A 55,678-nucleotide genomic window follows, 5' to 3' on the forward strand; every position below is an offset into this window, starting at 1 on the left:
CTGCAGGCCATCGCCGATGAAACCGGACTGAACCGCAAGCAGGTCGGCGCGGTGTTCGAGTCCTTGAGTGGTCTGGTCGAGCGCAACCTGCGTCCGCGCGGCTCCGGCGAACTGACGATTCCGTTCAACGGCATGAAGGTCCGCCGTGTGCGCCGCCCGGCGCAGAAGGCCCGCATGGGTCGCAATCCGGCCACCGGCGAAGCCGTGAAGATTGCCGCGAAACCGGCACGCACGGTTGTGAAGGTCACCGCGCTGAAGATGCTCAAGGACAAGGCCGGCTGAACCAATAGCTTGCTGAAGCCCAAATAAAAAAGGCGGTCTTTTGACCGCCTTTTTTGTTTCGCGGACCGTGATTCATCCGCACACCATCCGCGGCATGAATCAACGATAGCCGTAGGTCTGCTGTGACATGCGCATCTGCCGGCGCAGCATGCCGCGGTAATACACGAGCGCGCTCGTACCGCTGGCAACCACGTCAAAGATCTTCCAGCCCGAATCTCCGCGGTAGAAGCGGAAGTCGACACTCATCGGGATCGCGTTCGGCCGGATGATCCATGCACGAACAACGGATTCCTTGTCGCCACGCAGACGCGGTTCCGACAGGCGGACCTGCGCATCGCGGTAGCCGACCAGTGCCTGGGCGAGCGTCGAAAGCAGGTGTCCCTCAATCACCTGGACGACGGAGCTGACGGCCTCCGGCGGCATCTGCCGGCCCATCGGGCCCAGTGCCCAGTCGGCCATGTATTCAAAGTCGAACGACGGCGCGATCTCCTGATCGAGGAACCGCATCGCGGCCTCCCGGTTCTGGGCGCCGCCGCCGCGGACAAAACTGGTCAGCCGGTCGATGCCGTCCTGCAGGACGGCGGTCGGGTCGCCGCCGGTCGCACCGGCCGGGGCCGTAAAAGCGAGGCAGGCCAGCGAAAGGGCCAAATTACGCAAGGTTCTCATCATCGGGTAGTCTCCAGGCGGTCGGTTCAGGACGCTGCGCAGCTTGCCCGTTGCGCGCGGTCGCCGCAACAACACCGGGAAACAAACCGGGGGCTCGTCGGGTCCGGAACCGCTGATCGGCGCGGGTATAATGGCGCGTCAATCCTGCACTGGAAGCCCCCATGGCGAACGTAAAATTCGGCTGGTCCAACGCCTTCGTGCGCCTGATCCTGGCACTGCTGCTGGTGTTTGCGACCTACAACCCCGAGGGCCACTCGTTCTACCACTGGGCGATCGCGCCGCCCATGGAGATCACGGCCATCAAGGTGTTCGTGTTCGTCGCCCTGCTGATTGGCTGGGTGATCCTGCTGCGCGCGACCCTGCGTTCACTCGGCCCGGTCGGCATGGTCCTCGCGATTGCGTTTTTCGGCACCCTGGCCTGGCTGTTTCTCGACTGGATGAATCTCGATCCGGGCAACACACGGATCATGACGTACGTCATCGAGCTGTGCCTGGCGCTGGTGCTGGCCGCCGGTGTGTCCTGGTCGCATGTGCGCCGGCGCATCTCCGGGCAGCTCGATATCGACGATGTCGAAACCTGAACCAACCATGACTATGGAAGCCCTGATCAGTCCGTCCAGGATTGCCAGAGCGACGAAAGCGAAAAAGCGCGGCTGTTCGTTTTCTTTTACTTTGAACGGCTTGCAGCCGCCGAAAATGCCAGCACCTTCATGTGCCGCGGGAAACTCTGAACTCTTCAGAGTTTCCCTAGCGAACTTCACCGCGTAGTTCGCGCACGGTCGATTCGAGCGTCGCTACGGTAAGGCCGGCACCGGGCAGCGGTGGGCCGGCGATGAGCTCGACGCGGGCCCACAGCTTGCGTGGTCCGCCGCGGAACAGCCCGCCGTGGCTGCGCGAGAACAGACTCCCCCACAGCCCGCGCAGGGCCATCGGAACGACCGGGACGGCGCGTCGTGCGAGCGCGCGTTCGATACCCGGCCGAAACTCGCCGATCTCACCATCCGCCGTGAGACGGCCTTCGGGGAAGATGCAGACGATCTCGCCTGCGGCAAGCGCCGCGTCGATTCGATCGAACGCCGTGTTGTAGAGAATTTCGTCTTCGCGTCTGCCCGCGATGGGAATCGCGCCCGCCGCGCGAAACAGATAACTCAGCACCGGCGTGCTGAAAATCTTGTAGTACATCACGAAGCGCACGGGTCGCCGTACGCAGGCACCGATGATCAGCGCGTCCACGTAGCTGACGTGATTGCATGCGAGCATCGCCGGTCCGTCGCTCGGAATGTGGCGGCTCAGCCCGTTCGTGCGGACGCGGTACAGCGCGTGCACGAGCAGCCAGCTCACCGCGCGCAGCGTGAACTCCGGCACCAGCATAAAGATGAAAACCGCCACGACGGCATTCATGACCGCGAGCAGACCGAACAGCTGCGGGATCGTGACGCCTGCGCCGAGCAGGCCGGCCGCCATGATCGAGGCGACCACCATCGCGGCGGCGTTCAGGATGGTGTTGCCGGCGATGGTGCGCGCGCGCGCGTCTTCCGGTGCGCGCGACTGCACCAGCGCGAACAGCGGCACGATGTAGAAACCGCCGAACGTACCGATCGCAACCAGATCGAATGCGACCCGCCAGCTTCCGGGGCGCGACAGGAACTCCCCGGCCCCGACCAGCGGACCACCATGCTGGGCATTGGCGGCGAACACCAGATCGAGACCGAAAACCGTGAGCCCCAGCGCACCGATCGGCACCAGTCCGATCTCCACGCGCCCGGCGGACAGGCGTTCACACGACAGCGATCCGATGCCGATGCCGACTGAAAACAGCGTCAGCAGCAGCGTTACCACGCGTTCGTCACCACCGAGCGTGTACTGGGTGTAGTTCGGCAGCTGGGTCAGATACACGACGCCGAGAAACCAGAACCACGACACGCCCATGATCGAAAGGAACACGCTGCGACCACGGCGGATCAGCCGCAGGTTTTCCCAAACGGCGGTGAAGGGATTGAAGTTCACGCGCAGGCCCGGCGCCGCTGCCGGCGCGGCCGGGATCGGCCGACTGGCGAGATAGCCGAGAATCGCGATCACAACGATGGCGGTCGCGACATACAGCCGGCCGCCCTCGCGTTCGGCGATCAGCATACCGCCCAGCATCGTGCCAAGAAGAATCGCCAGAAACGTGCCGGCCTGCACGAGTGCGTTGCCGCCGACCAGTTCGTTCTCGCGCAGATGCTGCGGCAGGATGCCGTACTTGATCGGCGCGAAGAACGTCGACTGCGCGCCCATCGCAAACAGCAGCACGATGAGGCCGGTCAGCGACTGGAACCAGAACGCCAGCGCCGCGGCGGACATGATGCCGATCTCGGCGAGCTTGATGTAACGGATCAGGCGCGCCTTGTCATGGCGCTCGGCGAGCTGACCGGCGCCGGCCGCGAACAGGAAAAACGGCAGGATGAAAAGCCCCGCGGCAACGTTCGTCAGGATGTTCGTGTCGGTGCGATCGAGCCCGGCCTGCTGATAAGCGATCAGGATGATCAGCGCGTTCTTGAAGACGTTGTCATTGAACGCACCAAGGAACTGCGTGAGAAAGTACGGGGCGAAGCGCCGCTGGCCGAGCAGGCGGAACTGCTGCCCCGCGCTCATTCGTGCATCTCGACCCGGAACCGCACGGCCTCGCCGGGGAGCCGGATCAGATTGCCGGAATGCAGCCGGAATCCGCCGCCGGCGCGATCGGCGAGATACAGCTTCAGGCTCTCGGCGACCACCGGAAACGCCATTTCATCCCAGGGCAGTTCGTCCGCGCTGAACAGTCGCGTCTCCAGGCTTTCGTCGCTGACATCGAAACCGGGCTGTGCCAGACGCGCGCGAAACAGCGTATAGACTTGGTTGATGTGCGGCAGATTGAAAAGCGTGAACAGCCGCAGATCATCGACGAGCGCGCGGGCCTCCTCCCAGGTCTCGCGCGCCGCGGCGTTCTGCGTGGACTCGCCGTTCTCCATGAATCCCGCAGGGACCGTCCACTTGCCGTAGCGCGGTTCGATGCCGCGTCTACACAGCAGGATCCGGCCCTCGACATCGATGATGCAGCCGGCGACGATCTTCGGGTTCTGGTAGTGAATCATTCCGCAGCTCGCGCAGACGAAGCGCTCGCGGTGATCGCCGGCCGGGATGCGCCGCTCGACGCCCTCGCCGCAGTGGCTGCAGAATCGCATCGTTCTAGCGGCTCGCGCCGATCGCCTTTGCCCGCGCGGCGCTGGCCGATCGCTCGTCTTCAGTCGGTCCGCTCGCGGGCCATCCGCCGAAGTGTCTGTTCACCAGCGCGGCGAGTGCCTCGATGTGGTCGGTCCGCGCGTTCAGCGCCGGGATGTAGCGGAACTCGCGCCCGCCGGCGCCGAGGAAATAGTCGCGGTTCTCCACGCCGATCTCCTCGAGCGTTTCAAGGCAGTCCGCGGAAAATCCCGGACAGACCACAGCGACCGAGCCGACACCGCTAGAGCCCCAGCCCTTCAGCGTTTCGTCGGTGTAGGGCTTCAGCCATTCCTTGGGCCCGAAGCGCGACTGGAAACTGACCGACCAGAAATCGTCGGCGAGGCCAAGCTTCTCGGCAACGAGGCGCGCGGTCTTCTGGCAATGACAGAAATACGGGTCGCCGGCATCGAAGTACTGGCGCGGGATGCCGTGAAACGAGAACAGCAGGCGATCCGGCCGGCCGTGCGCGGCGAACGCCTCACCGATCGAGCCTGCCAGCGCTGCGATGAAGCCGGGGTCGTCGTGATAGTTCGCGACGGTGCGAAGCTCCGGGACACGCCGCCAGGTCTTGAACACATCGAACACCGCGTCGAACACGCTGGCCGTGGTCGTCGCCGAGTACTGCGGGTACATCGGCAGCACCAGCACGCGAGCGCAGCCTGCGGCACGCAGGGCTTCCAGTCCGGCGCGAACGGAGGGTTCGCCGTAGCGCATCGCCAGCGCGACACGCAGCCGCTCGCCGGCGGGATCGAGCGCCTGCTGCAGGGCGGCCGCCTGGTCGGCGGAAATGGCCGCGAGCGGCGAGCCGCGATCGCTCCAGACCGACTGATAGGCGTGCGCCGAGCGCTTCGGACGGGTGCGCAGCACGATCCCGTGCAGCACCGGCAGCCACACCGCGCGCGGCGCCTCGATGATGCGGGTGTCGCTCAGGAACTCGGCCAGATAGCGGCGCAGGGCCCCCGGCGTGGGGGCCTCCGGCGTGCCGAGATTGACCATCAGCACGCCTGAGCGAACGGGGTCGTCGTGCCGGTATTCGGGTTCGGGCGCGTAGCGTGGCATGGTGAACAGGGCCTTGGCGGCGAGGGCTGGCATCGTGCCGCAGCGGGGCAGGGAACGCAAAGCCCGCCGGTGCTAGTCTTGCGGATCATGGACGACCAGCTGACCGAGCCTGATCAGGCGCGTCGCGACGCCGCCGCGGCCGCGGTGCTGGTGTTTGCCTACGGCTCGAATCTTTCCAGCGCCCGTCTGCGCCGGCGTGCACCGTCCGCGCAAGCGCTCACCACGGCGCGCCTGGACGGCTACCGGCTGGCGTTCCACAAGCCGGGTCTGGACGGCTCGGCGAAGTGCGACGCGCTGTATACCGGCGCCCATTCCGACACCGTGCACGGCGTGGTCTACCGGATCGACCCCGCGGACAAGCCCGCACTCGACACCGCTGAGTCGCTCGGCGTGGGATATGCCGAACACTGCGTGGAGGTGATTTCCCCGCAGGGCGAGTGGATCCGGGCGGGCATCTATCTCGCACTTCAGATCCAGCCCGGGCTGCGCCCGTTCGACTGGTACCGCGAGCACCTGCTGCGCGGCGCGCGCGAACACGGCCTTTCCCCGGCAGTGGTCCGCGGGCTTTCGGCGGTGCCCTGCGTGGTGGACCCCGACACTGAGCGACGCTCCCGGGAACTGGCGATCTATCGCGGCCCGTAGCAGGCGCCGCTCTCCACGCTTCCTGTCGTCCGCCCGATGCTGCGGCAAGCAGCGGCAACCGGCCGACCGCAACGAAATTGGCAATGCCCGCGCCCGGGCGTAAGCTTGTCCGGCCAATGCGGCGGCGCTATTGCGCGAGCCTCCGGCAGACCGCCACCGGACCATCACAGGAGCTTCGTCCCCATGGTTTCGATCCACAAACGCCTCGTCGACGCGTCGATTGCGCTGATCGGCTTCGGATTCTCCGCAGCAGCGACCGCCGGAGCACCGGTCATGGTCTACGGGCCGGCGGTGCCGACGGCGGTGCCCCTCATGGGCGGTGCCGGGCTGGTCCTGCTGGCCGGACTGCTCGCGGTGCTTGGCATGCGCCTGCATCGGCGCGGTGGCGGAGGCGCCACGCTGGCCGCCGTTCTCACCAGCGCCCTGGCACTGGCATCTGCCGGCACCGGCGTAAAGCTGGTTGATCAGGCCACTGCGATACCGGTCGCGACCGACCAGCTCGACCTCGCCGGTGGCGGCAGCGTGCCGGTCATTGGAAGCTTCTTGAACATCTACCAGAACACCTCGGGCGTGGCGCAGGTGATCAAGGACATCGCGCTGCCGGTGGTCTGTCCGACTTACCCAACTGGCGACCCTCTCGAATGCACCTTGGGTAAGGTCATCGCGTCGGAGGGTTTCTGCGAGATCGACTGCAGGGATGTCGAGGAATGATCTGGCTTCCTGCGCGCTGAACAAGGCCGCCTGCGGGCGGCTTTTTCATTCTGGCCGCCGCCCCTGTCGCGGCGGCGATTGAGCGAATCGCACGAGGTGTGGCGCCGCGCCACGCGGGCCGTGTCCTGCTAGGATTTGCCGCATCGATCGCCAAGCAACGGCCGCCGGAGGCTCGGGCAGATGAACCTGCGACTGAAATTCAACCTGATCCTGCTCGCCACCGGCCTCGTCGGCCTGACCGTGGCCGGCGTGTTCACCCATCGCCTGCTGCAGCAGCACGCCGAACAGGAGGTGCTCGAACAGGCGAACATGATGATGGAAAGCGCGCTGGCCGTGCGCAAGTACACGGTCGACGAACTGCGCCCGTTATTGCGCAAGGTCCCCGGCGACGAGTTTCTGCCACAGACCGTTCCGGCCTACGCGGCATCGCGCTATGTGGCCGCGCTGCAGAAAAACCACCCGGATTACGGCTACAAGGAGGCGGCGTTGAATCCGTCGAACCCGTCGAATCGCGCAACCGACTGGGAGGCCGACATCATCGAATGGTTTCGCACCCACCCGCAGGCCGACCAGCTGACCGGTGCGCGCGAGACACCGATCGGACCGTCGTTCTATTACAGCCGCCCGATCCGCATCACCGACGGCGCCTGCCTGAGCTGCCACGACCGCGCCGACAACGCCCCCAAGGCCGTGGTGGCCCGTTACGGCGCTGTCAACGGCTTCGGCTGGAAGATGAACGAGACGGTCGGCGCGCAGGTCGTTTCGGTGCCGCAGTCGCTGCCGTTCGAACGCGCACGGCAGGCGTTCTATCTGTTCATGGCGATGCTGGCGGGCGTGTTCGTGCTGGTCGGCGTGGTCATGAACGTGCTGCTGTCGCGGCTGGTCATCCGGCCCATCGAGGGCATGGCCCGGCACGCCGAGGAGCTCAGCCAGGGCAAGCTCGCCGGAGCCGAACTCAAGGTCCGCGGCAGTGACGAACTGGCCCAGCTCGGTCGCTCCATCAACCTCATGCAGCGCAGCCTCGGCAGCGCGATGGACATGCTCAACGAGACGCTCGGTCCGCGCCGGTGAATCTGCCGCAGCGGATCGGCAAATACCATGTGAAGTCCCTGCTCGGGCAGGGCGCGATGGGGATTGTCTATCTCGCGCATGACCCGGACATCGACCGCTCCGTCGCGATCAAGGTCCTGCATCCGCAGTACGACGATCCCGCCGAAGGCCGCGCGATGCAGGATCGCTTTCGCCGCGAGGCGCAGGCCGCGGCGCGCTGCCTGCACTCGAACATCGTCGCCGTGTTCGATCTCGGCGTCGACGCCGGGCGCAACTACATCGTCATGGAATACGTGCGCGGCGAGGCGTTGCGCTACTTCCTGAAAAACGATTACCGGTTCTCGCTCGGTGAGTCGCTGCACATCATCGCCCAGGTGCTGGAGGGGCTCGCGGTCGCGCACCGCTTCGGCGTCGTGCACCGGGACATCAAGCCCGCGAACATCATCCTGCTCGACAGCGGCGCGGTGAAGGTCGCGGATTTCGGTGTCGCGCGGGTCGCCGGCTCGGACCTCACGCTCGACGGCAACATGATCGGCACGCCGAGCTACATGAGCCCGGAAGGGCTGCGCGGTCAGACCGTCGACCAGCGTGCCGATCTCTACAGCGCCGGCATGGTGCTGCTGGAACTGCTGACCGGTGCGCGCCCCGTACCGCAGGACCTGTACACCCAGCCGGTGAGCGTCTTCGTCGACAACGCGCTCGGCGGCGAGCGTGGCCGCGTGCTGCCGCAGGGCGTCGGCGCCATGCTGCACCGGGCCCTGGCCGACCATCGCGAACAGCGTTATCCGGACGCGGCGACTTTCCTAGCCGCGCTGCGCCATGAGCAGGCCGAACTGACCACCCCCGAATCGGCCGAGACGACGCTCGCGGACACCGTCGTCAGCCGGCGGCCACTCGTGGCCCCGCAGCCGGTCGGCGAGCCGATGTTCGAGCTGCCGCCCGAGGTACTCGACAAGCTCGAACAGAGCCTGGTGAGCCACATCGGGCCGATGGCGAAGATGCTCATGCGCAAGACCGGCACCGGCACGCTGGACCCGGAAGCCTTCATCCAGTCGCTGGCCCAGCACATCAGCAATCCGCACGAGCGCGCGGAGTTTCTCGACAAGGCGCGCCGTTGTTTGCGCGAAGGCTGCGGGGGCAGCGTGTCATCGCTGCGCACCACGGCGACGGTCGGGACCAGCACCATGGCCGAGCAGCTGAGCCCGCAGCAGGTCGACCGGCTCGCGAACATCCTGGCCGGGTTCGTTGGGCCGGTGGCCTTGCAGCTCGTGCGCAAGCGTGCGCGCGAGACTGGCAATGCGGGGGATCTGCATCGGCTGCTCGCCTCGGCGATACCAAACCCAGACGAAAAGCGCCGGTTCTTGGGACTGGTCGGCGACTGAAGGACCGGTCGGTCTGGCGTTGCGGGCCGCGCCTGGTCAGCGCGGCGCGAACTTCAGCCGGTGCACACGCGGTTGCGGCCGGCGTGCTTGGCTGCGTAAAGCGCCTTGTCGGCGGTTGCGATGCCGGCATCCAGACCTTCGAGCGTATTGCCGGCACGCGCGCACATGCCGACCGAGATCGTCACCGCGAGCGGCGTTCCGCTCCATGCAATCTCCATGCTCTCGACCGCCGTGCGCAGCCGTTCGCAGGCCGTTTCGGCCCCGGCGCCGTCGAGATCCGGCAGTACAGCCATGAATTCCTCGCCGCCGTATCGCCCGAAGATGTCGGATTCGCGCATCTGGTCGGCGAGCATCTGCGCGACCAGCTTGATCACGTGATCGCCTGCGGGATGCCCGTGCGTGTCATTGATGCGCTTGAAGTGATCGATGTCGAGCATCGCGATGGCCAGCGCGCGACCCTCGCGTCGGCACTGGCCGTATAACAGCCCGGCGCGCTCGATCAGCGCGTTGCGGTTGGCGATGCCGGTCAGCGGGTCGGTCGTCGCGGCCTCCACCAGCGCGCGCTCATAGGCGAGTTCTTCGCGGTTGCGGTATTCGAGCCGGAAGATGTAGTCGCCGATCTGCAGGCGGGATTCGGTCCCGAGTCGCGCGCGCTGTATGGTGACGCCGTCGATCATGGTGCCGTTGGTGGATTCCAGATCTTCGACGACGATGCCTTCGGCCGTCAGGGACACGCGACAGTGTTCGCGCGAGGCCAGCCGGTCGTCGATCACCACGCCCACGTTGCGCCCGCGACCGATCACCAGCGGGGCGGCGCCGATCTCGAAATGCTGCTGATTGGCGGTCGGATAGGCGATGGTCAGAAACGGCGTGCTGCGACCCATGCGCGCGAGCCGGTTCGGTGCGGCACCGACCGTGGTGCCGCCTTCGCTGCCGCTGCGGATGTCGGTGTCCGTATCGGTTTCAGTCGAGTCGCTCACGCGTTGGGCCTGCCCCGGGGCGGTTTCACCTGCGGGTCGACCCGCACGAACCCGTTGATCTTAGGAAGCTCTGATTAATCCGTCCCGGATTGCCAGAGCGACAAAAACGAAAAAGTGTCATTTTTCGTTTTCTTTCATTTTCAACGTCTTACATCCGTTGAAAATGGCGACACTTCCCTGTGCCGCGGGAAGCTCTGAATTGTTCAGAGTTTCCCTTACCAAGCAGGGCAGCGGGGCCGGCGCGAACGGTGTCGAGCTTGCGCACCGGTTCAGGCGGGCCTGCTCACCAGTCGCAGCCACAGGAAGCCGCTGATGCCGGCGATCAGCGAGGCGGCGAGGATGCCGGTCTTGGCGACCACCAGCCGCGCCGCGTCGCCCGCGAACGCGAGTTCGGCGATGAAGATCGACATCGTAAAGCCGATGCCGGCGATCAGTGCGACGCCCATGACCTGCGCGAAGCTGACCCCGGCGCTGAGCTGACCGAAGCCGAGACGCACGGCGAGCCACACGGCCCCGGTAATGCCGAGGAACTTACCGAGCACCAGCCCAAGCACGATGCCGAGCGCGATCGGGTCGTGCAGCAGCTGGCCAAGGCTCGCGGCCTCGATCGGAACGCCGGCATTCGCCAGCGCGAAGATCGGCACGATCAGAAAGGCCACCGGCAGATGCAGGGTGTGCTCGAGCCGTTGTAACGGCGCCTCGACGTGATGCACGCCGTTTTCGAGCGCCTGCACCAGCGCGTACTGCTGCTGGTTGGCGAGCAGCGAGGTCTGGTTGCTGCACCCCGTCTTCATGCGGTCGAGCAGCTCGTCGACCTTTTCGATGAACTGTCGCGGCTCGTATTTTGGACGTGCGGGGATCGTCCAGGCGGTGAGAATGCCGGCCAGCGTCGCATGCACGCCGGATGCCAGCATCGCCAGCCACATCATGGTACCGAACACGAAATAGACCCACGGTCTGCGCACACCGCCGCGATTCAGGATCATCAGTGCGGCAAAGAGGATGCCGACCCAGGCGAGCGCCGTGAGATTCAGGTCGTGGGTATAGAACAGCGCGATCACGAGCACGCCACCGAGGTCATCGACGATGGCGAGCGCGAGCAGCATGGTCAGCAGCGGACGTGGGATGCGTGGTCCCAGCAGCACGAGTACGCCGACGGCGAAGGCGATGTCCGTCGCCATCGGCACGCCCCAGCCGGCGATGCCCGGTCCGCCCGCGTTGATCAGCGCGTAGATCCCCGCGGGGACGACCATGCCGCCGATGGCAGCCGCGATCGGCAGCGCCGCGCGGCGACGGTCGGCGAGTTCGCCGACCAGAAACTCGCGCTTGATTTCCAGACCGACGACGAAGAAGAACAGCGTCATCAGGCCGTCGTTGATCCAGTGGTGCAGGCTGTGGCTCAGCGACCAGGCGCCGATCGACAGGGTGATCGGCGTATGCAGGATGTGTGCGTAACTCTCGGCCCAGGGCGAGTTGGCGAGCACCAGGGCCAGAACGGCGCAGGCCATCAGGACCAGGCCGCCGGCGGTCTGGTCGTGGATGAACTCCTCGATCGGCGTGGTGACGCGGTCGAAGATGCGTTCGAGTCCGAAGGTGTCGTTGTTCACGGTCATGACGCGATGATCTCTGGCTTGCGGATCAGGGCTTGTGTACCGGATGGCCCTCGCGCATCCATGCGGTGATGCCGTCGCGAACGTTGAAGACCTGTTTATAGCCCAGCTGATCCATCAGGTAACGGCCGAGGACGTCGGTGCGGTTGCCGGTGCGACAGATCAGCGCGACCGGCCGATCGCGGGGTACTTCGCGCTGGAAACGGTCGAAGAACTCGGGACGAACTCGGCCGCTGGCGTCCGCGAAGGTCAGCAGTTCGCTGCCGGCGACCACGCCGGTCTGGCGCCATTCCTCGGGCCGACGGATGTCGTAGAGCACCACACCTTGCGCGACGAGTTGCTCGAGACCGGTGCTGTCGACGTTCACATACGGCGGCGGGTCGGCGCAGGCACCGAGTAACCCGGCGGCAAGCACCAGGATCGTCAGCCGAAAGTTGCGGAAAAGCATGGAACGACCGCGCAGCTTCGCTCTGGAAAGTGCCGCATTATGCCTGAGCCCGCGTCGGTGTTCGGGCCCTGGCATTGACAGCTCCGGCGCTGCGCCGCAGTGTGCGATTTTTGCGGCCGACCGGGGGCAATCCGGCGTTGGAACTCTGGCAGCTTGGCGTGCTTACGATCATGGGCGTGGTCTCGGGCTGGCTCAACGTGATGGCCGGCGGGGGGTCGCTGCTGACCGTGCCCGTGATGATTTTCATGGGGGTGCCGGCACCGGTCGCGAATGGCACCAACCGCATCGGCATCCTCACGCAGAACATCGCAGCGCTGACGAACTTTCGCCGCAAGGGACTGCGCGAGTGGCGGCTGGCGCTGAGCCTTTCCGCTGTCGCCTCGGTCGGCGCCGGCGCCGGGGCGCAGCTCGGTGTGCGATTCGACGGGCCATGGTTCAACGCGCTGCTGGCCTTGGTCATGCTCGCCGTGCTGGTGCTGATGATCACCGGCACGGGCACGAGGTCCACACCCGACGAGGCCGCGATACCACGCAGCAGGCTCGTCGCCGGTCACATCCTGATGCTCGGCGCCGGGTTCTGGGGCGGGCTCATCCAGATCGGCGTGGGCTTCATCCTGATCCCGATCCTCAACCGCGTGCTCGGCATGGGTCTGGTAAGGGTCAACTTCTACAAGGTGTTCATCATCCTGGTCTATACCGTCGTTGCGATGGTGGTGTACGCCACGCAGGTGCAGATCCTGTGGATCGCTGGCGCCTGTCTCGCCGCCGGTTCAGCGCTCGGCGGCTGGGTCGGCGCACACTCCACCGTGCGCCATGGAGAGCGCTGGATTCGCCCTGTGCTCTACACGACGCTGGTCGCGTTCATCATCAAGCTGGTCTGGCCGGAGTGATGCCAGAAGAGTGCTGATCAACCCGTTACGGATCGTCAGAGCGGCGGTACTTCACTGTGCCACGTGAGATCCTGGGTTGTTCAGGGTTTCTCCCGGGGCGGTGTCAGGGCGCCGGTCGATGCAGCGCTCTGCGGTCGCGCTGCGAAACCCACAGCCCGGCGCCGACAATCAACGCGGTGCCGGCCAGGAACGGTAGATCCAGCACGTCGTTGAAGAACACGGCGCTGTAGATCGCGGCCGCGACGAGCTGTGCATTCAGAAACGGCGCCAGCGTGCTGGCCGGCGCCAGATGAAACGCACGCACCAGCAGCAGGTGTCCGCCTGCGCCGAGCGCGCCGATGCCCACCAGCACGGCCCATTCCGCCGCAGTCGGGGCTTGCCAGCTCAATCCTGCGAGGATGCTGAGCAGCACGCTGCCGCCCAGTGTCGTGTGGAACAGCGTCGTGCGTTCGCTGTCGAGCCCGCGCAGCCTGCGCGTCAGCACGAAATACAGCGCCAGCGACACTGCTGCGACACAGGCGAGCCACAGCGCCGAATCGTGCTCACGAAAACCCGGCCTCACGATCACAAGCACGCCCGCGAAACCAAGGAAGACGGCGAGCCAGTGCCAGTGTCGTACGCGCTCACCGAGCATGGGCCCCGAAAGCACGGTGACCAGCACCGGTGCGAAGAACACGATTGCGGTCGCCTCGGCCAGCGAGCCGTTGCGGATCGCCGAATACAGGCTCAGCGTCACGCCGACCAGCGTCGCCCCACGCACGGTCTGGAGCACCGGATGGCGCGTGCGCACGAACGACCAGTTGCCGCGCCTTGCGAAGATCGCGCCGACCAGCAGCAGGTGGAAGAAGAATCGTGCCCAGACGACCTGCTCGGTCGGCAGAGACCGCATCAGGAACTTCGCGATCGTGTCCATGCCGGCAAGCACGAACGCGGCTAGCACCGTCGCGGCGATGCCGATGTAGAGGTCGCGATGGGCATGCGCGGCGGACATGGTGAACGCTTACGGTAGCACTGCGCGCGCGATCGTTGCTGGTGAGTGCCGGACGTGGCGGCGGGTCGTCTCCCGCCGCGTCGGTCCGGGTTATCCAAAGCCCGGTTGCACGAATTCCCGCGCGACCTCGGGCCGCTGCTGGCCGCTATTGCGAGGCTTTTGCGGCGGTTGGGCCTGCTTCGGCGCGCCCGGCGATTGCGGCTCGAATCGCCTGTTCCATCTCGCACACGATCGCGTCCCAGCCGAGCGGGACCACGCGAGCGCGGGCGCGCTCACCCATCGAACGGCGCAGGTCGGCATCGTCCGCGGCGTGCAGCGCCGCCTCGATGAAGGCCTCGAAATTGCCCGGCGGCGCGAGCAGACCCGTCTCGCCGTGGCGGATCAGTACGCCGGCCGCGGCATCGTCGAAGGCAACCACCGGCAGGCCGCTGGCCATCGCCTCGACGGTGACATTACCGTAGGTTTCCGTGAGGCTCGCGAACAGGAACAGATCGGCCGAGGCGTAGTGTGCGGCAAGGTCGTTGCCGACCCGGCTGCCCGCGAAGTGGTGGTCGGGATGACTGCGCCGGAGCCGTTCGCGCTGGGGCCCGTCGCCAACCCAGATCATGCGTGCCGGCTGGCCGCGCGCGGCGATCATCTCGAAAGCGGTTTCGACTAGCGCGAGGTTCTTTTCCGCGGCGAGCCGGCCGACGTAGAGCACGGCCAGGGTGTCGGGCGCGCAGCTCCAGGCCTCGCGCAGCGCCGCATCTCGACGTGACGGATCGAACAGTGTGGTGTCGATGCCGCGCGCCACGACGCGAACGCCGGGGATACCCCGCCTGCCCAGATCGTTGGCAAGCGTAGCGGTCGGCACCAGGGTTGCATCGGTGCGTCGGTGAAATCGCGAGAGCCAGCCGCGCACTGCGGGGCCCATGAATCCGGCCCGATAGTGCCGGCTGTAGCGGTCGAAGTTGGTGTGATAGCCGCTGGTGACCGGGATGCCGAGGCTGCGCGCGGCGCGCAGTGCAGACCAGCCCAGCGGACCCTCGGTCACGATGTGCACGGCGTCCGGTCGGCGGGCGGTCCACTGGCGCCGCAGACGCCCGGTTGCCGGCATGTCGAAACGCAATTCGGGATAGCCGGGAAGGGGCAGGCCACCGACGAGGGTTTCGTTCGGGCCGGGGCGGTCACGCCCGTTGCGTCGTGGCCGCACGACCGACACCGTGTGCGAACGCGCGCGCAGACCCTCGACCAGCCGTCCGACCGTCATCGCTACGCCGTTGATTTCGGGCGGATGCGTCTCGGTTACGACCGTCAGCAGCAGCGGCGCGTCGGTCAGTTTTCCAGCAGCACACACACCCACACGACGACGACGTTTACGAGCGCCACGAAAACCGCGGCACTACCGATGTCCTTGGCACGCTTGGACAGCTGATGCTTGTCCAGCGAGATACGATCCACCGCGGCCTCGATGGCCGAGTTCAGCAACTCGACGATCAGCACCAGCAACACCGAGCCGATCATGACCGCCTTGCCGAGCATGCCCACGGGCAGCCATAGCGCAAGCGGAATCAGCACGATCGCCAGAAACACTTCCTGACGGAACGCATCCTCGTTTGCATAGGCGGTGCGCAGGCCGGCCATGGAGTAATGCAGGGCGTTCCATACGCGCTTCAGGCCTGTCTGGCCTTTGAAAGGGCTTTCCAAGAGTTGAATCCTCGCCGGGGTTGTGAGGCGAGGCTATGGTACAGCTGGGCCAGGCGCCCGGTGAGCGCCACGTCCGACCACTTCTCGGCGAGCGCGGTGGCTTCCTCGCCGAGCAATCGGCGTGCGTCGACATCAAGTGCCAGATCAGCCAGCGCGCGCGCGAACGCGCTCGTGTCGTCGTTGGTCACCATGGCGCCACGGTTTGCGGAAAGCAGGTCGCGCGTGCCCATTTCCGCGAGTGCAACCACGGGCAACCCGGCTGCCATCGCCTCGATCAACGCCAGCCCCTGCGTTTCCGTGCGTGACGCAAACGCGAACAGGTCGGCTGCCGCGTAGCAGTCGGGTAGGTCGCGGTCACGATCGAGATAACCCAGAAAGCGCACGACTTCCGACTGACCGGTCTTGCGGGCGAGCTCTCGCAGGCTGGTGAGTGCCGGACCCTCGCCGGCGATCAGAAGCATCAGCGAAGGCGCGCGCTTGCGGGCGATCACCAGCGACTCGATCAGAAAGCCGATGTTTTTCTCATGCGCTGCGCGGCCAACGAACAGGGCCACGGGGGTGTCGGGGTCAATTCCCAGCCGTTGACGGAACTGTTCGCGCCGCGTCGCCCGATCCGCGATTCGAAACTGTGCAGTCGGCACGCCGGTGGGCAGCACACTGACCCCATCGCGCACGCCGTAGGCCGCGAGTCGTTCGGCCATTGCGCAGGACGGTACGATGGTGGCAGTGAGCGCGCGGCACTGTCGGCGTGCCAGCGTGCGCGCGAACCCGCGCAGCCATGCGGACGGGACCATCGGCGCGTAGAGTTCAAGGTATTCCTCGAACAGCGTGTGATAACTCGACACCACGGGCAGGCCGTAACATCGCGCCGCAGCAACGCCTGCATAGTGAGCCGCGAACGGTGTGTGTATGTGCACGAGATCGGTGTATCTGGCGAGGCGAATCGCGGTCCGCCGCAAGCGTCGCCAGTGCATCAGGCGATCCTCGGGGTCGAACGGCACGCGCCGCGCGCGAACGCGCGTGATCCCGTTCTGGTGCGCATTGTCGCCATAGTCGGGTGCGAGGAGTTCGACCTGCACGCCCAGTGCGGCGAGGTTGCGCCGATAGGTCTCGATGGCAGTCGATACCCCGTTCACGCGCGGAAAGTAGACATCGGAGACCATCAGAACGCGCAGCGGACTTGCGTTCATGCGTTGGAGGCTTTCCTCGGAAACATGGTCACGTTGTCGAGTTCACGCATGCGCTTGCTCCACTCGATCATCTCGAGTCGACCGTCCTCGTGCTCGACGATCGCGGTGCACGAGTCGACCCAGTCACCGCAATTGATGTAGGTCAGCCCGTCCTGTTCCCGAATCTCGGCCCAGTGGATGTGTCCGCAGATCACGCCATCGAGGCCGCGCGCCCGCGCGGAATGCAGGGCGGCGTCCTGAAAATGAAAGATGAATTCGAGCGCACGCTTGACCTTGCGTTTGGCGTATCCGGCGAGCGACCAGTAGCCGGCGATGCCGAGCTTGCGTCGAAACCACGACAGCATTGAATTCAGACGCACGAGCTGGTTGTAGGAGACGTCGCCGAGTATCGCGACCCACTTGTGGTAGCGGGTGACCTGGTCGAATTCGTCACCATGCACCAGCAGAAAGCGCCGGCCGTCGGCGGTCTCGTGCACCCACTCGTTCTCGACGCGGATGTCGCCGAAGACGACGCCGTCGTAATCGCGCAGCGCCTCGTCGTGGTTGCCCGGAATGAATACGACTTCTTCGCCATGCCGCGCGCGGCGAAGGATCTTCTGCACGACTGTGTTCTGGGTGCGATTCCAATGGATCGAACGGCTCATCGACCAGAAGTCGATGATGTCGCCGATCAGGAACAGGCGTTCGGCGGGGTGTTCGCGGAGGAACTCCAGCAGATGCGCGGCCTGGCACGCGCGTGTGCCCAGGTGGATATCCGACAGAAAGACGCTGCGCACCTGCGGCATGAGCAGGAATTTTCGCCGCCGTGCATTGCAGGCAGGTGACGGTTTGGCGTCGTTCTGGTTGCGACAGGCCAGCGCGCCCGGCCGGGCTCAGGCCCCCTGCGCGGGGCTCAGCAGCAGCTCCACGATGCGTTCGCGCGCCGCGTCGACCCCGAGCCGGCTGGTGGCGCTGAACAACTGCACGGTGGTCGCGCGACCGAGCGCGGCTTGGGCCGATTTCAGGGCCTGGCTCTGCTGGCCGCGGCCGAGCTTGTCGGATTTGGTCAACAGCACATGGACCGCGATGGCGCCGGCCGCGCACCAGTCGAGGAGTTGGCGGTCGAGCGTGGTCAGGCCGCGACGGATATCTGCGACGAGCACCAGCCCGCGCAGCTCCTGGCGAGCGCCGAGGTAACGCTCGATCTCGCGCCCCCAGCGCCGGCGCTCGGCTTCGGGCACCTTTGCGTAGCCGTATCCCGGCAGGTCGACCAGCCGGTAACCCGGCGCGAGTTCGAAGAAATTCAGGGCCTGGGTGCGTCCGGGTGTCTTGCTGGTCCGCGCGAGCGCGCGCTGTCCGCACAGCGTGTTCAGCGCCGAGGATTTTCCGGCGTTGGACCGCCCCGCGAAGGCGACTTCGGCGATGCCGTCGCGCGGCGCGTGCCGGATGTCGGGCGCGGTGCGGTCGAAACGCACACGGCCGAAGGCCGCCAAGAGGCTTGCCGGTTGACCGTCCGGAGTCGCGCTTGGTAAATTAGGAAGTTCTGATTTTCCGCCAGATTCCGGAGTCGAAGCAGTCATGAAACTTGCAATTGCCCTTGGTTTCGCCGTTGTGTCCCTGGCCAGTGGTTCCGCTTTCGCGGGTGATGCCGCCGCCGGAAAGGCCAAGGCCGCCGCCTGCGCTGGCTGCCATGGTGCGACTGGCATCAGCGCCGTGCCGACCTATCCGAACCTCGCCGGCCAGAAGGAAGCCTATCTCGTCAAGGCCATCAACGACTACAAGTCGGGTGCGCGCAGCGACGCCACCATGAAGGCGATGGTCGGTGCGCTCAGCGATGCCGATGTCGCGAACCTGGCCGCGTACTACGCCGGCCTGAAGTAAGTCCCGGGCCTGCCTGCCGTCGCTTTGGAAATGCCGATGATCTCGACGTTTCGCACCGTAGCCGCCTTGTTGTGTGTCTTCGCGCTTGCGCCCGCAAGCGCCGGTGATGCGACGGCAGGCCAGGCCAAATCCGCCGCCTGCGCGGGCTGTCATGGGGTCGATGGCAACAGCGCCAGCCCGATGTGGCCCAAGATCGCCGGGCAGAACGCCCGCTACATCATCAAGCAGCTTTCCGAATTCAAGAAGGGTGAGCGCAAGAACGCGACGATGAACGCCATTGCGGCGGCGCTCAGTGACGCCGACATGGCAGACCTTGCGGCGTTCTACACCGCGCAGAAGGCCCGGCCCGAGATCGCCAATGGCGACTGGGTGGATGTCGGCGCGAAGATTTACCGCGGTGGCATCGTTGAGAAGGGTGTGACGGCCTGCATCGCCTGTCATGGTCCGCGCGGCAACGGCAACAAGCCGGCACGCTTCCCGGTCATCCACGGCCAGCATGCGGACTACACCGAGAAGGCGCTCAGGGATTTCCGTTCCGGTGAACGCGCCGCGGACCCCAAGAAAATGATGCAGATGATCGCCGCGAACATGACCGATCAGGACATCAAGGCCGTCGCGCAGTACATCCAGGGCCTGCACTGAACTGGCCCGTGCCGCTGAACTCAGCGGGGTTGTCGTGGTCCGAACCGGTCGATTCCACTTGCCGACCCGGGGCCTACCCATGATCCAGCGTGTGTACCGTGCGTTTTTCGCCGCTTTCCTGATTGCGGCCACTTCGCCCGCACAGGCCGCACCGTCTTCCGCAGAGCCTGTGGAAGGACGCGAGTTCGTCGAGATCTTTGGCGGCAAGCCGGCCAGTGATGCGCCGGGCGTCGAGGTCGCCGAACTGTTCTGGTACGGCTGCCCGCACTGCTATCGCGCCGAGCCCGACGTGCACGAGTGGCTCAAACGCAAACCGGACCACGCCCGTTTCGAACGCATCCCGATGCTGCTGAACGCGCCGGCCATCGAGCACGCGAAGGCCTTTTACACGGCCGCCGGGCTTGGGATCGAGGAGAAGATGCACCTGCCCCTGTTTCGCGCCCTGCAGGTGCAACGCAAGCGCATGACCGACCCCGCCGAGATCCAGGGGCTGTTCCAGTCCGTGGCCGGCGTGACGCCGGAGCAGTTCCATGCAGTGTTTGACTCGTTCGAGGTGGACGGCAAGGTGCGGCGCACCCAGGTCCTGGCCTCGGAGTGGGGCGTGAACAGCGTGCCGACCGTCATCGTCGGTGGGCGTTATCGCACCAGCGGCAGCATGGCCGGGACCTACAAGCGCATGATGGAGGTCGTCGACCACCTGGTCGAACGCGTGCATGCCGAAGACGCCGCCGAGGCGGCCCAGACGAAGAACTGACCCCCCGTTCGCCGACCCGCGTTCGCGCGCTCGCAGCCAAGCGTAGGCCCTGCGGGGCTGCACCCCTCTTAACAGGTTGTTGAAAAAGGCCCGTCCATGGTCTTTTCAACATCGCAACCGAAAAGCACGGTTTTCGGTTGATCAATAAAATCCAACACTTGCGTGTTCGATTTTCGGGCGAAACGGCCCCGTCTCGCGATATCAGGCTGTTGAAGAGTGAACTTCAACAGTCTGTCAATCCTGAACCGGATCGTCGGGCCGGGTTCGCCGGCGTCGCGCGCGCGGGTGGCTGCGATCGTAGACCTTCGCCAGGTGTTGCAGGTCGAGGTGGGTGTAAACCTGCGTCGTGGCGATGTCGGCATGGCCGAGAAATTCCTGCACCGCGCGCAGATCGCCCGACGACTCCAGCAGATGCGTCGCCACCGAGTGACGCAGCATGTGCGGATGCACATGACCCTGGGCGAGCGAGCGGCGCGCGAGCCGCGCCTGAACGGTGCGTGCCGCAATCCGCCGTCCGCCATTGCCGATAAACAGCGCGCGTTCGCCTGGATTGCCCAGCCAGTCCGAACGCGCGGCGAGCCACACCCGCAGCGCATCGCAGGCCCGCCGGCCGACCGGCACGATCCGTGTCTTCGCGCCCTTGCCGATGACGCGCGCCTCGCCACCGCTCAGATCGATCTGGTCGACATCCAGTGCGACGAGTTCCGCGAGCCGCAGCCCCGAGGAATACATCAGCTCGAACATCGCCTGATCGCGGGCGTCGCGCACCGGGTCGGTGTCCGAACCCGTTTCGAGCAGTGCGGTGACCTGGTCGACGTCGAGCGCATGCGGCAGCTTCTTCGCCGCCTTCGGCGCGCGCACGCCACGGGCGGGATTGCCGGTGATCAGGCCCTGGCGCGCCGCCCAGTCGAACCAGCCGCGCAGGGTCGACAGCGCGCGGGCGATCGAGCGGGGCGAGCGCCTGGCACGAAACTGTCGGGCCGCGAAGTCGCGAACCGCGTGGCTGTCGATCTGGCGCCAGTCGCGCGTGGTGGTCGCCAGCCAATCGTCCAGATCACGCCGGTAGGCGGCGACGGTGTTTGGCGAATATCGGCGCGCGCCGGCAAGTTCCTCGAGCCAGCGCGCCGCGCTCTCGCGGGGGGCTTCGCTCACGCGGGTGCCGGGGTTCGCGCCCAATGCAGCGAGGTCGCCGTCGCGACCAGTCTTCCGAGCTCGGCCAGGAAGTCGGTGGCGGCCTCGGCGCCATAGCGACCGGGCTCCGCCGAACCGATCGCGAGCACGCCGCGCGGCACGTCGCCGCCGATGCCGATCAGGGCCGCAGATTGTGGCTCCGGCGTCTGGGAGCGGAACAGCAGGGCGGCACGCGCCACGTCGATCGGTCCGCACAGGATCTGCTCGTCGCGCGCAATGGCCTCAAGTGCGGGATCGCGCGCCAGCCAGTGCAGCGACGTTGCCGCCGGCGCTGAATCGGGTGCGTCCGCGAACAGGCACAACGCGATTGCGTCGGCGCCGAGGGCTTCGGTGCCGATCGATGCCACGGACTCGGCAACCTCGGCGAGGTCGCGCGCAGTGATCAGCGCGCGGGCGAGATCAAACAGATGAGTAGCCAGACGCTCATTGTCGCGTGCGATGCCGATCCATTCGTCGAAGTTCGAGCGTAGCAGGGTGTTTTCCTGACGCAGCATTCCCACCTGGCGCTCGATCAGCGAGTGCGCGGTTCCAACGCCATGCGGAACGTCGAGGTCCGCGAGCAGCTTGGGGTTGCGAACGAAAAAGTCGCGGTGTTCGCGCAGCCACTCAACGATCCGGCGCTCGTCCAGCTCACCCGGCGCCGCGGCTGTACTGGCTGTCTTCAAATCTCCACCTCGCCGTCGAATACATAGCTCGCGGGCCCGGTCATCCAGACCGGCTCACCGGGACCGGCCCAGCTCACCGAAAGCGTTCCGCCCGGCAAGTGTATCCGCACCCGCTCATCGAGCCGGCCCTGGCGCCGGCCCACGGCGACCGCCGCGCAGGCGCCGGAGCCGCAGGCCTGGGTTTCGCCCACGCCACGTTCCCAGACCCGCAACTGGATCTCGCTCGGCGAGGTGAATTGTGCGAAGCCGACGTTCACGCGCTTCGGGAAATCGGCGTGCGTCTCGATCTGCGGCCCGAGGGTCGTGACGGGTGCATTGTCGATGTTGTCGACTGCGATCACGGCGTGCGGGTTGCCCATGGAAACCGCGCCGAACCGGATGCTCTGGCCGTTGATCTCGAGGCTGTACTCGGCGGCCTGCGCCGGTGCCCGCAACGGAATGCGTGCGGGGTCGAACTCCGGCTGACCCATGTCGACCGTGATCTGGCCGTTGTCCTCGATGAACAGCCGCAGCCGACCGGCCAGCGTGCCCACCGTGAGCGCCTTGCGATCGGTCAGGCCGCGCAGCTGCACGAAGTGCGCGAAACAGCGCGCGCCATTGCCGCACTGCTCGACCTCGCCGCCGTCGGCGTTGAAAATGCGGTAGTCGAAATCCAGGTCAGGGGAAGAGGCTGGCTGGACCACCAGCAGCTGGTCGAACCCGATCCCGCGATGACGGTCGGCGAGCGCGCGGATCTGAGCGCCGCTGAGCGCGATCGGTTCATGGGTCGCATCGAGCACGATGAAATCGTTGCCCAGACCATGCATTTTGGCAAAGCGCAGTCGCATCGCCTACAGCTTAGCGGCCGACCCCTCGCTCGCCAACTACCGGCTGGGTCGAAGCGCGCGGGTTCGTGCCGAAGGAGTCAGCTATCGGCGGGCAGCCGGTGCTCCGCCGCGTAGAGGGATTCGACGGTTTCGCGTGCACGCGCCAGGTGCACCACGTCGCCGTCGACGAGCACTTCCGCGGCGCGCGGACGGCTGTTGTAGTTCGAGGCCATCGCAAATCCATACGCGCCCGCCGAGCGGATCGCGAGCAGATCATCCGCGCTGATTGCGAGTTCGCGATCGTGGCCGAGAAAGTCGCCCGTTTCGCAAACCGGGCCGACGATCTCGTAGTGCGCCGTCGCGCGCGCCGCCCGCGAATCCACCACCTCGATCGTGTGCACGGCGTCGTAGAGCGCCGGGCGGATCAGGTCGTTCATGGCCGCATCGACGATCGCAAAGCGCCGCGCCGGCGTCTGCTTGATTGCGATCACGCGTGTGAGCAGCACGCCCGCATTCGCGACGATGGCCCGGCCCGGTTCGATGATGAGCCGCTGCGGGCGGTCGCCGAGTGCGGCACGCAGCGTCCGGACATAGTCGGTCGGTGTCGGCGGGCTCTCGTCGGTGTACCGCACGCCAAGTCCGCCGCCGAGGTCGATCTGTTCAAGCCGGATGCCTTCGTCCTCCAGGGTTGCCACCATCGCGAGCACGCGCTCGATGGCGGCGCGAAACGGTGCGAGGTCCGTCAGCTGCGAGCCAATGTGACAGGCGATGCCCACCGGTGTCACGTTCGGCAGGCCCGCGGCGTGGCGGTACAGCGCCAGCGCCGTATCGTGGTCGACGCCGAACTTGTTCTCCTTCAGCCCGGTGCTGATGTAGGGATGCGTGCGTGCGTCGACATCGGGATTCACGCGTATCGCGATGCGGGCGCTGCGTCCGAGCGTACTGGCGACCCCGGCGATGGTGTCGAGCTCGGCGGCGGACTCCACGTTGAAGCAGTCGATCCCGGCGGCGATGGCGGACTCGATCTCCTCGCGTCGCTTGCCGACCCCGGAAAACACCACGCGGGTGGGATCGCCGCCAGCCGCGAGCACGCGGGCGAGTTCGCCGGCCGACACGATGTCAAAGCCTGCGCCCAGGCGTGCGAGCACATCGAGCACGGCCAGGTTCGAGTTGGCCTTCACGGCGAAACAGACCCGGTGATCCATACCCGCCAGCGCGTCGTCGAAGGCGCGGAACCGCGTGCTCAGCGCCGCACGCGAGTAAACATACAGCGGCGTGCCGAAGCGTTCGGCGAGTGCCGGCAAGGCAACGCCCTCGGCGTGCAGCACGCCGTCGTGCGAGATGAATGGGTCCATCAGCGCGTTTCGGTTTCGACCGCGCGCTTCGAGCCGTCTTCAGGCAGGTACAGGTCGCCCTTCTGGCCGCAGCCACCGAGCATGGCCCCGGTGCCTGCGATCGCAAGGACGAGCCACAGCAAACGTTCGGCCCAACAGCGCGGCATCGGTGGATCTCCGTGTGAACGCCAAGGATTGCGCGGAATTCGCGCGGACGACGGGTTACAGTATATCGGACATCCCTTCACTCGCCCGCAGGCCCAAATGACCCCGCCCACGCTCGACGCCATCGAGGTCGAACCGAAGTCGCCCGCCCGCGGCGCGGTGATCTGGCTGCATGGCCTGGGCGCGGACGGGCGGGATTTCCTGCCGATCGTTGACGAGCTGGCCCTGCCGGATGAGTTTGCGCTGCGCTGGGTGTTTCCGAACGCACCACAGATGGCCGTGACCATCAACAACGGCATGGTCATGCGCGCCTGGTACGACATCGTTTCGGCCGATTTTCGCAGGCATGCCGATCACGACGGCGTCATGGCCTCGGTGGTCGCGGTCGAACGGCTGATTGCCCGCGAAATCGCCCGCGGCATTCCGGCGCGCCATCTCCTGCTGGGCGGGTTCTCGCAGGGGGGCGTGGTCGCCCTGCACGCCGGCCTGCGCGCGGGCACGCTCGCGGGTATCGCGGCGCTTTCCACCTACCTTCCGCTTGCCGAAGAGCTGCCACCGCCATCCGTCGCCCCGCCGGTGTTCTACGCGCACGGAGTGGCCGATTCGGTCGTGCCGCTCGCGCTCGCCGAGGCCGCGCGCGACGTGCTGGAGGCCCGCAACGTGGCGGTCGAGTTCCATCGCTACCCGAATCTGGGCCACGGGGTATCGCTCGACGAGATCGACGACCTGCGCACCTGGATGCTCGCGCGTTTCGAGTCCAGCGAATGAATCTGCCGGTGCCATCCGCCGGTCGTGCGCTGGGCCCGGCGAGCTGGCAGCCGGGCGAACCACTGTGGAAGCGCGCGCCCGCGCGCGATGCCGACGGCCGCCCGGTCGCCGATTTCATGATGCTGATCCCGGGCATCGGTCGCTGGTCGCCGGCGCGCAGGAATCTGAGTGTTTCGATCATCCAGCGCGTGTTGCAGCGCTACGCCGCACACGTCGTGTTCGCTGACCTGAACCTGAAACTGAACCTGCTCTGGATCAGCGCGCGCCCGCGTCTGGGCCTGACCGCCGAGATCGCGGCACTGATCCATACGCTGATCCCGGAGGCGAAGCTCGTCGCCGATCGTGCGGCGCTGATCCGGGCCAAGCGGGCGTGAGGCGCAGCATCGAGGCGCTCGCGCGTCTGCGCGAGGGCAATGCGCGGTTTGTCGCCGAAACCTCCGCGGGTGCGGCGCACGTGCCGCAGACCGGCGGGCAGTCGCCGTTTGCGATCGTACTCGGCTGTTCGGACTCGCGCGTGCCGGTCGAAACCGTGTTCGACCAGGGCTTTGGCGACCTGTTTGTCGTGCGCGTGGCCGGCAACATCGTCGCGCCCTCGCAGGTGGGCAGCATCGAATTTGCCGCCGAACGCTACGGCACGCGGCTGGTCGTGGTGCTCGGCCACAGCCAGTGCGGCGCGGTTGCGGCGACGCTTGAGCAACTCGGGCAACCCATGGCGAACCGCTCACCGAATCTGCGTTCGATCGTCGGCCGGATTCAGCCGGCGGTCGAGACCCTGGTCGAAACGCGACCCGACCTTTCTGCCGAGGAGATGCTGCATCATGCGGTGCGCGCCAATGTGCGTGCCTCGGTCAGCCATCTGCGTCATGGTTCGGCCAGCCTTGAACGGCTGATCGAAAACGACTGGCTGCGTGTCGTCGGGGCCGAGTACTCGATCGAGACCGGCGCGGTCGAGTTCTTCGAGGGGGTTTGACGGCCCTCAGTGCGCGCATCAGTCCGCGTCGGGTTCCCCGTATTCGGACGCACGGCGGGCGTCGCCGCGCACCCTCGCGGCGGGATAGCGCTCCGCGTTGATGGTGATCTTGCGATTGGCGGCCGCGACCAGATCGATGTCGAGCCGTTCGGACAGGCGCACGAGATAGATCAACACGTCGGCCATCTCCAGTGCGACGGCCTCGCGGCGTTCCGGCGCGAGTGACTGGCTCTGCGCCTCGGTCAGCCACTGGAAGTGTTCGACGAGTTCCCCGACCTCGCCCGCAATGGCCATCGCCAGATTCTTTGGCGAGTGGAACTGCTCCCAGTCGCGCTCGCGCGCGAACGCCAAGAGGCGCGCGTTGAGCGCGCTCAGACTATCGGCAGGCATCACCTCGCGCGATGGGGCGTCGCCCCCGCTCACGCCGGTTCTCCGGCCGCGAGCCGTTTACGCGCGGCAGCAATCGCGTCGCGTACCCGCGCGGGCGCCGTGCCGCCGATGTGATTGCGCGCGGCGACCGAGCCTTCCAGCGTGAGCACGTCGAACACATCGGCCTGGATTTCGGTGCTGAAGCCGCGCAGGGTTTCGAGCGGCAGTTCCTCCAGATCGCAGTCTGCGTCGATGGCATGGCGCACGGCGCGCCCGACGATGCTGTGGGCGTCACGAAACGCCACGCCCTTGCGCACCAGATAGTCGGCCAGGTCCGTTGCCGTGGAAAACCCGCGCGCCGCGGCCTTGCGCATCGCGCTTGTGTTGACGCGCAGCGTCGGCAGCATTTCGGCATAGACCTTCAGCGAACCGCGCACCGTGTCGACCGCGTCGAACAGCGGCTCCTTGTCCTCCTGGTTGTCCTTGTTGTAGGCGAGCGGCTGACCCTTCATCAGCGTCAGCAGCGCGATCAGGTGTCCATACACCCGGCCGGTCTTGCCACGCACGAGTTCCGGCACGTCCGGGTTTTTCTTCTGCGGCATGATCGATGAACCGGTGCAGAACGCATCGCCGAGGTCGATGAAGCCGAACGGCGCGGACATCCACAGGATCAGTTCCTCGGACATGCGCGAGAGATGCATCATCAGCGTCGCCGCGAACGCGAGGAAATCGATGACAAAGTCCCGGTCGCTGACCGCATCCAGCGAGTTGCGACAGGGTGCGTCGAAGCCCAGCGCCCGCGCGGTGAACTCGCGGTCGATCGGATAGCTGGTGCCGGCCAGCGCCGCGGCACCGAGCGGCATGCGGTTCATGCGCCGACGGCAGTCGGCCAGCCGCTCGGCATCGCGCCCGAGCATCTCGTACCAGGCCATCAGGTGATGGCCGAAGGTCACCGGCTGGGCGACCTGCAGATGCGTGAAGCCCGGCAGGATGGTCTCGGCATGGGCCTCGGCCTGCTCGAGGATCGCGAGTTGGAAGCGCTGGATCGCCTGAGCGATTGCGTCGATCTCGCCACGCAGCCATAGCCGCACGTCGGTCGCGACCTGGTCGTTGCGCGACCGACCGGTATGCAGCCGCTTGCCCGCGGCACCGATCGCGTCGGTCAGGCGCGATTCGACGTTCATGTGCACGTCTTCCAGCGCGACCGACCATTCGAGCGCACCAGCGGTGACCTGTGTGCGGATCGCTTCGAGCCCCGCGACGATGGCCTCGACATCGGCGGCGCCCAGCACGCCGGCCGCGCCCAGCATGCGTGCATGCGCAATGGAACCTTCGATGTCGGCGTCAGCCAGTCGCTTGTCGAAGCCGACCGAAGCCGTGAAGGCTTCCACGAATGCATCGGTCGGTTCGGTGAACCGACCGGCCCAGGGTTTGTCCTCGTTCATCGGGAAAATTCGCTGTTTCGGGGGTTCGGGGTCGGGCGCGCGCGGGCGCGACCCGCTATTGTACCGGTAGCGCCCGAACCGCTCGCAGCCCGATGCCAGCCGTCGACGAACGTCCGCAACTACTGCCGAATTTCTGCGATGTACGCGTGGTGTTCACCACGGTCATCGTTGGCGAACTGCTGGCGCTGGTGCTGACCCTGGTGTCGATCCCGTCGTTCGCCGAGTTCGGGCTGCGGCTCAGCCAGGTCTCGATGTTCGTGCAGTGGATCGGGCTGGTCAGTGCCGGGGTGTTCTGTCTGACGTATCGCTACGTGCCGACGGCGCACCGCGGGCGTGTGGTCGTCGCGAGCTTCATGATGGCGACGGTCGCCGTGGTGACCCTGGCCACCAGTGTCGCGGCCTGGCTGCTGACAGGCCGGACCACGCCACTGGAGCCCTTCGCGCTGCGCAATCTCGCCGTCGCGCTGGTGGTCGCGGGTTTCGCGGTGCGTTATCTGTTCCTGCTCTACGGCTGGCGCGAGCGCGTCTATGCCGCGGGCCAGGCGCGTTTCGAGGCCCTGCAGGCGCGCATACGCCCGCATTTTCTGTTCAACAGCATGAACACGCTTGCGCATCTTGCGCGCACCGATCCGCAGGCCGCGGAACGCGCCGTCGAGGACCTCGCCGACCTGTTCCGGGTCGCGCTTGGCCGCGGTCAGCGCGCGACCCTCGGCAGTGAGCTCGAACTTGGCCGTCGCTATCTGGGACTGGAGTCACATCGACTGGGGGAACGGCTGCGGGTGGACTGGCAGATCGACCAGCTTCCGGGCGACGCGGTGCTGCCCCAGCTGTGTCTACAGCCGCTGCTGGAAAATGCCGTCTATCATGGCATTGAGCGCGCGCGCGCCGGCGGCACCGTGCGGGTATCCGGTGGGCACAAGGATGGAACGGTGACTTTGAGGATCACCAACACCCTTGCCGACGCGGACACCCGGCCACGCCCCGGCAACCGCATGGCGCAGGACAATGTGCGCGCGCGGCTGGAGGCATTTTTCGCAGGAGACTCTCGCATGACGGTGTCGAGCAGCGACGGTCAGTACCAGGTGCTGCTGCAGTTTCCGTATCGCAGGCAGACGCCATGAAGGTGCTCGTCGTCGATGACGAGATCCCGGCGCGCCAGCGCTTGCGTTCGGCGCTCGCCGAGATTGACGGGATCGATGCGGTGGCCGAGGCCGCCGACGGCGAACAGGCGCTCGCCGAGGCGCAGCGTTTTCAGCCCGACGTCGTGCTCCTCGATATCCGCATGCCGGGGCTCGACGGAATCGAGGTCGCCCATCGACTCGGTTCGCAGCCGGGCCCGCCGGCGGTGATCTTCGTCACGGCCTACGACGAGCATGCGCTGGCGGCGTTTGACGCCCACGCGGTCGCCTACCTGCTCAAACCCATCCGCCGCGAGAAGCTCGAAGCGGCCCTGCGTCACGCAAGCGTGCTGACGCGCCCGCAACTCGCCGCGCTGCAGGCGACCGATGCCGAACCGACACCGGGTGCGCCGCGCACGCATCTCAGCGTTTCGCTGCGCGGTAATCTGAACCTGATCCCGGTCGACGAGGTGTTCGCCTTCATTGCCGAGCACAAGTACGTGGTCGTCTATCACCAGGGTGGCGAGGCGCTGCTGGAAACCTCACTGCGCGTGCTGGAGGAAGAGTTCGCGGAACAGTTTCTGCGCATCCATCGAAACGGCCTCGTCGCCAAGCGCCACCTGACCGGCATTGAACGTGGTTCAGACGGTTCTGCGCGCGCCCGGCTCGCAGGCACGGACCGACGTTTCGAGGTCAGCCGGCGTCACCTCAAGGGCTTGCGTGAGTGGCTGCGCGCGCGCGGCCAGCACCGCTGAGGCGCGGAGTCCAATCAGGTCGTCGAAAACGGCTGGTCATGGCCTTGCCTGTGTCGCAAGCGAAAACCGTGGTTCTCGGATGCTTGCGAACTCGACCTGTCTGCGTAGTCGATTTTCGGGCGTGCGCCCCCTGTCTCGAAACAACAGGCGGTTGAAGTGAGGGTTTGGGCCGCCCGCTAAAACAGGTTCTCGACCGGCTTCGGCGTGGCCGACGTGCCCGGGGAGGGGGGCGGTGCAATGGTATTCGCGCCATCGGCGGAGCGTCGGGGAAGCTGATCGCTGCGAAAGATCTCGACAATCGTGCCGGTCTGCCCGGCGGTTGCCGCGAGCCCTGTATCCGGATCGATACGCACATTGACGATGCCCGGCGGCTCCGGAAAATCCCGCTCCGGGCGACCGTTCAGCGCGACCCGCATGTAGTCGATCCACACCGGCAGCGCGGCGCGACCGCCCGCCTCGCCGCGACCGAGTTCGGCGTTGTCGTCAAACCCGATCCACACGGTCGTGATCAGCCCCGGAACGTAGCCGTTGAACCATGCGTCCCGGTAGTCATTCGATGTACCGGTCTTGCCGGCCAGGTCGCGCCGTCCGAGTGAGCGCGCGCGCCGCGCCGTGCCCGACTGCACGACCTCGCGCAGCATCGAGCTGATCAGGTAGTGCGTGCGCGCATCCAGCACGCGCGCGGCACGGGGCTGATCCGGCGTGCATCCGGCCCGGCAGGCGACCCGTGGGGTGGCCCGGTATACGCCCACACCCGCGCGGTTGATCTGTTCCACCAGGTACGGCTCGACGCGAAAGCCGCCGTTCGCGAACACCGCATAGGCTCCGTTCAGGTCCAGTGGCGTGACCTCACCGCTGCCCAGCGCCAGCGACAGGTTGTGTGGCAGTCGCGCGGTATCCAGGCCGAAGCGGTCCGCCTGCTCGATGACCGGTGCTACGCCAACCGCCTGCAACAGGCGGATCGATACCAGGTTGCGCGATTGTGCAAGCGCCTCGCGCAAACGCGTGGGACCCTTGAACTTGTGGCCGTAGTTTTCGGGGCGCCAGACGCCCTCGAGCGCGGCGTCGCGGATGGTGATCGGCGCATCGTTGATGATCGACGCCGGTGTGTATCCATGGTCGAGCGCGGCCGAGTACAGGATTGGTTTGAAACCCGAACCGGCCTGACGCAGGGCCTGGTCGGCGCGGTTGAACTTGCTGCGAAAGAAGTCGTAGCCACCGACGATGGCCTGGATCGCGCCGGTATCGGCATCGCTCGACACCAGTGCGCCTTCGACTTTCGGCACCTGGGCGAGGACCCAGCCGGTCTCGTCGTCACTGCGCGCCACCCGAACCAGGTCACCGGCGGCAACGACCTCGCCCGGTGATTTGGGTTGCGTGCCGATGTGATCGGCGTCGACATACGGACGGGCCCACTGGAACGCCGCGACGCCAAGCTCGACCTGCTGGCCGTCGAGGGTCTTCAGCGTGGCGCCCGTTGGGTCCACGCTGGTGACGAGCGCGGGCAACAGGTCGCCGACCCGCGGCGCATTCGCGAGCAGCGCGTCGAGCGCCGCAGTGTCTGGAGCACCGGTCGCCGAACGGTGTTCCGGGCCCCTCCAGCCGTGACGCCGGTCGTAATCGACAAGCCCCGCGCGCAGGGCCGCCAGGGCGGCGTTCTGCAGCCGGCCGTCCAGCGTGGTGATGACCTCGAAGCCGTCGCTGTAGGCCGCCTCGCCGTAGCGCTCGAACAGTTCGGCGCGAACCATCTCCGCTGCATACGGTGCGGCGACCTCGATGGCCGCGCTGTGCAGACGCGCGGTGACCGGCGCGGCCTGCGCCGCCAGCATGGAGGGTTCGTCGATCTGGCCGAGATCGTGCATGCGCCGCAGGACATAGTTGCGACGCACCTTGGCGCGCTCGGGGTCGGCGATCGGGTTGTAGCGCGATGGCGCCTTCGGGAGCCCGGCAATCATGGCCCATTGCGGCAATTCGAGTTCGCCGATGGCCTTGCCGTAATAGACCTTGGCCGCCGCGCCGACCCCGTAGGCGCGGTTGCCAAGGTAAATCTTGTTGAGATAAAGCGTCAGGATCTCGTCTTTGTCCAGATCGCGTTCCATTTGCAACGCAAGGAATACCTCCTTGAGTTTGCGGACATAGGTCCGCTCCGGCGTCAGAAAGATGTTTCGCGCGAGCTGCATGGTGATCGTGCTGCCGCCTTGGCGGCGCTCGCCTGTAAGGATCAACTGGCCGACGGCCCGCACGATGCCCTGGTAGTCGACGCCCGGATGCTCATAAAAGCGGTCGTCCTCGGCGGCGAGGAACGCCTGGCGCAGCGTGGTGGGGATCTGATCGAAGGTCAGCGGTTCGCGGCGCTTCTCGCCGTACTCGGCGATCAGGGCCCCGTTGCGGTCGCGCACGCGCAGCGGAACCTCCAGCGTGACCTCGCGCAGGCTCGCGGTGCCCGGCAACGAGGGCGCGACGTAGGCATACCCGGCCATGACCGCGAGCGTGGCCAGCACAAAACCGCCAAACAGCGCTACGAAGAACCAGCGCGTCAGTTTCGTGATCCAGTTCATGGCTGGGGCATGCCCGGTGGGTTCGAATCGTGGGCCGCCCGCGCGGCGAGGGCCGCGATGTTAGCAGACCGAGGACCAGAACTGCTTCACAGATTTGGTGAAAATTTCTTCCCAATCCATTGATTTGTTGATATATACTCAGTCCAAAACCAGCCGCCACCGGCGGCATAGACCGATGTTCCACCACCCAAACCGGAGTCCGGGGACGTGTTCGGGGCCCTGAAAAAGAGCAAGCCACTGCTGGGGCTGGATATCAGTTCGACGGCCGTCAAGCTGCTCGAGCTGAGCCAGAACGGCCCGCGTTTTCATGTCGAGAGCTACGCGGTAGAGCCCCTGCCGGAAAACGCCGTGGTCGAGAAAAAGATCGCGGACGTGGATGCGGTCGGCGACGCCGTGGGCAAGGTCGTGCGCCGCTCCGGCACCCGCACCCGGCGTGCGGCGGTCGCCGTGGCGGGCTCGGCGGTCATCACCAAAGTCATTTCCATGCCGGCGTCGTTGCGGCCCAACGATCTGGACACGCAGATTCGCCTCGAGGCCGACCAGTACATCCCGTACCCGCTCGACGAGGTCAATCTCGACTACGAGGTCCTCGGACCCACGCCGAAGAACCCGGAAATGGTCGACGTGCTGCTCGCGGCATCGCGCAGCGAAAACGTCGAAGACCGTGTCGGCGCGCTGAAGATCGCCGGCGTGGATGCGGTGATCGTCGACATTGAAGCGTACGCGATGGAGAACGCATTCTCGCTGCTGACCCATCACATCGCCGGTGGCACGGACGGCAAGGTCGTCGCCATCGCGGACATCGGCGCGACGACGACCACGCTGACAGTGCTGGATCGCAAGCAGATCGCCTACACCCGCGAGCAGAGCTTCGGCGGCCGGCAGTTGACCGAGGAGATCCAGCGTCGCTACGGACTGTCGTACGAAGAGGCATCCATGGCCAAGCGCCAGGGCGGGCTGCCGGACAACTACGTTCCGGAGGTGCTGGAGCCGTTCAAGGAAGCCATGGCCATGCAGATCAGTCGCTCGTTGCAGTTCTTCTTTTCATCGAGCGCGCACAACGCCGTGGATCACATCCTGCTGGCCGGTGGCAGCGCCTCGATCCCGGGCGTCGATGAACTGCTTGCAGAAAAGATGGGCACGGCCTGTTCGGTCGCCAATCCGTTTGCCAGCATGTCCCTGTCACCGCGCGTCAAGCCGCAGGCGCTGAGCAACGATGCGCCGGCGCTGCTGATCGCCTGCGGACTCGCACGCCGAGCCTTCGACGACCATGGCGCATATTAATCTTCTGCCCTGGCGGGAAAACCGCCGCCGCAAGCGCAAGCGCGACTTCGGGGTTGGCCTGGTCGCCGCGATCGTTCTTACCAGCGGCGTGCTCGCGGGCCTGCACTGGTTTGTGGAAGGCCGGATCGACTATCAGAAGCGTCGCAACAAATGGCTGACGCAGAAGATCGAGGTCGTCGACAAGCAGATCGCGCAGATCAAGAAGCTCGAGCAGCTGAAATCCCAGCTCATCGCGCGCACCGAGATCATCTACAACCTGCAGCTCAGCCGTCCGCAGGCGGTGCACCTGTTCGACGAGATCGTTGCGACCTTGCCAGAAGGCGTGCTGATCTCGAACATCGGGCAGGCGGGCAGCGGGCTTTCGATCAGCGGCAGCGCGCAGTCGAACTCGCGCGTTTCGGCGTACATGCGCAACATCGAGGGTGCGAAGTGGATCGGCTCGCCCGGCCTGATCGTGATCGAATCGAAGGACAAGACCGGTACGGGCCTCAGCCAGTTCCAGCTGCGCGCCGCGCAGCGTCGGCCCAAGTCCGATGATGCGGGGGGGGAATCTTGAACGCCCAGGATCTCAAGGAACTTGATCTTGCCGAGATCGGCGATTGGCCGTTCCTGGTCAAGTTCATTTTTGTTCTGATCATCTGCGCGCTCATCGTCGTGGGTTGGTATTACTACGACACCCAGGGGCAGCTTTCCCGCCTCAAGAAAGAAGAGGCGCGCGAGGTCGACCTGAAACAGGACTACGAGATCAAGGTCAAGAAGGCTGCGAACCTGCACATCTACGAGAAGCAGTACGAGGAGCTCAAGGAGCGTTTCGCGGATGCGCTGCGTCAGCTGCCGAGCCGCACCGAGGTCGCCGAACTGCTCGTCGACGTGTCGCAGAAGGGCCTAGCCAGTGGTCTGGAGTTCAAGCTGTTCAAGCCCACCGGCGAGGTTCCAAAGGATTTCTACGCGGAGCTGCCCATCCAGATTCGAGTGCTGGGGTCTTACCACGAGTTCGGCCGATTCGTCAGCGGTCTCGCTGAACTGCCGCGGATCGTGACCGTGCACAACATCAACATCAGCAAGGCGGGTGGCAACGCCACAACCGTGGACGGCCAGACCCTGCTGCAGATGGATATGACCGCGAAGACCTACCGGTTCCTCGAAGGCGACGGGGCCAGATGATGCGCGCGCGCCGGTTACCGCTTGCGTGGATCGTATGCGTCGCGCTGGTCACGACGGTGTCCGGTTGCGGGCGCACGGATCTCAGGGATTTGCAGGCGTTCGTCGACGAGGTGGAACAGCTGCCACCGGGACCGGTCCCGCCGTTGCCCGAACTCAAGACCGCCGAGACCTTCATCTACGAACCCGGTGGCCGCCGCGATCCGTTCGCGCCTGGCCTCGTCGAACCGGAAGAAGAAGTCATTGCCGCAGGCGACGGTCCGCGTCCGGATCCGAATCGGCCGCGCGAGGAACTTGAACAGTATCCGCTCGATTCCGTGCGCATGGTCGGCATGCTCGAACAGCAGGGCGAACGCTGGGCATTGGTGCGCGATCCCCAGAACACGATCCATCGGGTTCAGCGCGGCAATTACCTGGGGCAGAATCACGGGCGCATTTCGCGCATCAGTGAAGACCGCATTGACCTCATTGAACTGATACAGCTTGCACCGAGTCGCTACACCGAGCGCGAGGCCGCACTGGCGCTGAACAATTGATCTGCGCTGCGGCATGGAGATGAGACGATGAATACAAAATGCAAATTCGCCTGGTTGGTAACGCTGGCGGGCACACTGCTGTTTTCGGTCGGCGCGAATGCGAACAGCCTGCAGAAAATCAGCTACTCGTCGCTGTCGGCGGATCGCACACAGGTGCGGCTGCACATGAGCGACCCGATCACCGGAGAGCCGCTGAGTTTTACGGTCGATACGCCCGCCCGACTCGCCGTGGATTTCAGGGACACCCGCGTAGAGGTGCCGGCCCGTTACGTCGACGTGGGCGTGGGCGTTGTCGCGAGCGTGACGGTTGCCGAATCCGGCGGTCGCGCACGCGTGGTGCTGAACCTTGCGCAGGTCACGCCCTACGAAACCGTCATTGATGGCAATGATTTCGTGATCACGGTGGGTGCGCCGTCGACCGGTTCGTTCCTGGCCGACCAACGGCGCGCGAACGATTTTCAGCCCACCGCGGTCGTCAGCTCCGGCGTGGCGGCCGGCGCCGCCCGTTCGATCCGAAACATCGATTTTCGCAGAACCCCCGACGGGGCCGGGCGCGTGATCGTATCGCTCAGCGATCCGGCGACCCCGGTCGCCGTGCGTGAGGAAGGCGGCAACATCGTGGTGGACATCACGGGCGCGAAACTCCCCGATGAGCTGCTGCAACGGCTGGATGTCGTCGACTTTGCGACACCGGTCCAGTTTGTCGATCCTTCGGTCGTGGGCGACAACACCCAGATCCGCATCACGGCCCAGGGTGCCTACGATCATCTTGCCTATCAGGCCGATGACGAATTCGCCGTCGAGTTCCGCGAGCTGACGCCGGAGGAAAAGGAGCGGATCGATCGCGAGAAATTCGTCTACACGGGCGAGCGACTGTCGCTGAATTTCCAGGACATCGAGGTCCGTTCGGTCCTGCAACTGTTGGCGGATTTCACCGATATCAACATGGTGACCAGCGACACCGTCGGTGGAAACATCACGCTGCGGCTGAAGAACGTCCCCTGGGACCAGGCACTGGACATCATCCTGCGGACCAAGGGGCTGGACAAGCGCGTGCAGGAGAATGTGATCCTGGTCGCGCCGCAGGAGGAACTCGCCGCACGCGAGCAGGCGCAGCTCGAGGCCGACCGCAAGGTCGAGACCCTGGCGCCGCTGCGCTCGGAGTTCATCCAGATCAACTATGCCAAGGCAGAAGACATTGCCGACCTTCTCAAGGGCGGAGGAGATACCGGAGGCACGAACCGGCTCCTCTCGCCGCGCGGATCCGTATCGATCGACGAGCGCACGAATACATTGCTTCTGAAGGATACGGCCGATACGCTGGAATCTGTGCGTCGAATCGTCAAGCGACTGGATATCCCGGTTCGCCAGGTGCAGATCGAATCGCGCATCGTGATCGCAAGCGATGATTTTTCGCGCGACCTGGGTGTTCGCCTAAGCGTCGCCGGCGGCAAGTTCGACAGCAGCGGCAGCCGCTACGCCGTCGGCGGCGGTGCCCTGACGGGCGATCTGGTGATCGGCCCGCAGCAGCCGCCGTTCGTTACAACCGACGGTGGCCCTGATGGCGCCGAGGCGCTGGCGGTCAACCTTCCGGCCGCGGGCGCGACCTCGGGCGTAAACTTCGTCGTCGGTTCGTTTCTCGACTGGTTGTTGCGTCTTGAGCTGACTGCAATGCAGTCCGAAGGCCGCGGCGAGATCATCTCGAGTCCGCGTGTCGTGACATCCGATCAGGGCAAGGCGTTGATCAAGCAGGGTTTCGAGATTCCGTATCAGGAGGCCACCTCCAGCGGCGCCACTTCGGTGTCGTTCAAGGAAGCGGTACTGAAGCTGGAAGTCACACCGCAGATCACACCGGACGACCGCATCATCATGGAGCTGAACGTCAGCCAGGACACGCCAGATTTCTCCAGAGTTGTGCTCGGCGTTCCGCCCATAAACACGCGCGAGGTCGAGACCAACGTGCTGGTTGACGACGGTGACACCGTGGTACTGGGCGGCATCTTTGAGCGCGTCCGGGCAAACAACGTCGACAAGGTGCCGTTTTTCGGCGATCTGCCGACCGTGGGGCGACTGTTCCGCAAGGAGTTCAAGCAGGACGACAACACCGAACTGCTGATCTTTGTGACCCCGCGCATCATGCGCGAGTCGCTTTCGGTTGGGCTCTGAGCCGGACGCGCCGTCGCCGGATGCGACGGCGCCAGGGCGTATCTTCCTCGTCGGCCCCATGGGGGCCGGCAAATCTACCGTTGGCCGGCGCCTCGCCGAAGATCTCAGCTGGCCATTTTACGACGCCGATCGCGAGATCGAACAGCGCACCGGCGTCGACATCCCGACGATCTTCGAGTACGAAGGAGAGGTGGGGTTTCGTGAACGCGAAGCCCGTGCCATCGACGAGCTGACGCTGCATGCACCCTGTGTGCTTGCGACCGGCGGTGGCGCCGTGCTGCGCGAGGACAACCGCCGTCTGCTCGCCGAGCGCGGATGTGTCGTGTATCTTTACTGCCCGGTCGCGGAACAGCTGCGGCGCACCGCGCACGATCGCAATCGTCCGCTGCTTCAGACCGATGACCCTGCCGCGCGCCTGCAGGCCCTGTTCGAGACCCGCGACCCGCTGTACCGCGCGATCGCCGACGTGGTGATCGAGTCCGGTCGCCGATCGGTTGCGGCGGTCGCCCGCGAGATTCGTGGCCGGCTTTCTGAATGTAGCTGACCGACCTGCGCGCCAACCGCGCACCCGAATGTTTCCGATGCGCACACTCACCGTAGAACTCGGTCCCAGAAGTTATCCCATCCAGATCGGCCCGGGCCTGATCGGCCGCGCGGATCTCTACGCCCCGTACATCGGCGGGCGGCAGGTGCTCGTGGTCACCAACACGACGGTCGGCCCGCTCTATCTGGAGCAGGTCTGCTCCGCATTGGCCGGCCACGACCTGCACACGCTGGTACTGCCCGACGGCGAGCAGTACAAGACCCTCGATACCCTGAACCTGATCTTCGACGCTCTGCTCGAGGCCCGATTCGAGCGCGGATGCACGCTGGTCGCCCTGGGCGGTGGTGTGATCGGCGACCTGGTGGGTTTCGCCGCCGCCAGCTATCAGCGCGGGGTCGCGTTCATCCAGGTGCCGACCACGCTGCTCGCGCAGGTCGATTCGTCCGTCGGCGGCAAGACCGGCGTGAACCACCGGCTGGGCAAAAACATGATCGGTGCGTTCCATCAGCCGCGTCTGGTGCTGGCCGACACCGATACCCTGACGACGCTTCCGCCGCGGGAACTTTCCGCCGGGATCGCCGAGGTCATCAAGTACGGCATCATCCGCGATCGTGGGTTCTTCGACTGGCTGGAGGCCGGGATCGACTCCCTGCGCGCGCTGGATGCCGACGCACTCGCGAGCGCCGTTGAGCGCTCCTGCCGGAACAAGGCCGAGGTCGTGGCCGCCGATGAACTCGAGTCCGGCCAGCGCGCCCTGCTGAACCTCGGTCACACCTTCGGTCACGCGATCGAGGCGGCCATGGGCTACGGAACCTGGCTGCATGGCGAGGCCGTAGGGGCCGGCATGGTCATGGCCTCAGACCTGTCGCATCGGCTCGGCTGGCTCGACGAAACCGACCAATCCCGCATCCGCAAACTGGTCGCCCGTGGCGGCCTGCCGGTCGAGCCGCCGAAGATCGGCGCCGAAGCCTTCCGCCGCTACATGGCCGTGGACAAGAAGGTCCAGGCCGGGCGCCTGCGTCTGGTACTGATCCGCGCACTCGGCGAGGCCATCGTGACCGACCGGTTTGATCCGGCGGCCCTGGAGGCGACACTGGCCACGGCCTCCGCCTGAGGGGGGCATCCCTGCCGCGTCGCCCGAACGCGGTCCCGCAGCGCACCTGCGCGCCAGCCCACCCACCGCCCGTCGCCGGGTCGCGTCCGCCGAGGCTGGCAGGCGCACTTCAGGGTTTGCTAATCTTGCCGGTCCGCCTGCGTCCCGCGGGCGGCGGATCACTACGCCTGGGCGCTACCTGCGGTCAGCCGCACCGCGGGGCCAGAACCATGCCTGCAACCTGACGAGAGTTCGCGCGATGAGCCTGCGAAATCTGCCTGCGAAACAGGGTCTATACGACCCCGCCCTCGAGCACGACAGCTGTGGGGTGGGCTTTGTCGCCCATATCAAGGGAAAGGCAAGCCACTCGATCGTTTCGATGGGGCTGGAACTGCTGGTAAACCTGACCCACCGTGGTGCGGTCGGCGCCGATCCGCTGGCAGGCGACGGCGCGGGCGTGCTGCTCCAGGTGCCGGACCGGTTTCTGCGGGCGAAATGTGCCGAGTTCGGCCTTGAGCTGCCGCCGGCCGGCGGCTACGGCGTTGGCATGGTGTTCCTGCCCGATGATGACGCCAAGGCCGCGCTGTGCGTGAAGACGCTCGAGGCCGTGATCGTCGAGGAAGGCCAGCAGGTGCTCGGCTGGCGCGATGTGCCGACCGACAATTCCGGGGTCGGCCCCACGGTCACGGCCTGCGAGCCGCGGGTGCGCCAGATCTTCGTCGCGCCCGGGGCCGCGGGGCTCGAAGGTGACGCCTTCGAACGCAAGCTGTTCGTGATCCGCAAGGTCGCCGAACACCGCCTGCGTGCCGAGTGCGGTACCGAGTTCTACGTGACCTCGCTGTCGGCGCGTACCGTTTGCTACAAGGGCATGCTGCTCGCCGACCAGGTCGGCGTGTACTTTCCGGACCTCGGCGACGAACGTGTGGAAAGCGCGCTGGCCCTTGTGCACCAGCGCTTTTCGACGAACACGTTCCCGACCTGGGACCTCGCCCAGCCGTTCCGGATGATCGCGCACAATGGCGAGATCAACACCCTGCGCGGCAACGTCAACTGGATGGCGGCGCGGCGGCATTCCATGCGCTCATCGCAGCTCGGTGACGATCTCGACAAGCTCTGGCCGTTGATCGCCGAAGGTCAGTCCGATACCGCGTGCTTCGACAACGCTCTGGAGTTGCTGCATTACGGCGGTTACCCGCTCGCTCACGCGATGATGCTGCTGATTCCGGAGGCCTGGGCCGGCAATCCGCTGATGGATGACGACCGCCGCGCGTTCTACGAATATCACGCGGCGCTCATGGAGCCGTGGGACGGCCCGGCGGCCGTGGCGTTCACCGACGGCCGCCACATCGGCGCGACGCTCGATCGCAATGGCCTGCGCCCCGCGCGTTATCTCATCACCGATGACGATCTCGTCGTCATGGCCTCGGAAATGGGCGTGCTGCCGATCGCCGAGGAACGCATCGTCAAGAAGTGGCGCCTGCAGCCGGGCAGGATGTTCCTGGCCGACCTCGAGCAGGGTCGCATCATCGACGATGCCGAACTGAAGGCCGAGCTGGCGGCGGCTCGCCCGTACCGCCAGTGGCTGCGCGACACCCAGATTCGCCTGCATGAGCTGCCGGCCGTGCCGGTGGAACTGCCGGCACACAAGGTGGAACTGCTCGATCGCCAGCAGGCGTTCGGTTACACCCAGGAAGACATCAAGTTTCTGATGACACCGATGGCGGTTACCGGTCAGGAAGCCGTCGGTTCCATGGGCGCGGACAACCCCCCGGCCGTGCTGTCGAACCAGCCGAAGTCGCTGTTCAATTATTTCCGGCAGAACTTCGCCCAGGTCACGAACCCACCGATCGATCCGATCCGCGAGGAACTCGTGATGTCGCTGGTCTCGCTGATCGGTCCACGGCCGAATCTGCTCGGGCACGACGAGGCCGGTCTGCACACGCGCCTGGAGGTCAATCAGCCGATCCTCACGAACGCCGATCTCGAGCGCATCCGTCGCATCGAAGAGCACACCAGCGCGTTTCGCACCCATACACTGGATATCTGCTATCCGGCCGATCTCGGCGCCGCCGGCATGGCGTCCGCGCTCGATGCCCTGTGCAAGGCCGCCGAGCGCGCGGTGCACGACCACCACAACATTCTGATTCTGTCCGATCGGGGGCTGGATCGTGATCACATCGCGATTCCGGCCGCGCTTGCCACTTCGGCCGTGCATCATCACCTGATCCGCCACGGTCTGCGCACCGAGACCGGGCTGGTGGTTGAAACCGGCGCCGCGCGCGAAGTGCATCACTTCTGCGTGCTGGCCGGCTATGGCGCCGAGGCGATCAATCCGTACCTCGCCTTCGAAACGCTTGATGCGATGCGGCCCGAGCTGCCCGAGGACCTCAGCACCAAAGAGGTCGAGAAGCGCTACATCAAGGCCGTCGGCAAGGGCATTCTGAAGGTCATGTCCAAGATGGGCATCTCGACCTACCAGTCGTACTGCGGTGCACAGATCTTCGACGCGATCGGGCTGTCGAGCGCGTTCGTCGACCGCTACTTCACCGGCACCCCGGGGCGGATCGAAGGCATCGGGCTGGACGAGGTCGCGGCCGACGCCGTGCGTCTGCATCGCGATGCCTTTGGCGATGCGCCCGTATTGCGCGGCGCGCTCGAGGTCGGCGGCGACTACGCCTACCGCCTGCGCGGCGAGGATCATGTCTGGACGCCCGAGACCATCTCGCGGCTGCAACACGCGGTGCGCGCCAACAACGCCAAGACGTTCGCCGAGTTCGCGCGTCTGATCGACGAGCAGAACGAACACCTGCTCACGCTGCGCGGACTGTTCGACTTCCGCTTCGCCGGCACGCCCGTGCCGCTCGACGAAGTCGAGCCGGCCAAAGAGATCGTGAAGCGATTCGCAACCGGTGCGATGTCGTTCGGTTCGATTTCGCATGAGGCTCATTCCACGCTTGCGATCGCGATGAACCGCATCGGCGGCAAGTCGAACACGGGCGAGGGCGGCGAGGAGCCGGAACGATTCAGGCCGCTGGCGAACGGCGACTCCATGCGTTCGGCCATCAAGCAGGTCGCCTCGGGTCGTTTCGGAGTCACGACTGAATATCTGGTCAACTCCGACATGATCCAGATCAAGATGGCCCAGGGCGCGAAGCCCGGCGAAGGCGGCCAGCTGCCCGGACACAAGGTTGACGAGCGCATTGCGCGCGTGCGCCATTCGACGCCGGGTGTCGGGCTGATCTCGCCGCCGCCGCATCACGACATCTATTCGATCGAAGACCTTGCGCAGCTGATCCACGATCTGAAGAACGTCAATCCGCAGGCGGCGATCTCGGTCAAACTGGTTTCCGAAATAGGCGTCGGCACGGTCGCCGCGGGCGTTTCCAAGGCGCATGCGGACCACGTGACGATCGCCGGCGCGGATGGTGGCACTGGCGCGAGCCCGTTGACCTCGATCAAGCACGCCGGCAGTCCGTGGGAGATCGGTCTTGCGGAAACGCATCAGACCCTGGTGCTGAACGCCTTGCGTGGCCGCATCGCCGTGCAGGTCGACGGTGGTCTGCGTACCGGCCGCGATGTCGTCGTCGGCGCGCTGCTCGGCGCGGACGAGTTCGGGTTCTCGACCGCACCGCTGATTGCAGAAGGCTGCATCATGATGCGCAAGTGTCACCTGAACACCTGCCCGGTTGGCATCGCGACGCAGGATCCGGAACTGCGCAAGCGTTTCACGGGCAAACCCGAACACGTCGTGAATTACTTCTTCTTCGTCGCCGAACAGGTGCGCGCACTCATGGCGCGCCTGGGCTTCCGGCGGTTCGATGAAATGGTCGGGCGCATGGACCGGCTCGACATGAGCCAGGCGATCCGTCACTACAAGGCCAAGGGCCTCGACTACTCGCGCATTCTCACGATGCCGAAGCCGGCGCCGGGCGTGGCGGTGCGTCACACCGAGGCGCAGGACCACGGGCTCGAACGCGCACTCGATCTCAAGCTCATCGAACTTGCGGGCCCGGCACTGAAATCGGGCAAGACCGTGCAGATCGAACAGCCGATCCGGAACCTGAACCGCACGGTCGGTGCGATGCTCTCCGGTGAAGTTGCCAAGCGCTATGGTTATGCCGGGCTTGCCGACGACACGATTCACGTACGACTGAAGGGCACGGCCGGTCAGAGCTTCGGCGCATGGCTAGCGCGCGGCGTCACGCTGGAACTCTCCGGCGAGGCGAACGACTACGTCGGCAAGGGCATGAGCGGCGGACGTATCGTGGTCTATCCGCCGCCTGAGTCCAGCCTCGTGCCCGAAGACAACATCATCGTCGGCAACACGGTGCTGTATGGCGCGATCAGCGGCGAGTGCTACTTCCGCGGCGTGGCAGGCGAGCGGTTTGCCGTGCGCAACTCCGGTGTGACCGCCGTGGTTGAGGGCACTGGCGACCACTGCTGCGAATACATGACCGGCGGTGTCGTCGTCGTCCTGGGTCCGACCGGCCGCAACTTCGCCGCGGGCATGTCCGGCGGCATCGCCTACGTGCTCGACGAGCATGGCGATTTCGAGTCGCGCTGCAATCTGGCGATGGTCGAGCTTCAGCCGGTCTGCGCCGAAGACGACGCGCTGGATCGACTCGAATGTCTGGGCGGCGATCTCGAAACGCATGGCGAGGTCGATGTCAGCCACGACATGACGCGTTATGACGGCATCCGCCTGCGTCAGCTGATCGAGAAGCACCTGCACTACACCGGCAGCGGGCGCGCACGACACATCCTCGATCACTGGGATTCGATGATCGGCCGGTTCGTCAAGATCATGCCCGTCGATTACCGGCGCGCACTCGAAAACATGCAACAACGCCAGGCGAGCAACGGCGCGAACATGCGCTCCGGTTCGCCGGGCGCCGGGGGTTAAACGCTCATGGGCAAGCCGACAGGCTTCAAGGAATTCGCGCGCAAGGACCGCAACTACCGGCCGGTCGACGAGCGAATCCGGCACTACCATGAATTCGTCGTACCGCTCAGCGAACCCGAGGTCAGCGAGCAGGCCGCACGGTGCATGGATTGCGGCATCCCGTTCTGCCATCAGGGCTGTCCGGTCAACAACATCATTCCGGACTGGAACGACCTCGTCTATCGGCAGGACTGGCGCGGCGCGCTCGACGTGCTGCATTCGACGAACAACTTTCCGGAGTTCACCGGCCGCATCTGTCCGGCACCCTGCGAGGCGTCGTGCACGCTGAACATCGACGACCAGCCGGTCACGATCAAGACGATCGAATGTTCGATCATCGACAAGGCGTTTGACGAGGGCTGGGTCACACCGCGCATCGCCGAACACAAGACCGGCAAACGCGTTGCCGTCGTGGGTTCGGGGCCGGCGGGGCTGGCGTGTTCGCAACAGCTCGCGCGCGCCGGTCACGAAGTCGTGCTGTTCGAAAAGAACGACCGCATCGGCGGCCTGCTGCGTTACGGCATCCCTGACTTCAAGATGGAAAAACATCTGATCGACCGGCGCATGGAGCAGATGAGTGCCGAGGGTGTCGAGTTCCGGCCGAACACGAATGTGGGTGCGGACGTCAGTGCCGAAGATCTGCTGCGCGAGTTCGATGCGGTCGCACTGACCGGCGGCGCCGAGAAACCGCGCGACCTGCCCGTGCAGGGGCGCGAATTCGACGGCGTGCATTTTGCGATGGACTTCCTGCGCCAGCAGAACCGGCGCGTCGCCGGCGACGACGTCGATTCGGCAACCGCCATCCTGGCAGGCGGTCGTGACGTGCTCGTGATCGGTGGCGGCGACACCGGCTCCGACTGTATCGGCACCTCGATTCGCCAAGGCTGCGCAAGCGTCACCCAGCTCGAGATCATGCCGCGTCCCCCCGAGCGCGAGGACAAGGCCGTGACCTGGCCGGACTGGCCGCTGAAGATGCGCACCTCGAGTTCGCAGGAAGAAGGCGCTGAGCGCGACTGGAGCGTGCGCACCGTGCAACTGCTCGGCGACGATCAGGATCGCGTGCGGGCCCTGCAGGGCGTGCGGGTCGAATGGGTCAAGGGCGATGACGGTCGCTTCGAGATGCGCGACGTCGCCGGTTCGCAATTCGAACTCAAGGCCGATCTCGTGCTGCTCGCGATGGGCTTCGTGCATCCCGAACACGCCGGGCTTATCGAGAAGATCGGCGTGGACCTCGATCCGCGCGGCAACGTCAGCGCCGACACCGAGGGCGAAAAGGCCTACTACACCTCGGTCGAGGGCGTGTTCTCGGCCGGTGACATGCGCCGTGGCCAGTCGCTGGTGGTTTGGGCCATTCGCGAGGGACGCCAGTGCGCACGGGCCGTCGACGAATACCTGATGGGTTATTCCGAGCTTCCGCGCTGAGCGGAAAGCAGCGTAGAGTTGCCCGCTGCCAACTGCGCGCGGCGGGCGCATTCCTCGCACTGGTCATTGCCTCGGGATCGGCCGCCGCAGAGTGTGGCGCCGGTTATGAGTGCGCGCGCTTTGAGATTTCCGCCGACGGCGAGTGGTTCGGCGTCGAACTGCGCGCGAACCTCGCCAATACCCGGCCGTCTGCGACGCTGGTCTGGATCAGCGGACACTCCGGTCGCGACCGGTTCTCTGCCTACCAGGCTGAACTGCCGGCGCTGCTCGAACGCCTCGCCGCGCGCGGCGTGCGATCGATCGAACTCACCTTCACGAATGCGCCTGCGGCCGACGGCTGGGGCGGCTACTGGCCGCACAACCGTCGCGGCCATCGCGCGCTAGCGAAGGTTCTGTCCGCCGCGCTGGATGCGCCCGCGGTCAAACCATGGATCGAGGGTCGTCGTGTACTGGTTGCCACCAGCAATGCCGCCACGGCGGCTGCCTACGGTCTGGCATCTGAAGACTGGGAACGTCGTTTCGACGCAATGGCCCTGATCGCCGGACCGTTTGGCATCGATCTGGGCGCGGCCTGCCGCTACCCACCATGGAACGGGGCACGACTGACCACGTGGATGGATCAGTGGCAGGGCTGGCGAGGAACCGAGTCCTGCGCCGGAGGTTCCCCGCCCGCAACCGCGCCGACACGATCACTGTTCACACCCGATGCTGATCGGCGCTATCCACAACTGCGCATCGCCGTAGTGCTGGGCTCGCACGACGAACTCGACCCATGGCTTGGAACGGATGCTCGCGTGTGGCTGGCCGGCGTCGAAGCCCGCACGCGTAGGCTGCGCGTGGTGGACGCACCCCATGTCGTGGCCTCGACCGCGGAAGGTCGCAGAGCGATCGAGGCCGCGATTAGCGAACTCGTGGGTCGCTAGCTGACTGGCCGAACACGGAAGGAACCTTTTGAGGTGAGCGGCTGCCGCTGACGGCAGTCCGCTTGAGCGAGGGGTTAGCGCATCCGAGCCAGGAACTGGCGTTGTTTAACTTTTTGTTAGGGTTCGCCGCACTCATTCCCCGCACCATCACTTTTTGAAAAAACAACGTGGCAGTAACGATAAGACTTGTAACGCCCACAAGAAGTGCCAGCCAGAATAAGTGTCCACTAATCCCTGCGCCAGTATACTTACTTAGAATCAAAATGAACTTCAAATCAAAGAAAGGCGGCAGCCACAAAAAAGAAACCCACCACCCGGAGATCCCAATATCCCTCGCTCGCTGTACAGAAAATGGTGTAATTGCACCGAGGATTAACAGCCCCCAGAGGAAAGTGATTTCTAGATAGCACGGTGAGACATAGTCCTCCCTGAGAAGAAGATGCTGAACTAGATAGCCCCCGCTAACCCCTAGCAATCCAATCCCAAGAACTGCGAGAAAATAGGGGCGGCGTTTTAATCGACCTCCGGGGCTTAATAATCGCCATCCTTGCCTCATTGATATTCATCCCTAACGAGCCTGTCGAAAAACCGTGTTTGACGACGAGGCGTGATTCGTTCCAGCGGATACGATGGGCCGATTGGCCGACTGTCGCCGTTTGCAGAGTGGTACGACTTATGTTGACCAATGCACGTTTCTGACCCCGCCTTCTCCGTCCATTGCCATCCGTATCGATGGATCTTCAAGATGTTGCGCAGCATCCACTTCCACTGCCCATCGACCTTGCGTTTGGTGCTAAGACTGAACTGCCGTACGTAAAAGCGTAACAGGGGGCGGCGACAAATGAGAAGTATTTGCACCACCTATCGACTCGTTTAAGCGGTCTACCCCTGCAAATATATCCCAGCTTCGTTCCCAGTATCGATTCGAATTTTTCTTTGTAACGACGGTCGCCTGTAGGAATTGAACCGCACCCGCCCGTCGTGCGGGAAATACGTCGGGATACGGGCGTGACCTGAGGAGGGGCAGAAGTTTGGGCCCTGTCTACGCCTTGGGCCGGCTGCGGCCTCGCATTAGCGCCCGCGTAGTTTTGCCGTGGCCTGAGTCAGACCGTAAATCACCGCACCCGCAAGCACTCCCGTCAGGGCCTGTGCGCCAATGTTCAGTGTGCCCGCCAGTACACCGCTGGCCGGAACGAGTGCGTGCACCAGCAGTTCGATTCCGTGGTGCAGCGGGCCGATGCCGTGCACGAGAATGCCACCGCCCACGAGGAACATCGCCATCGTTCCGGCCACCGACAGAAACCGCATGAGATACGGGGCGGCGCTCAACAGCGAGCGGCCCACCCACTGGCGCCAGCGACCGGCACCGGGCGCCTCGCCGCTGCGCAGCAGATACAGCGCAAAGTCGTCGAGCTTTACGATCGCCGCAACCAGCCCGTAGACCCCGGCGGTGATCACCAGCGCAACCGTGACCAGTGCGCCGATGCGTACGCCGAGGCTGGCGTCGGCCACTACGCCCAGCGTGATGACGATGATCTCCGCGGACAGCACGAAATCCGTGCGGATCGCGCCGCGGATGCGTTTTCGTTCGCACTCGACGAGGTCGACCGCTGGATCGGCCACCGCCTTGATCAGCGTCTTGCGATGCTCGACGGCCTCGGGATCACGCACGAATGCGTGCGTGATCTTCTCGAAGCCTTCGTAGCAGAGATAGCCGCCGCCCAGCACCAGCAACGGCGTGATGAGCCAGGGCACTACGGCGCTGATCAGCAGCGCCGCCGGCACCAGGATGAACTTGTTCTTCAGCGAACCCTTCGCAACCGCCCAGACCACGGGCAGTTCGCGTTCGGCGCGCACGCCGCTGACCTGTTCGGCATTGACCGCGAGATCATCGCCGAGCACGCCGGCGGTCTTCTTTGCGGCAAGCTTGGCCATTACGCCGATATCGTCGAGTAGCGTCGCGATATCGTCGAGCAGTGCGAGCAGACTGGCGCCGGCCACTGTTAATCCTCAACGAGGCATGCCGAGTTTGGGCGTGATCCGTTCGCCCCGTTCAACGGCCGAACCCGATTCATTTGGACCGCGCTGCCGCCGCAATCCTTGCAGCATGCTCGGTGCAAAAAATTCATATACGCCTTTGGCGGAACTCTACGATACGGAAATCGCTTACACAACATTCAGACTAACCGGCTGGATTTCTCTATCCGACAACTTTGCCGTGATTTGCTTGTTGACGAATCGTTGCGGCACGTAATATAAACAGCGCCGCCGGCGTTCCAATTGCGAGCGCAAGCCGCTTGCTTTCGTTGCGCGAGCATCAGACTGCGAGGGCGCTATATCAGACCGCGATCACGAGAAGTGTTGACGCGGACGGCCAAGGCCGAGGTTTGTCCCGGCGGCTGGAAATGGCGGACACGGGGCATCTGAACTCTTCTGATTTTTTGGTCGGTCGTCGGAATAATATCAGCCAAACGACCAGATAGTCAGAGTGTGGAAAGGACATCGGTAAAGGGAGGGAGCCATGAAGGCGCGATACTTGGGGATATCTGTCACGGCAGTGCTTGCCGTGGTGCTTTTGACCTTTTCGGTTAGACCGCTTTCTGGCCACATTTTGCCTTTGGATGCCATTGAAGGGGGTGTCGAGGCCTTGGAAGTCGCTACCCTTGCGGCCATCGCGTCTGGAAACCTCCGAAAGCAGCTAACAAAGAAACTGAATGCCGCTGAAGACCGTATCGGCGAGGCGGGCAATCACCTTGATCGTGGAAAGATCAAGACGGCGCGGAAAGATCTGAAAAAAGCGGGGAGAGAACTGCGCAAGTATCGCAAGAAGCTACGTAAGAACCTACAAAAGGAACGGTTGCCACCCAGCGTATCTCAGCCGTTGATTGCCGACGCAACCGTGTTGATCGGCGCGATCAAGGCCTATCTTCGGGGAGTGCTGGGCGACAACGAACCGCCGGTTGCCGATGCCGGTCCCGATCAGGCAGTTGCCTTGGGGGCGTTGGTAAACCTGGACGGAACCGGCTCCACCGACCCGGATGGCGATGCATTGACCTACCGATGGCAGGTCGCTGACCCGGATGGGGCTGGTATTTCGCTCTTAGAGCCGACTTCCCTTGCACCCTCATTTCCAGTCGAAAAACCTGGCACATATATCGTCGAGTTAACTGTCTCGGATGGCCAAGAGACCAGCGCGCCGGACCGCGCGCTGATCTCTACGTCCAACACGGCACCGGTAGCCCATGCGGGCCAGAACCAAAGCGCCCCAGTCGGCGCGGCCATCACCCTTGATGGCAGCGCTTCGAGCGACACCGATGGTGATGCATTAAATTTTTTCTGGACGTTGCCGCTTAGCCCCGGCGGTAGTTTCGCGGTGCTTGACGATCCGGCGCGTGTGAATCCCCAATTTACGCTCGATGTCGCAGGCGACTACCAGGCCCAGCTAATCGTCAACGACGGTACGACCGAAAGTACGCCTGACATCGTTGATATTTCAACGGAAAATAGCGCCCCACTCGCGGACGCTGGGCCCGATCAGGCGATTCTCGTTGGCGAAACGGTCACGCTCGACGGTAGTGGTTCGTCGGATGTTGACGGCGACCCGCTCTACTTCGAGTGGTCGCTCATTGGCGCACCCAGAGGCAGCAGGGCTACCGTGAGTGATGCGATGGCAGTCCGACCCCGTATAACGGCGGATCTGCCCGGTGTGTATGTCGTTCAGCTGATCGTCGATGATGACGACCTGCCCAGCGCGCCTGCTACGGTTGTGCTCAGCACGCAAAATCGACCCCCAGTCGCCGATGCCGGACCTGATCAACTAGTTCCGCTCGGCGTCTCGGTGACCATGAACGGAACCGCTTCATCCGATCCGGATGGCGATGCGCTCGGGCATTTCTGGTCTCTGTTGTCAGTTCCCTCCGGTAGCACCACTCTCTTGTTGGACTCGGACACCGCCATGCCCGCGTTTGTAGCCGACCGCCCGGGAAACTACGCCGCGCAGCTGATTGTGGCCGATGGGCAATTCCAAAGCGCCCCGGATGTCGTAGTCATCACCACGGAGAACACCCGGCCCGTGGCCGACGCCGGCCCGGACCAAACGGCTTTTGTTGGGCAGGAGGTGTTTCTCGACGGTTCCGGTTCCGGTGACGCGGACGGAGATCCGTTGACGTTCTCGTGGTCCCTGATTACTGCGCCAGAGGGGAGCCTGGTGGTGCTCGACGACCCGATCGCGGTTGCACCCAGCGTCACGGTGGATCGCAAAGGCGATTTCGTAGGCCAGTTGATCGTCAACGATGGCGAGCTTAGCAGCGTGCCAGACAGCGCTGTGGTCAGCGTACTGAATCGGGCCCCGTCCGTTCTGATCGAACCGATAGTAAGAACGTGGTTCGTTGGCGATGCCATTTGGGTGACCGCGAGCGCTGTTGATCTCGATGATGACCCACTTGCTCTGAGTTGGCAGCTACCCATAGTTCCGGCGGGAAGTAGTGCAACAATCACCGCGACCGGGCCGTCCGAAAGCGTTTTTACTGCGGATGTGCCCGGAAACTACTCCGTGCAGGTCACCGCGTATGACGGTGATGCTCTGGCCCGTGATTCCATTGCCATAAACGTGCGTCCGCCGAATACGACACCCGTGGCAAACGCCGGATCTGATCTGGTTGTACCGATTGGCGGCGGAGTGGGTCTTGACGGGAGCGGATCCTTCGATGCCGATGGCGATGGGTTGAGTTACGACTGGAAGCTTGTCTCTACACCATCCGGCAGCTCTTCTTTATTGGTTGATCCGGAATCGCCGACCCCGGGTCTAACGGCCGACAAAGCCGGTACCTACATCGTCGAGCTTGTGGTCCACGACGGGTTCGCTGCATCCGCACCAGACCAGCTTGTGATTACGACCGCCAATACAGCGCCGGTCGCTGCGCTCGTACCGAGCGCTCTCGACGTTGTTACGACGACGACGGTGTCGTTTGATGGTTCGGGATCGATCGATGCCGATGGCGACGATCTGGCTTATTCCTGGGATCTCGTCAGCGCACCCACCGAGAGCGTGGAAACACTTGTCGGCGGGACCGGCGTATCCAACGCGCTGACGCCGTTGATCGCCGGGGACTATTTGATACAGCTTTCGGTGAGCGACGGCGAACTGGTTTCGACTGCCGAGGTGCATATCCACGTCAGCGATCCGGCCCTACCGCCAGATCCATCCACTGTCGCAACCGCGGCCGATCACACCCGACAAACCAATCTATATCTGGATTCCGCATTTCTGTACAACGGCACCAACCCGATTCAGACTGGGATGGAACCGGCGTCCATCGACGCTGAGCGGGTCTCCGTGCTGCACGGCAGAGTGACCCGCCGCGATGGGTCGCCGTTACCGGCCGTTCGGGTCTCGGTGCACAACCATCCTGAATATGGCCAGACCCTCTCTCGGGCGGACGGCGCCTACGATCTCGTCATCAACGGCGGAGCGGTGCCCATCCTGAGTTTTAAAAAACCCGGATATCTCGCGGCACAAAGACTGGTCAAAACCCGCTGGGAGCAACACGCTTACGTCGATGACGTTGCGCTGGTTTCGCTCGACCCTAACGCAACAGTCGCGGAAATCGGTGCTTCGACCTACCAAACCGCGCGTGGATCGGTCGAAAGCGACTCCGACGGAACCAGACAGGCAACGCTTTTGCTGCCACCGGGCACGATGGCCACAATGAGGTTGTCAGATGGACAAACCGTGCCCATGGAGTCGCTGACGATTCGAGCGACGGAGTTCACCGTCGGCCCCAATGGGCCTTCCGCGATGCCGGGGCCTTTGCCGACCTTTAGTGGCTACACCTACGCGGTCGAGCTTTCGGTAGACGAGGCCGTGGCGGCCGGTGCCACCCGGGTGGACTTCAATCAACCGCTGCCGTTCTATGTTGAGAATTTCCTCGGCTTCCCGGTCGGTGAGATTGTGCCGCTGGGATGGTACGACCGCGAGAAGGCCGCATGGATTGCGGCGGACAACGGGCGCGTGATCGCCGTGCTTGGAACTGACCCGGATGGGCGGGCAACGCTCGATATAGAAGGTTTTGGTATCGCAGCCACTACTGACGGACTCGCAGTTCTTGGAATCACCGACGCAGAGCGCGAACAGATCGCGAGTCTCTATGCACCCGGCAAAACCCTCTGGCGTGTGGAGCTCGACCATTTCACGCCTTGGGACTGCAACTGGCCGTATGGGCCACCGCCGGATGCAATTTACCCGGATCAGCCACAGCCGGGTACGGAGAAGCCGCTGAATGATCCCAGCTGTGAGCGTGGTTCCGTCATCGAATGTGAAAATCAGGCGCTGCGTGAGGTGATTCCAATCGCTGGCACGGGCATCAACCTCAACTACCACTCGCGACGTCAACACACCGATGGCCCCACAAACGTCGTGATTCCGCTAACTGGAAGCGCGTATCCGCCAAGCCTCGCAAAAGTCGAGTTGCGTATCCTGATCGGCGGCCGTCAATACCGATACGAGTTTGAACCGGCACCTGACCTGAGTTATACATTCGCCTGGGACGGCAGGGACGTATTGGGTCGGGACATGTATGGCTATGCCCTCGCGCAAATCGAAGTGCGCTATCAGTACGCGGTTGTCCTCTATTCGTCGTCGGGTGCCGCAGGTAGAGCCTTTGGGAAACCCTCCGCCGGTGGCACGGTGTTCGATGTGATCGGCACACGCGGAGAATCTACCGTTAACCTCGTAGCAAAGTACGATTTTCCAGTCGTCAACCAGTATCCTGTGGGACCAGTCGCGGACTGGACGTTGGACCCTCACCATGCATTGGTGCGCGGACAAAGCCAGCGTTTGCTGCTGGGTGATGGTACGACGGCATCGGCCCATGGACTGGGGGGCGCTCTAAACGAGCTACCGCATAATGGCGACGGCCAATTGGGGGGCGGGCAGATTGCCTTTGACTCTGCGGGTCGCCTATATACTGAGAACAATTCAATTGTTGCTTCTCCGGACGGTACACACACCGATCTCGCGCTCAAATCTGCGTTAGGGGCCCAGTTTGGTGTGGGCCGTCTCTCCGGGCTGGCGATTGGGCCCGACGATACACTGTACGTTGGGGGGCACTATGAATGGGCGCGGCCGAACGGTGGCGTTTTTCGGGTCTCTGTTACCGGTGAAATTACACGACTGAGCTCGAAAAACGTCTTTAACGGCGGGCTTGATGTAGATGACGATGGCACGGTGTATTTCATTACCGAGAACAATGTCTATTCAATCACGCCCGATGGAACCCAGACGCTAATTGCCGGCGGCGGAAGCGATTTAGGTGATGGTGTTCTGGCGACGGCTGCGAACATTTTCTGGCCCTACGATATGGTGGTTGGTCCTGAAGGGGCGATCTATCTAATTACGGATCAGGGCACGCGGATTCGCCGTATTGATCGTTCTGGGCGTATCGTAACAGTTGCAGGCCAACGCGGATCACCGGGGACAGGGGCGGAGGGCGATGGTGGCCTGGCAACCATCGCTTCCATCTTTGCCTACTTCTTGGTGGTCGATCGGTCCGATGGGACCATCTACTTTCACGGTAAAAAATCAATCCGCCGGATAACCCCAGATGGCGTGATAGACACGATTGTGGGCAATCCCTTGCTACCCACGGCAGCTCAGCCATTGGATGGTTCCCCTGCCCGCGCAATCGGACTCACCGTCAGTTACGCGGGTGGGCTTGCTCTTGATCCATCCGGACAACTAGTTTCCACCCTAAACAGCGGTACAGGATATCCCACTAGAGCATGCACCGTAGCATCGCCACTAAAAGGCGCGGGTGCGGGCGAGGACATCATTGCGAGCACGGACGCAAGCGAGCTGTACGTCTTTGAGAGCAGCGGGCGGCACCTGCGCACCGTACATGCCAGCACGGGCGCCGAGCGAATCGCATTCGCCTATGATCCAGCCGGAGAGCTGGTTTCCATTCGCGATGCGGAAAACAACACCGTTATCATCGAACGAGACCCCAATGGGTCACCGATCGCGATTGTCGCGCCCGACGGACAACGAACGGGATTGGAGACCAACGGTGAAGGACGCCTCGTACGGGTCACCAATCCAGAGGGCGAATCCTGGAACATGGCGTACTCAACCGAAGGCTTGCTCACACGGTTCGAGAAGCCGCGGGGATTTGCCTCGACGTTCCAGTACGACGATTCAGGGCGCCTGCTGCGGGATGAGAATGCTGCGGGCGGATTCTGGAATCTGGATCGCACCGGAACCGAGAACGACTTCACCGTGGCCATGAGCTCGGCGCTCGGGCGTACGACCGCGCACCACATCTCACGCGACGACATTGACCGAGTTACTCGTACCACCACGCATCCAGACGGCACCCATACGCAAAGTTTCCAGGATGGTCGCCTGTATCGTGAAACCATAACTCCTGATGGTACGCGCATTGAGGCATCCAGCTGGCCTGATCCACGCTTTGGCTTGCAATCGCCCGTGCCGTCGAAGACCACCATCCGCTTGCCATCTGGATTGACCAGCGTGACCTCCATGACACGCACGCTTGATCTCGTCGATCCGACGGATCTGTTGAGCCTGCAATGGCTTAATGATGCAACCACCATCAACGGCCGGCTGTTCAACAGCCGCTACGATGCGGCAAGCCGCACGAAGACGACCACCAGCCCGGCCGGGCGCACAGCCACGGTGACGATAGACACCCAGGGCCGGGTAACCCGCGAGACGACCCCAGGCCTGGCCGAGACGCGCTATCAATACGACCCGCGCGGCCGGCTGACCGAAATCATCGAAGACGACGGCACACAACCACGCTTGACACGGTTTAGCTACAGCACGGACGGTTATCTGGAGACGATCACCGACCCGCTCGAACGCATCACCCGGCTGGATCGCGACAGCGTCGGGCGGGTACTGGTGCAACAACGCCCCGACGGCGAACACACCGGCTTCCGCTACGACCCGAACTCCAACACCACCGGCATCACCCCACCGGGGCGGCGCGAACACCAATTCGACTTTGACGAAGTGGACCTCGAGACCCGCTACCACCCGCCGAGCACCGCCGAAGTGCCCGATCCAGACACCGCCCAGCAATACAACCTCGACCAACAGCTCACCCACACCGAACGCCCCGACGGCCAGTCGCTGCGCTATGACTACGACACCGCCGGCCGCCTGGCCTTCCTAACCGTACCGGACGGCACCCGTAGCTGGCACTATGCCCCCACCACCGGCCAACTGGACCAGATCGTGGACACCACCGGCGCCACCCTGGACTACACCTACGACGGCTTCCTGCCCCTGTCGGAGACCTGGACCGGCAGCGTGAGCGGCAGGGTCGCCCATGGCTACGATGCCAACCTTCGCATCACCA

Annotated in this window: 49 protein-coding genes (1 of these 49 only partly in view); 26 read left to right on the forward strand and 23 right to left on the reverse strand. The window is 64.8% G+C overall.

All coding sequences use genetic code 11. The features are described from left to right. On the forward strand, positions 1-282 hold the 3' portion of the coding sequence (locus tag KDG50_06635) for an HU family DNA-binding protein (GenBank protein ID MCB1865089.1). 102 nt of this gene lie to the left of the window's left edge; the window shows 282 of its 384 coding nt (coding positions 103-384); its start codon lies off the left edge, out of view; it ends in the stop codon at positions 280-282. Between the two features lie 99 nt (positions 283-381). Here the strand turns inward: KDG50_06635 and KDG50_06640 are convergent, their stop codons facing one another. Continuing rightward, the gene (locus KDG50_06640) at positions 382-939 is read right to left on the reverse strand and encodes an ABC transporter substrate-binding protein (protein MCB1865090.1); all 558 of its coding nucleotides are present in this window, start codon (positions 937-939) and stop codon (positions 382-384) included. A 170-nt stretch (positions 940-1,109) separates the two neighbouring features. On the opposite strand from KDG50_06640, the gene KDG50_06645 reads away from it, so the two are divergent. Further along, positions 1,110-1,529, forward strand: a complete 420-nt coding sequence (locus tag KDG50_06645; GenBank protein ID MCB1865091.1) for a hypothetical protein — start codon at positions 1,110-1,112, stop codon at positions 1,527-1,529. Positions 1,530-1,695: 166 nt separating this feature from the next. Here KDG50_06645 and KDG50_06650 read toward each other — a convergent pair whose 3' ends face one another. Genes KDG50_06650 through KDG50_06660 form a run of 3 tightly spaced genes read right to left on the reverse strand, consistent with a single transcriptional unit; the run spans position 1,696 to position 5,247 of the window. Next, entirely contained in the window at positions 1,696-3,582 is a 1,887-nt protein-coding gene (locus KDG50_06650) for an MFS transporter (protein ID MCB1865092.1), read from the reverse strand. After that, on the reverse strand, positions 3,579-4,151 hold the full coding sequence (locus KDG50_06655; protein MCB1865093.1) for an NUDIX hydrolase: 573 nt from the start codon (positions 4,149-4,151) through the stop codon (positions 3,579-3,581). The genes KDG50_06650 and KDG50_06655 overlap by 4 nt, the downstream gene beginning before the upstream one ends. A 4-nt stretch (positions 4,152-4,155) precedes the next feature. Next, the gene (locus tag KDG50_06660) at positions 4,156-5,247 is read right to left on the reverse strand and encodes a ferrochelatase (protein ID MCB1865094.1); all 1,092 of its coding nucleotides are present in this window, start codon (positions 5,245-5,247) and stop codon (positions 4,156-4,158) included. Between the two features lie 144 nt (positions 5,248-5,391). Here KDG50_06660 and KDG50_06665 point away from each other — a divergent pair, with 144 nt between their 5' ends. From KDG50_06665 to KDG50_06680, 4 genes are all read left to right on the forward strand, one after another. Beyond that, positions 5,392-5,889 (forward strand): gamma-glutamylcyclotransferase, encoded by a 498-nt coding sequence (locus tag KDG50_06665; protein MCB1865095.1) that lies wholly within the window; start codon positions 5,392-5,394, stop codon positions 5,887-5,889. 183 nt (positions 5,890-6,072) lie between these two features. Then, entirely contained in the window at positions 6,073-6,600 is a 528-nt protein-coding gene (locus tag KDG50_06670) for a midcut-by-XrtH protein (protein MCB1865096.1), read from the forward strand. A gap of 180 nt (positions 6,601-6,780) precedes the next feature. Continuing rightward, on the forward strand, positions 6,781-7,671 hold the full coding sequence (locus KDG50_06675) for a DUF3365 domain-containing protein (protein ID MCB1865097.1): 891 nt from the start codon (positions 6,781-6,783) through the stop codon (positions 7,669-7,671). Next, positions 7,668-9,032 carry a serine/threonine protein kinase gene (locus tag KDG50_06680; protein ID MCB1865098.1) on the forward strand — a complete coding sequence of 455 codons (1,365 nt, stop codon included), beginning with the start codon at positions 7,668-7,670 and terminating at the stop codon, positions 9,030-9,032. Before KDG50_06675 ends, KDG50_06680 begins: the two co-directional genes overlap by 4 nt. A gap of 53 nt (positions 9,033-9,085) precedes the next feature. Here the strand turns inward: KDG50_06680 and KDG50_06685 are convergent, their stop codons facing one another. The 3 genes from KDG50_06685 to KDG50_06695 all read right to left on the reverse strand — a co-directional run bounded on the left by KDG50_06685 (position 9,086) and on the right by KDG50_06695 (position 12,070). Next, positions 9,086-10,012 carry a GGDEF domain-containing protein gene (locus KDG50_06685; GenBank protein MCB1865099.1) on the reverse strand — a complete coding sequence of 309 codons (927 nt, stop codon included), beginning with the start codon at positions 10,010-10,012 and terminating at the stop codon, positions 9,086-9,088. A gap of 269 nt (positions 10,013-10,281) precedes the next feature. Further along, positions 10,282-11,625: a Na+/H+ antiporter NhaA gene (nhaA, locus tag KDG50_06690; GenBank protein MCB1865100.1), complete on the reverse strand. Its 1,344-nt coding sequence runs from the start codon at positions 11,623-11,625 to the stop codon at positions 10,282-10,284. Between the two features lie 25 nt (positions 11,626-11,650). Beyond that, positions 11,651-12,070: a rhodanese-like domain-containing protein gene (locus KDG50_06695; protein MCB1865101.1), complete on the reverse strand. Its 420-nt coding sequence runs from the start codon at positions 12,068-12,070 to the stop codon at positions 11,651-11,653. Between the two features lie 137 nt (positions 12,071-12,207). Here KDG50_06695 and KDG50_06700 point away from each other — a divergent pair, with 137 nt between their 5' ends. Then, a complete protein-coding gene (locus KDG50_06700; protein MCB1865102.1) occupies positions 12,208-12,960 on the forward strand; it encodes a sulfite exporter TauE/SafE family protein in 753 nt (250 codons plus the stop codon). A gap of 103 nt (positions 12,961-13,063) precedes the next feature. Here the strand turns inward: KDG50_06700 and KDG50_06705 are convergent, their stop codons facing one another. The 6 genes from KDG50_06705 to KDG50_06730 all read right to left on the reverse strand — a co-directional run bounded on the left by KDG50_06705 (position 13,064) and on the right by KDG50_06730 (position 18,386). After that, positions 13,064-13,951: a DMT family transporter gene (locus KDG50_06705; protein ID MCB1865103.1), complete on the reverse strand. Its 888-nt coding sequence runs from the start codon at positions 13,949-13,951 to the stop codon at positions 13,064-13,066. Between the two features lie 145 nt (positions 13,952-14,096). Then, positions 14,097-15,200 carry a glycosyltransferase family 1 protein gene (locus KDG50_06710; GenBank protein ID MCB1865104.1) on the reverse strand — a complete coding sequence of 368 codons (1,104 nt, stop codon included), beginning with the start codon at positions 15,198-15,200 and terminating at the stop codon, positions 14,097-14,099. Positions 15,201-15,265: 65 nt separating this feature from the next. After that, on the reverse strand, positions 15,266-15,574 hold the full coding sequence (locus KDG50_06715) for a diacylglycerol kinase (GenBank protein MCB1865105.1): 309 nt from the start codon (positions 15,572-15,574) through the stop codon (positions 15,266-15,268). A gap of 29 nt (positions 15,575-15,603) precedes the next feature. Beyond that, positions 15,604-16,827 carry a glycosyltransferase gene (locus KDG50_06720; GenBank protein MCB1865106.1) on the reverse strand — a complete coding sequence of 408 codons (1,224 nt, stop codon included), beginning with the start codon at positions 16,825-16,827 and terminating at the stop codon, positions 15,604-15,606. Then, entirely contained in the window at positions 16,824-17,612 is a 789-nt protein-coding gene (locus KDG50_06725; GenBank protein MCB1865107.1) for a UDP-2,3-diacylglucosamine diphosphatase, read from the reverse strand. The genes KDG50_06720 and KDG50_06725 overlap by 4 nt, the downstream gene beginning before the upstream one ends. A gap of 87 nt (positions 17,613-17,699) precedes the next feature. Beyond that, the gene (locus KDG50_06730) at positions 17,700-18,386 is read right to left on the reverse strand and encodes a YihA family ribosome biogenesis GTP-binding protein (protein MCB1865108.1); all 687 of its coding nucleotides are present in this window, start codon (positions 18,384-18,386) and stop codon (positions 17,700-17,702) included. Here KDG50_06730 and KDG50_06735 point away from each other — a divergent pair. From KDG50_06735 to KDG50_06745, 3 genes are all read left to right on the forward strand, one after another. Beyond that, the gene (locus KDG50_06735; GenBank protein ID MCB1865109.1) at positions 18,385-18,687 is read left to right on the forward strand and encodes a c-type cytochrome; all 303 of its coding nucleotides are present in this window, start codon (positions 18,385-18,387) and stop codon (positions 18,685-18,687) included. The genes KDG50_06730 and KDG50_06735 overlap by 2 nt on opposite strands. A gap of 36 nt (positions 18,688-18,723) precedes the next feature. Further along, on the forward strand, positions 18,724-19,329 hold the full coding sequence (locus tag KDG50_06740; GenBank protein ID MCB1865110.1) for a cytochrome c4: 606 nt from the start codon (positions 18,724-18,726) through the stop codon (positions 19,327-19,329). Between the two features lie 79 nt (positions 19,330-19,408). Further along, entirely contained in the window at positions 19,409-20,083 is a 675-nt protein-coding gene (locus KDG50_06745) for a thiol:disulfide interchange protein DsbA/DsbL (protein ID MCB1865111.1), read from the forward strand. Positions 20,084-20,317: 234 nt separating this feature from the next. On the opposite strand, the gene xerC is transcribed toward KDG50_06745, so the two are convergent. The 5 genes from xerC to KDG50_06770 all read right to left on the reverse strand — a co-directional run bounded on the left by xerC (position 20,318) and on the right by KDG50_06770 (position 24,246). Beyond that, complete coding sequence (gene xerC, locus KDG50_06750; GenBank protein ID MCB1865112.1) at positions 20,318-21,235, reverse strand: tyrosine recombinase XerC; 918 nt, start codon at positions 21,233-21,235, stop codon at positions 20,318-20,320. Continuing rightward, a complete protein-coding gene (locus KDG50_06755) occupies positions 21,232-21,939 on the reverse strand; it encodes a DUF484 family protein (protein MCB1865113.1) in 708 nt (235 codons plus the stop codon). The genes xerC and KDG50_06755 overlap by 4 nt, the downstream gene beginning before the upstream one ends. Next, a complete protein-coding gene (gene dapF / locus KDG50_06760; protein MCB1865114.1) occupies positions 21,936-22,766 on the reverse strand; it encodes a diaminopimelate epimerase in 831 nt (276 codons plus the stop codon). The genes KDG50_06755 and dapF overlap by 4 nt, the downstream gene beginning before the upstream one ends. Before the next feature lie 77 nt (positions 22,767-22,843). Continuing rightward, positions 22,844-24,100: a diaminopimelate decarboxylase gene (gene lysA, locus KDG50_06765; GenBank protein MCB1865115.1), complete on the reverse strand. Its 1,257-nt coding sequence runs from the start codon at positions 24,098-24,100 to the stop codon at positions 22,844-22,846. Then, entirely contained in the window at positions 24,100-24,246 is a 147-nt protein-coding gene (locus KDG50_06770) for a lipoprotein (GenBank protein MCB1865116.1), read from the reverse strand. Before KDG50_06770 ends, lysA begins: the two co-directional genes overlap by 1 nt. Before the next feature lie 97 nt (positions 24,247-24,343). Here KDG50_06770 and KDG50_06775 point away from each other — a divergent pair, with 97 nt between their 5' ends. Genes KDG50_06775 through KDG50_06785 form a run of 3 tightly spaced genes read left to right on the forward strand, consistent with a single transcriptional unit; the run spans position 24,344 to position 25,982 of the window. Continuing rightward, a complete protein-coding gene (locus KDG50_06775) occupies positions 24,344-25,012 on the forward strand; it encodes a prolyl oligopeptidase family serine peptidase (protein ID MCB1865117.1) in 669 nt (222 codons plus the stop codon). Further along, complete coding sequence (locus tag KDG50_06780) at positions 25,009-25,386, forward strand: hypothetical protein (GenBank protein MCB1865118.1); 378 nt, start codon at positions 25,009-25,011, stop codon at positions 25,384-25,386. Before KDG50_06775 ends, KDG50_06780 begins: the two co-directional genes overlap by 4 nt. Next, a complete protein-coding gene (locus KDG50_06785) occupies positions 25,383-25,982 on the forward strand; it encodes a carbonic anhydrase (GenBank protein ID MCB1865119.1) in 600 nt (199 codons plus the stop codon). The genes KDG50_06780 and KDG50_06785 overlap by 4 nt, the downstream gene beginning before the upstream one ends. Before the next feature lie 18 nt (positions 25,983-26,000). On the opposite strand, the gene KDG50_06790 is transcribed toward KDG50_06785, so the two are convergent. Next, the gene (locus KDG50_06790; protein ID MCB1865120.1) at positions 26,001-26,372 is read right to left on the reverse strand and encodes a nucleotide pyrophosphohydrolase; all 372 of its coding nucleotides are present in this window, start codon (positions 26,370-26,372) and stop codon (positions 26,001-26,003) included. A 29-nt stretch (positions 26,373-26,401) separates the two neighbouring features. Next, positions 26,402-27,796: an argininosuccinate lyase gene (gene argH, locus KDG50_06795; GenBank protein MCB1865121.1), complete on the reverse strand. Its 1,395-nt coding sequence runs from the start codon at positions 27,794-27,796 to the stop codon at positions 26,402-26,404. A 92-nt stretch (positions 27,797-27,888) separates the two neighbouring features. Between argH and KDG50_06800 the strand changes: the two genes are divergently transcribed. Both KDG50_06800 and KDG50_06805 read left to right on the forward strand, forming a co-directional pair. Then, complete coding sequence (locus tag KDG50_06800) at positions 27,889-28,917, forward strand: histidine kinase (protein MCB1865122.1); 1,029 nt, start codon at positions 27,889-27,891, stop codon at positions 28,915-28,917. Continuing rightward, on the forward strand, positions 28,914-29,669 hold the full coding sequence (locus KDG50_06805) for a response regulator transcription factor (GenBank protein ID MCB1865123.1): 756 nt from the start codon (positions 28,914-28,916) through the stop codon (positions 29,667-29,669). The genes KDG50_06800 and KDG50_06805 overlap by 4 nt, the downstream gene beginning before the upstream one ends. A 176-nt stretch (positions 29,670-29,845) precedes the next feature. Here KDG50_06805 and KDG50_06810 read toward each other — a convergent pair whose 3' ends face one another. Further along, positions 29,846-32,227, reverse strand: a complete 2,382-nt coding sequence (locus KDG50_06810; GenBank protein MCB1865124.1) for a penicillin-binding protein 1A — start codon at positions 32,225-32,227, stop codon at positions 29,846-29,848. A gap of 207 nt (positions 32,228-32,434) precedes the next feature. Between KDG50_06810 and KDG50_06815 the strand changes: the two genes are divergently transcribed. From KDG50_06815 to KDG50_06860, 10 genes are all read left to right on the forward strand, one after another. Next, on the forward strand, positions 32,435-33,511 hold the full coding sequence (locus KDG50_06815; protein ID MCB1865125.1) for a pilus assembly protein PilM: 1,077 nt from the start codon (positions 32,435-32,437) through the stop codon (positions 33,509-33,511). Continuing rightward, positions 33,498-34,067 carry a PilN domain-containing protein gene (locus tag KDG50_06820; GenBank protein MCB1865126.1) on the forward strand — a complete coding sequence of 190 codons (570 nt, stop codon included), beginning with the start codon at positions 33,498-33,500 and terminating at the stop codon, positions 34,065-34,067. The genes KDG50_06815 and KDG50_06820 overlap by 14 nt, the downstream gene beginning before the upstream one ends. Continuing rightward, on the forward strand, positions 34,064-34,675 hold the full coding sequence (locus tag KDG50_06825) for a type 4a pilus biogenesis protein PilO (GenBank protein MCB1865127.1): 612 nt from the start codon (positions 34,064-34,066) through the stop codon (positions 34,673-34,675). The genes KDG50_06820 and KDG50_06825 overlap by 4 nt, the downstream gene beginning before the upstream one ends. After that, a complete protein-coding gene (locus tag KDG50_06830) occupies positions 34,675-35,208 on the forward strand; it encodes a pilus assembly protein PilP (protein ID MCB1865128.1) in 534 nt (177 codons plus the stop codon). The genes KDG50_06825 and KDG50_06830 overlap by 1 nt, the downstream gene beginning before the upstream one ends. A gap of 27 nt (positions 35,209-35,235) precedes the next feature. Continuing rightward, complete coding sequence (locus KDG50_06835) at positions 35,236-37,374, forward strand: type IV pilus secretin PilQ (GenBank protein MCB1865129.1); 2,139 nt, start codon at positions 35,236-35,238, stop codon at positions 37,372-37,374. Between the two features lie 58 nt (positions 37,375-37,432). Further along, positions 37,433-37,918 carry a shikimate kinase gene (locus KDG50_06840; protein MCB1865130.1) on the forward strand — a complete coding sequence of 162 codons (486 nt, stop codon included), beginning with the start codon at positions 37,433-37,435 and terminating at the stop codon, positions 37,916-37,918. Between the two features lie 37 nt (positions 37,919-37,955). After that, the gene (gene aroB / locus KDG50_06845) at positions 37,956-39,032 is read left to right on the forward strand and encodes a 3-dehydroquinate synthase (GenBank protein ID MCB1865131.1); all 1,077 of its coding nucleotides are present in this window, start codon (positions 37,956-37,958) and stop codon (positions 39,030-39,032) included. 238 nt (positions 39,033-39,270) lie between these two features. Then, positions 39,271-43,914: a glutamate synthase large subunit gene (gene gltB / locus KDG50_06850; protein MCB1865132.1), complete on the forward strand. Its 4,644-nt coding sequence runs from the start codon at positions 39,271-39,273 to the stop codon at positions 43,912-43,914. A gap of 6 nt (positions 43,915-43,920) precedes the next feature. Further along, positions 43,921-45,375, forward strand: a complete 1,455-nt coding sequence (locus tag KDG50_06855) for a glutamate synthase subunit beta (GenBank protein MCB1865133.1) — start codon at positions 43,921-43,923, stop codon at positions 45,373-45,375. Further along, positions 45,321-46,298 carry a hypothetical protein gene (locus tag KDG50_06860; GenBank protein ID MCB1865134.1) on the forward strand — a complete coding sequence of 326 codons (978 nt, stop codon included), beginning with the start codon at positions 45,321-45,323 and terminating at the stop codon, positions 46,296-46,298. The genes KDG50_06855 and KDG50_06860 overlap by 55 nt, the downstream gene beginning before the upstream one ends. On the opposite strand, the gene KDG50_06865 is transcribed toward KDG50_06860, so the two are convergent. Next, a complete protein-coding gene (locus KDG50_06865) occupies positions 46,276-46,854 on the reverse strand; it encodes a DUF805 domain-containing protein (GenBank protein ID MCB1865135.1) in 579 nt (192 codons plus the stop codon). The genes KDG50_06860 and KDG50_06865 overlap by 23 nt on opposite strands. A 515-nt stretch (positions 46,855-47,369) precedes the next feature. Next, entirely contained in the window at positions 47,370-48,299 is a 930-nt protein-coding gene (locus KDG50_06870) for a DUF808 domain-containing protein (GenBank protein MCB1865136.1), read from the reverse strand. Between the two features lie 520 nt (positions 48,300-48,819). Here KDG50_06870 and KDG50_06875 point away from each other — a divergent pair. Then, a partial coding sequence (locus KDG50_06875) for a PKD domain-containing protein (GenBank protein MCB1865137.1) occupies positions 48,820-55,678 on the forward strand: 6,859 nt, incomplete at its 3' end.

Source organism: Chromatiales bacterium, from assembly GCA_020445605.1.
GTDB lineage: Bacteria > Pseudomonadota > Gammaproteobacteria > JAGRGH01 > JAGRGH01 > JAGRGH01.

What these genes read in the sequence shown, in the direction of transcription:
- KDG50_06645 (MCB1865091.1), top strand. Translation starts at nt 1,110, where the DNA reads ATGGCGAACGTAAAATTCGGCTGGTCCAACGCCTTCGTGCGCCTGATC.
- KDG50_06650 (MCB1865092.1), bottom strand. Translation starts at nt 3,582, where the DNA reads ATGAGCGCGGGGCAGCAGTTCCGCCTGCTCGGCCAGCGGCGCTTCGCC.
- KDG50_06655 (MCB1865093.1), bottom strand. Translation starts at nt 4,151, where the DNA reads ATGCGATTCTGCAGCCACTGCGGCGAGGGCGTCGAGCGGCGCATCCCG.
- KDG50_06660 (MCB1865094.1), bottom strand. Translation starts at nt 5,247, where the DNA reads ATGCCACGCTACGCGCCCGAACCCGAATACCGGCACGACGACCCCGTT.
- KDG50_06670 (MCB1865096.1), top strand. Translation starts at nt 6,073, where the DNA reads ATGGTTTCGATCCACAAACGCCTCGTCGACGCGTCGATTGCGCTGATC.
- KDG50_06675 (MCB1865097.1), top strand. Translation starts at nt 6,781, where the DNA reads ATGAACCTGCGACTGAAATTCAACCTGATCCTGCTCGCCACCGGCCTC.
- nhaA (MCB1865100.1), bottom strand. Translation starts at nt 11,625, where the DNA reads ATGACCGTGAACAACGACACCTTCGGACTCGAACGCATCTTCGACCGC.
- KDG50_06695 (MCB1865101.1), bottom strand. Translation starts at nt 12,070, where the DNA reads ATGCTTTTCCGCAACTTTCGGCTGACGATCCTGGTGCTTGCCGCCGGG.
- KDG50_06705 (MCB1865103.1), bottom strand. Translation starts at nt 13,951, where the DNA reads ATGTCCGCCGCGCATGCCCATCGCGACCTCTACATCGGCATCGCCGCG.
- KDG50_06710 (MCB1865104.1), bottom strand. Translation starts at nt 15,200, where the DNA reads ATGACGGTCGGACGGCTGGTCGAGGGTCTGCGCGCGCGTTCGCACACG.
- KDG50_06715 (MCB1865105.1), bottom strand. Translation starts at nt 15,574, where the DNA reads ATGGCCGGCCTGCGCACCGCCTATGCAAACGAGGATGCGTTCCGTCAG.
- KDG50_06720 (MCB1865106.1), bottom strand. Translation starts at nt 16,827, where the DNA reads ATGAACGCAAGTCCGCTGCGCGTTCTGATGGTCTCCGATGTCTACTTT.
- KDG50_06725 (MCB1865107.1), bottom strand. Translation starts at nt 17,612, where the DNA reads ATGCCGCAGGTGCGCAGCGTCTTTCTGTCGGATATCCACCTGGGCACA.
- KDG50_06735 (MCB1865109.1), top strand. Translation starts at nt 18,385, where the DNA reads ATGAAACTTGCAATTGCCCTTGGTTTCGCCGTTGTGTCCCTGGCCAGT.
- KDG50_06730 (MCB1865108.1), bottom strand. Translation starts at nt 18,386, where the DNA reads ATGACTGCTTCGACTCCGGAATCTGGCGGAAAATCAGAACTTCCTAAT.
- KDG50_06740 (MCB1865110.1), top strand. Translation starts at nt 18,724, where the DNA reads ATGATCTCGACGTTTCGCACCGTAGCCGCCTTGTTGTGTGTCTTCGCG.
- KDG50_06745 (MCB1865111.1), top strand. Translation starts at nt 19,409, where the DNA reads ATGATCCAGCGTGTGTACCGTGCGTTTTTCGCCGCTTTCCTGATTGCG.
- dapF (MCB1865114.1), bottom strand. Translation starts at nt 22,766, where the DNA reads ATGCGACTGCGCTTTGCCAAAATGCATGGTCTGGGCAACGATTTCATC.
- lysA (MCB1865115.1), bottom strand. Translation starts at nt 24,100, where the DNA reads ATGGACCCATTCATCTCGCACGACGGCGTGCTGCACGCCGAGGGCGTT.
- KDG50_06770 (MCB1865116.1), bottom strand. Translation starts at nt 24,246, where the DNA reads ATGCCGCGCTGTTGGGCCGAACGTTTGCTGTGGCTCGTCCTTGCGATC.
- KDG50_06775 (MCB1865117.1), top strand. Translation starts at nt 24,344, where the DNA reads ATGACCCCGCCCACGCTCGACGCCATCGAGGTCGAACCGAAGTCGCCC.
- KDG50_06780 (MCB1865118.1), top strand. Translation starts at nt 25,009, where the DNA reads ATGAATCTGCCGGTGCCATCCGCCGGTCGTGCGCTGGGCCCGGCGAGC.
- KDG50_06790 (MCB1865120.1), bottom strand. Translation starts at nt 26,372, where the DNA reads ATGCCTGCCGATAGTCTGAGCGCGCTCAACGCGCGCCTCTTGGCGTTC.
- argH (MCB1865121.1), bottom strand. Translation starts at nt 27,796, where the DNA reads ATGAACGAGGACAAACCCTGGGCCGGTCGGTTCACCGAACCGACCGAT.
- KDG50_06800 (MCB1865122.1), top strand. Translation starts at nt 27,889, where the DNA reads ATGCCAGCCGTCGACGAACGTCCGCAACTACTGCCGAATTTCTGCGAT.
- KDG50_06805 (MCB1865123.1), top strand. Translation starts at nt 28,914, where the DNA reads ATGAAGGTGCTCGTCGTCGATGACGAGATCCCGGCGCGCCAGCGCTTG.
- KDG50_06810 (MCB1865124.1), bottom strand. Translation starts at nt 32,227, where the DNA reads ATGAACTGGATCACGAAACTGACGCGCTGGTTCTTCGTAGCGCTGTTT.
- KDG50_06820 (MCB1865126.1), top strand. Translation starts at nt 33,498, where the DNA reads ATGGCGCATATTAATCTTCTGCCCTGGCGGGAAAACCGCCGCCGCAAG.
- KDG50_06830 (MCB1865128.1), top strand. Translation starts at nt 34,675, where the DNA reads ATGCGCGCGCGCCGGTTACCGCTTGCGTGGATCGTATGCGTCGCGCTG.
- KDG50_06835 (MCB1865129.1), top strand. Translation starts at nt 35,236, where the DNA reads ATGAATACAAAATGCAAATTCGCCTGGTTGGTAACGCTGGCGGGCACA.
- KDG50_06840 (MCB1865130.1), top strand. Translation starts at nt 37,433, where the DNA reads ATGGGGGCCGGCAAATCTACCGTTGGCCGGCGCCTCGCCGAAGATCTC.
- aroB (MCB1865131.1), top strand. Translation starts at nt 37,956, where the DNA reads ATGCGCACACTCACCGTAGAACTCGGTCCCAGAAGTTATCCCATCCAG.
- gltB (MCB1865132.1), top strand. Translation starts at nt 39,271, where the DNA reads ATGAGCCTGCGAAATCTGCCTGCGAAACAGGGTCTATACGACCCCGCC.
- KDG50_06855 (MCB1865133.1), top strand. Translation starts at nt 43,921, where the DNA reads ATGGGCAAGCCGACAGGCTTCAAGGAATTCGCGCGCAAGGACCGCAAC.
- KDG50_06865 (MCB1865135.1), bottom strand. Translation starts at nt 46,854, where the DNA reads ATGAGGCAAGGATGGCGATTATTAAGCCCCGGAGGTCGATTAAAACGC.